The organism is Streptomyces sp. NPDC056738 (genome assembly GCF_042790435.1).
Taxonomy (GTDB): Bacteria; Actinomycetota; Actinomycetes; order Streptomycetales; family Streptomycetaceae; genus Streptomyces.
Map to the genome: position 1 here is coordinate 303,823 of NZ_JBHTZF010000005.1, position 55,840 is coordinate 359,662.

A 55,840-nucleotide genomic window follows, 5' to 3' on the forward strand; every position below is an offset into this window, starting at 1 on the left:
CGGGTCAAAGCCGCGTACTTTCCGCCGGTCCTGGGTGAGCGCCACATCAGAGGAATGTCAGGACACCCCCGCGCGGGACCGGACCCCCGTCGCCTGTCCGATTCTCATGGTCCGTCGTGGTCTGCGTTGCACTGGAGCTGAACGGGGGCTGACGTCGCCTTTCGTAGGGTGGGACATCCGCCGAGCTTCCTTCGACGCACCGAGGGACCCTTCATGCCGCGACCGTCCGCCGAGCCCGCCCTGCGGGTGGCCGTCCTCGGTCCGCTGGAGGTCCGCCGCGGGTCCGTCGAGCGCACCCCGTCGGCTCCCATGGCCCGGCGCGCGCTCGCGGTACTGCTGCTGCACGCGGGCGCGTTCGTGCCGGTGTCGCTCCTGATCGACGAGCTGTGGGACGGCGAGCCGCCCCGGCTCGCCCGCAAGACCGTGCAGACGTACATGTACCAACTGCGCCGGGCCTTGCGGCCGTTCGCCGACGCCGACGCCCACGAGGCCCGGGCCGGGGAGACGCTCGACGTGCTGGAGACCCGTCCCGGGGGGTATCGCGTCCACGTGCCCGGGGAGAGCCTGGACCTGGAGGTGTTCCGGCTGCTGGCCGATCGGGGGCGGGCTGCCCGTGACCGGGCCGATCACGCGGCCGCGTCCCGGATCCTCGGCGAGGCGCTGGCACTGTGGCGCGGTCCTGCGTTCGCCGACGTGACCGCCGGACCGCTGCTCACGGCGCGCATCGCGCAGATCGAACAGGCCCGTCTGGAGGCACTGGAACAACGGATCGACTGCGACCTGTCGCTCGGGCGGCACCGTGAACTGCTGCCCGAGCTGCATGAACTGACCGGACGTCACTCGCTCAACGAGCCGTTCGCCGCACAGTTGATGACCGCCGCCTACCGCGCCGGACACCGGGACGTCGCTCTCGACGCCTATACGCGGCTCCGCCGCCGGCTGGTGGAGGAACTCGGCGCGGAACCCTCGCGGCGGCTCCGGGACCTGCACCGCGACCTGCTCAACGAGTCGGACCGGCTCGATCCGCCCCGCCCCGCGTCATCCGGCGTCCGGCCCGTCTCCGCGCCGCCCTGCGTGACCCATCTGCCCCCGGACACCGAGGACTTCACCGGCCGGGCGGGTGTCCTGAGGGAGGTGCTGCGGCTGAGCGCTCCCGCCGGGACCGCGCGGACGGCCCCCCGCCTGGTCCTGCTGACCGGGGGTGTCGGCGTCGGCAAGACAACGCTCGCCGTCCACGCCGCGCATCGGGTCAAGGACCGTTTCCCCGGGGGCCGGTTGCACGCCGTCCTGCACGGCCCGGACGACCGTCCCCTCGACCCCCACGCCGTGCTGTTCTCGCTCCTGAGGGACATCGGCGTCGAGGCCGAGGAGATCCCCGACAGTGCCGAGGGACGGATCCGCGCCTTCCGGGCGTGGAGCGCGCGACGCCCGCTGCTCATCCTCCTGGACGACGCCGCGACGGCCTCTCAGGTGACCCCCCTGCTCCCGGGCGGCCCGGACACCACCGTCCTGCTGACCTCCCGGACCTCGCTGCCGGGACTGGCGGGAGCCAAGTCCGTACCCCTGGGGCCGCTCTCCCCGCGGGAGTCCGCCGATCTGCTCCGCGCGCTCGCCGAAACGGCCGCCGTCGAACACGACCCCCGGGCGGTACGGGACATCGCCGAGGCCTGCGGACACCTCCCCCTCGCCCTGCGCGCAGCGGCCGGGAAACTGGGCCCGCCCCTGCTGCGGACTCCGGACGGCCTCGCCCGCAGACTGCTCGACGCGGACCGGCGCCTGGACGAACTCGGCAGTGTCTCCTTCGACATGGGCGAACTCCTTCGGCGGGCGGTACGACGCCTTCCCGTGGACGCCGCTGCGGCGCTCACCGCGCTGGCGGCGGCGGAGGCCGGCCGGTTCGGTCTGGTGGCCGCTGCCCGGGTGTGGGCGACGGACATGTTCGGCGCCGAGGACAGGGTGGGCCGGCTGCTCGAACTGGGCGCGCTCGAAGCCGAGGCCGACGGGCCGGCGCACGGCCCGTCCTTCAGGATCCCCCCGCTGCTGCGCCTCGCCGCGCTGCCCCGGCACCCGGCCGGCCGGGCCGCCCTGATGTCGCACGCGGGCTGAGCGTCCCCGTCGGGCGGACCGCATCCGGGACACCGGCCGGCTGAAGCTCCCCGCCGCGTGGAGAGACGCGTCGGCGGCGCCTGTACGCCCTCACCTTTGGCAATAAGTTGCCAACGTTTCGCGATCTCAGAAATCCGCGATGAAGTGGCCCTTTTTCGTTCCTTGGTCAGCGTCTGGCACATTTTTGCCAAGCAAAGCGAGACTCTTCACGGCGCGAGAGGACTTCCATGACCCGCCTGCTCTTCGTACGACACGGACGCACCCCGCACAACGCCCAGATGGTGATCACCTCCGGCTATCCGGGAGTCTCCCTGGACGAGGTGGGCCGGGGCCAGGTGACCACCCTGGCCGGCCAACTGGGCCCGGTGCGCGACAGCCTGGCCGCCGTCTACAGCAGCCCGCTGCGGCGCGCGGTGGAGACCGCCGCCATCCTCAACGACGAACTGGCCACCGGACTCGAGCCGCGGATCCACGACGAACTGCGCGAGGGATCGGTCGGCGACCTCGAAGGACAGTCCTCTGCGGAGGCCTTCACCCGCTTCGACGCCACCTTCGACCACTGGTACCTCAACGGCGACCTCGACCACCGCGTCGGCGGCACCGGCGAGCGCGGCAGCGCGACGGTGGAGCGCATCAGCCGCGTCGTCGACGACCTGGTGGCCCGGCACCCGGGGCAGACCGTGCTCGTCGTCGGCCACGGCACCGTACTCCAGCTCGCCCTGACCGTGCTGTGCGCGAACCTGCCGCTGACCTCCGGCTACCGCAACTGGATCGAGAACGCGGGAGTGGTCGACACCGTGCACGACGGACGGCACCTGCACTGCCTGTCCTGGTCGGGACGACCCCCGGTGGTGGCACCGGGCGTTCTCGGCACGCCGAACACGAAGGGGGACCACAGTGCCGCGGCTGCTTGAGTCGAGCGCGCGCCGTCTGCGCGGCGCGATGCCGGACATGGCGACCACCCAACGGGGCGGTCTCGTCGGCTCGGTGGTGGTCGACGCGGTGGGCGCGGGGATGGTCATGCCCCTGTCGCTCCTGTACTTCACGCTCACGACGTCCATGTCGGTGGCCACCATCGGGCTCGTCACCAGCGCGGCCGTCCTGCTCACCCTGCCGATCTCGCCCTGGGCCGGCGCTCTCGTGGACCGGTACGGTTCCCGGTTCGTCCTCGTCGGCAACAACGTGATCGCCGGCGTCGGCTACGTGGGCTACCTGCTCGCGGACAACTGGTGGCAAGTGCTGGTCTCGGTCTTCCTGGTGACGGCGGCCGACCGCTGCTACTGGACGGCCTGGCCCGTCTTCCTGAAGTCACTGACCGCACGCCACCGGCTGGACACGTGGTTCGCCTTCGCCGAGTCGGTCAAGCAGGGCGGGTTCGCCATCGGCGGACTGGCCGCGGCCGCCTTCCTGAGCTGGGACGACCACATCGGGGCCCGACTGCTCGTCGGCTTCAACGTCCTCAGCTCCCTGCTGTCGGCATGGCTGCTGGCCCGCGTCCGCCCCACCTCCTCCGCACAACCTCTCGCCGCCGAGGGGCTGGTCCGTACCGACCGGGCCCCGGTCCGAGGAGCCTGGCGGCACGTGCTGGCGCAGCGGTGGCTGTGGGCCCTGGCGGTGGGCCAGATCGGCCTGTCCTTCCTGTGGCTGGTGCCCACCGTCGTCCTGCCGGTGCATGTCGTGGACGGACTGGGTCTGGGCGCCTGGCTGCCGACCGCCCTGTTCGGTCTGAACTGCCTGGGCGCGTTCGCCCTGCAGTCCTGGGTGACACGCCGCTCGGCCCGCATGCGGCGCACCCGCGTGGTGGTGCTCAGCGCCGGCCTCGGCATCCTCGCCGTCGCCGTGATCGCCGCCCTGCCCTCGGGCCGGCCCGCCGTGGCCGCGACGGGCGCCGCGGTGGCCTCGCTGCTCGTGGGCTTCGCCTTCATGTGCTACCTGCCCGCGTCCAGCGCCCTGGTCGCCGCCGCGGCGGACACGTCCCACGAAGGGCGCACCATGTCCGTGTTCCAGAGCGCCGGCGCGCTGACGTCCGGAGTGGGGCCCGCGGTGGTCGGCTGGCTCCTGACCGCGGGTGCGCCCTGGCTGTGGTGGCTGCTGACGGTCGCCTGCGCGCTGGGCGGTGCCGGATTCTGGGCCGCCGAGCGCTGGCTGCCGGCGCGGGCGCTGCACCGGGGTGAGGAGCCCGGACCGGAGCCGCGGTCCGGTGCCCCCGTATCCGAGCGCGGTGGGCGGATCGCTCAGCCCACCTCGGCCGCCACCTGAACCAGCAGGAACACGTTGAGACCGATCACGGCCGCCGTCACCACGCTCAACGCGGCCTGCGTGAGCGGCCCGTTGCGCCGGGCCCCCATCAGGGTGCCGCGCCCGGTCAGCCAGACCAGCGGCACCAGCGCGAACGGGATCCCGAAGGACAGCACGACCTGGGACCACACCAGCGCGGTGGTCGGATTCACCCCCAGGGCCAGCACCGAGAGAGCGGGCACCAGGGTCGCGCCCCGGCGGAACCACACCGGAACCTGACGGTCCAGGAACTCCGTCATGATCACCTGCCCCGCGTAGGTGCCGACCGAGGAGGACACGAGCCCGGAGGCGAGCAGCGCCATCGCGAACGCGGCCGCGGCCACCGAGCCCACGGTCTCGCCGAGACGGGCGTGGACCGAGTCCAGGTCGTCACCGAAGCCGGGGATCCGCGCACCGATGAGCAGCAGCGCGGCGTTCACCGCGCCGGCGACCCCGAGGGACACGACGATGGCGGTCCTCAGCCGGCGCAGCAGCCACGTGGCGTGTGCAGGGTCCGTGCCGGCGACGGAGCGCAGCGACAGGCGGCGGGCGGCCATCACCGGATGCAGATAGATCACGTGGGGCATGACGGTCGCGCCCAGCATGCCCGCGGCGAGCATCGGGCTGTCGGCCCCGGGGAAGGACGGCACCATCCCGTGGGCCATACCCGTCGGACTCGGGGGAGCGGCGACGATGTCGTAGCAGACACCGATGACGACGACGGCCAGCACTCCCGCGACCAGGCTCTCGAAGCGCCGTGCGCCCTTGCCCTCCGCGGCGAGCACGAGACACGAGACCGTGGCCACGAGCACTCCGCCCAGCAGCACGGGCAGGCCGAACAGCAGCCGCAGGGCCAGGGCGCCGCCGACGATCTCGGCCAGGTCGGTGGCCACGGCCACGAGTTCCGCCTGGGCCCACAGGCCGTACACGACGGGGCGGGGCAGGTGTTCGCGGCACAGCCGGCCCAGTCCGCGGCCGGTCACGGTGCCCAGCTTCGCCGCGACGTACTGGATGAGCATGGCCATGGCTCCGGCCGCCGCCACGACCCACAACAGGCCGTAGCCGTACGCGGAGCCCGCGGTGGTGTTGCTGGCGAAGTTGCCCGGGTCGGCGTAGGCGACGGCGGCCACGAAGGCCGGACCGTAGACGGCGGCCCGCACGTTCGGCACCGCCCTCCCGCCGGGGCCGTACGGTGTCACGGCCGGCCCGTGCCGTCCGGCGCCCGCCGCGACGGGCGAGGTCGGACGCCTCATGAGCCACCCGCTCCTGCGGGACCGGCCAGAACGGTCTCCACGGCCAGGCCGCCGGGGGCCAGCCGCGCCCCGGGCAGCAGGACGCAGTCACGCACCTGCGCGCCGGCCCCGACCCGGACACCGGCACCGAGATAGACGTCGCCGTACAGGGCGGCCCCCTCCTCGACGACCGCGCTGGGGTCACGCAGGCACACACCGCCGTCCTCGGTCGGCTCCCCGCCCGCGGCCCGCACCTCGTGCAGGACCGCCGCGCGGTAGGCCGACGGAGTGCCCAGGTCGTCCCAGGCGCCCGCCCAGGCGACGCAATTGACGGGCTGTCCGGCGGCCAGCAGGGCGGGCACCAGATCGGCGGCGAAGTCGAAGGGCCGGTCCTGCGGTATGAAGGACAGCACCTCGGGCTCGACGCAGTAGATGCCCGCGCTCACCCAGGACGGCCGGCCCGCGGCCCAGGCCGGCTTCTCCTCGACCCGTGCGACGGCCCCGTCCTCGTCGAACTCGAAGACCCCGTAGCGCGACCCGTCCGGCACGTGCACCAGGGCGACGCTGAGCAGGGCGCCGGAGGCCTCGTGCGCGGCGACGAAGCGGGGGAGCCCGCCGCCCGTCCGCAGGTCCCCGGAGAGCACCACCGCCCGCCCGCTGTCACGGATCTCCTCGGCGAACGTGTGCAGCGTGCCCGCGGGGCCGCGCAGTTCGGGCTCGACGCGCACCTCGACGGGGCCGCCCGCCCGGCCGGGGTGCAGCCGGCAGTGCTCGACCACGTCCTCGGCCCGGTGGTGGGCGTTGCACACCACCCGCCCCGCACCCGCGGCACGCGCCTGCCGGGCCAGCCTGTCCAGCAGGGTGTCCGCGCCGAGCGGGAGCAGCGGCTTGGGCCACCGGGACGTCAGCGGCCGCAGCCGGGAACCGTGGCCCGCGGCCAGTACGACGCCCAGCATCACCGCACCAACGCCTCGGCGCGGGCCACCGGAAGCCGCAGCGCCCGGCGCGGATTGGTGTGGAACATGTCCCGTACGCCGTCCTCGCCCAGCCCGAGACCCAGCACGTTCGCGTACTGGCGGGGGTAGAACCCGGTGCCGGCGGCGACGATGCCGTCGGACCGGTACCAGAGGTGGTTGCCCTCCCGGTGGTGCAGCGCCTCGCCCGCCAGCACGGGAATCTCCGTGTCGTCGGTGATGCCGATGATCCGTCCGGTGCCGAGGAACTCCGCGGTGCGCCGGCAGATGGCGAGGTCGACGTGGTCGCCGTCGAAGTTGAGGAACGGCAGCAGCTTCTCGTCCTGCGCGGCCCGCACCAGCGCGGCCGGGACCGGTCCGAGCAGCTCCGGGAGCGTCTCGTAGTGCCACTCCCGCGCCAGGAAGGCGGCCCGTTCCCCGTCCCGCGCGGCCCGCTCGGCCGGAGTGCGCCACACGTGCCGGAAGGCACGGGGCATGTCGTTGAAGAGATGGTCGGTCAGCAGCACGTCGGGGGAGGGGCCGTACCGGTGGTGGACGTAGTCGATCAGCTCGCGCGTCCGCTCGGCGCTCAGCTCCGGGTGCGTGTGCCGGAAGTGCCCGAGCGCGATCCGGACGCCGTTGGCGTAGCACAGGTCGACGATGTCCCGGTAACGGACACCGCCCTCCAGCACGTCGTCCAGGTCACCCCCGTCCGGCCCCATGACGATGTAGCGCAGCCCGTGCGGGCCGAGCTCGCAGATCCTCTCCCACTCCTCGGCCGAGGGCGACCAGATGCCCCGGGGCGGCACACCGCCCGACCGGCCCAGCAGCGGACCCTCCACCGAGAAGCCCAGCACGGAGGGGAACCGCTCGCGGTCGGCTGACCAGGCGCGGACGACCTCGCTGAAACGGTCGATGTAGGAACGCTCCAGGAACACCGAGGGCACGAGGTGCACGCCTCTGCGGACGGCGTGCTGCTCGACGTCGGCGAGGGCGCTCGGCACCATGGAGCTGAAGTCGATGCCGCCGATGCCGTGCGTGTGAACGAGCAGGGGAACGGTCACGAGGTCTCCTCAGGGGACGGGCGGTCGGGTGAGGTCAGGAAGCGGCGAGCGCGGCCCGGGTGAGTTCGGCCTTGTTGCCGAGCCCGAGCTTGCTGCGGATGCGCTTGACGTAGGTGTCGACGGTGTGGGGGCTGATGGCGAGCCGCCGCGCGATCTGATCGTGGGTCAGGCCCGCCGCGATGTGGCTCAGCACCTCCCATTCACGCGGGGAGAGCATGTCGCGTACGGACGCGACGTCACCGGCCCCGGGGTCCGTGCCCACCGCGGCGCGTACCGCGGCGACGACGGCCTCCGGGGTGGAACGCTCGTCGAGGAAGCAGGTGGCGCCGCTGCCGGCCAGGTTGCCGGGCCGCTGGGCGGACATGAGCAGGACCCGGGTGCCGGGCGTCATCCCCGGACCGTCGCAGCTCGTCGGACGGTTGGTGATGAGCACGTCGAGCGGGACGGGACACGGACGCCGGGACGCTCCCTCGCCGAGGTTGTACACCTCGATGCCGGGCACCTCACGCAGCGCCATGCCCAGCGCCCACGACAGGAACGGGTGGTCGTGCCTGAGACCGACTGTGTACATCGCCCACCCTCCGGGTCGCCTGCCGTGCGGTTCTGGCCACGAACCTAGAGGGGAGGACGGCAGGCCTTCGGTAGACGAACGTCAGGGCAATGGCAACGGATCGACAGGTGACCGCAGGGCGCTGGCCCGTCCGCCGACCCTCGTGTCCCCGGGCGCTGTCACGTCCGCCGACCGCCGTGTCCCCGGTATCGGTGACTGGGCCGCACCCGCCGGACACCCGCATCATGCAACAGACGCCGATGCGGCATCGCTTCGTTCGTATGCGACCCGGCGCCTGTGACCACCCCCGTGTCCCCGCACCACCGGTGCGGCGCACGGCTGCCCACGAAGGGATGACCATGCAGACGCAGAACGCTTGCGACCTGGACGAGATCGCCGCGGAGATCCGCGCTCGCGGTGACCGCGGCGGCCGCCGCATCCTCGTCGGCGTCGACGGTCCGGGCGCGTCCGGCAAGAGCACCCTCGCCGAGCTGCTCGCCGCGCGCCTGCCCGGCGCGGTCGTCGTCCACGTCGACGACTTCTACCGCACCAGTGACGACGAACGGCCCGCCGGCTTCGGCGCCGACTTCGACCTGGACCGGCTGGAACGCCAGGTGCTGCGCCCGGCCTTCGCCGGCGAGGCCGTCCGATACCAGCGCTACGACTGGGACCACGACCGGCTCGCCGAGTGGCACGACCTTCCCGCCGGAGTCCCCCTCGTCGTCGAGGGCGTCTACAGCACCCGGGCCCGCGTACGGGACCTGTACACCTACCGCGTCTACTGCCACACGCCCCGCGAACTGCGGCTCAGCCGCGGACTGGAGCGCGACGGCGCCGAGGCCGAGAGCCAGTGGGTCGACCAGTGGATGCCCGCCGAGGACCGCTACGTGGACGGCGAGCGACCGCACCACCACGCCCATCTGGTCCTCGACGGCACCGGCGACACGGGCACCGAGGGCCCGGTCTTCCACCGGACGGTGCTCTCATGACAGGTCCGGTCACCCGCTCCGGTCCAGCCCCCGTCGCCGAGCGCGCCACCGTCGCCGTCGTCACCCTGCTGGACCCGGCCGCCCGCGTCAGCGCCCCGATGTGGCGGCGCACCGAACGGCTGTGCACCCGGATCCAGGACCTGCTGACGGCCGCCGCCCGGGAGACCCCCGGCGGCCCGCTGGACGCGGCCCTGCGCGGCTTGCGGAACGACCCCCTCGACCGGCGGCTCCAGCGGGAGCTGTCCGACGCCGTCACCACCGCCCTCCACCAGGACGCCGGCCTCGCGGCCGAACTGGACGCGCACATAAGCGTCTTCGACGACCGCAACCGCATCGTCCTGGACCGCGGCCCGCGCCACGAGAGCCGTCCGGCCGACGGCACCCCCACCGCACGGGAGATCGCCGCCGCGGCGGCCGCGGAGCCCCGGGACATGACCGGCCACTGGGACGTCACCGTCGTCCTCGACTTCCGCGACACCACCTCCGGCGACCGGCTGCGCAACGCCGTCGCGACCGCCGCCGCCCTGCGCGACCAGTCGCTCGACCCCGCCCGCCACCGGCTCGTGGTCGTCGAGCAGGACGACCACGCCCGGCACCGCGACCTGATCGCCCCCCTGGCCGACCTGTACGTCCACGCACCCCACGGCGGCCCCTACAACCGGAGCTGGGCCCACAACGTCGGCGCCGTCGCCACCCGCGGCCACGACCGCCGGCTCCTCTTCCTCGACGCGGACGTGCTGCCGGACCGCACCTTCCTGGAGCGGCTGCTGGACCGGATCGACACCGTCGGCGCGCGGGCGCTGCTTCCCCACGAGAGCCTGCACTACCTCGACGAGAGCTCCAGCGAAACCGCCCTGCGCGCACGGCTGTTCGGCACGGAGAGGACCGTCGACCCGGACGGGCTGCACGGCTACCGCCTGGTCACCAACAGGGGCGGCTGCATCCTCGTCGACAGCGACGTCTTCCACGACATCCACGGCTTCGACGAACGCTACGAGGGCTGGGGCGACGAGGACAACGAGTTCTTCGACCACCTCCGGCGCCACACCCCCGTCCACATGTCCGACGAGGTCCTGCTGCACCTGCACCACCCCCGTCCGCGGATGGAGGACGACCACGGACGACGCCCCAACGAGTGGCTGCTCGGGGCGACCGAAGGCCGCCCCACCGCCATCGGGGACGCCCAGCGCTACGCCAGCCTCCCGCTGTGACCGAGGAAAACGGAGAGACCATGCTCAACATCGGTGTCATGACGTCCGGGCGCGGCAACGCCCTGCGGATGGTCCTGGAGACCTGCAAGGGCCACGGCGAGGTTGTCGCCGCCGTCGCCAACCTCGACTGCCCCGCCCTGGGCGTGGCCCGCGACAACGGCATACCCCACGTGTCCCTGCACCGGCTGGAGGACTACCCTTCGCGGGCCGCGCGCGACGAGGCCATGGCCGCCGAACTGCAGAAGGCCGGTGTGGACTTCGTCTTCTCGGCCGGCTACAGCGACGTCATCGACGAGGCCCTCCTCAGCGCCTTCCCCGACCGGGTGATGAGCGTCTACCCGTCGCTGCTGCCCGCCTTCGCCGAGGACGACGAGGCCATCGGGCCGGCCCTCGACCACGGCGTCAAGCTGATCGGCGTCACCTTCCACCTGCGCCAGGCGCTCTCCGGAGCCGGCGGAGCGATCATCGCCCAGGAGCCCATCCGCGTCGACGTCGACGACACCATCGAGACCGTCGAGCCGCGCATCCTGCAGACGGAGCGGAACATGCTGCCCGGCATCTTCGCCGCGTTCGCCGAGGACCGCGTCCGGCGCGAGGGCCGCAAGCTGCGCATCCTGCCCGCCTCCTGAAGCCGCCGCGCCCTCTCCACCCCGTCGATCAGGCCGGAACCGCGGTCGCGGCCCGGTCCCGTGCGCCCACACCCGGAAAGGAGGACCGCCTCGCCATGCCTTCGCGCGTGCTTCTGCTCACCTCCGCGTTCGCCCCGACGATGGGCGGCGCCGAGTCCTACGCCCGCACGGTCGCCCACGGCCTGGCCGACGCCGGCCACGACGTCCTCGTCGTCACCGACACGGTCGCCGGCACACCCCCGAGGGAGACCGACGGCCCCGTCCGCGTCATCAGACTCGGCGGATACCGCGGCCTGCTGGAAGACCCCAGCAAACTTCCCTGGGAACAGCTCTACTTCGGCCTCCTGCCCGAACTCGCCGACGTCGTCGCCGAGTTCGGACCCGACCTGATCCTGGCCAACAGCCTGGAGACGACCGTCGCCGGCCGCGTCGTGGCCGACGAACTGTCCATCCCGCTGGTCGGCGCCTACCACGAACACGCCCCGCTGGAAGAGCCGTTGGGCATCGGCAAGACCATGCTCGGCTACCGCCGCATGGCACCCGACCTGGTCCTCGCGGGATCACACTCCTACGCCGCCCGCGCCCTGGCCCACCTGCCCGCCGAACGGGTCGCCCTCATCCACCACGGAGTCGACACCGACGCCTTCACCGACGCCCCGCACACCGCCCCCCTGCGACAGCGCGTCCGCGCCCGCTACGGCATCGCCGACGAGGACCTGCTCGTCGTCTGCGCCGGGCGGCTCAAGCCCCGCAAGGGCCAGCGGGAGCTCATCGAGGCGTTCGACTCCCTCGGCCACCCCGCCCTGCGGCTGCTGCTGGTCGGGGGAGTCAGCTCCGCCTCCCAGGACTACGCCGACCACCTGCGCGCCCAGGCGGCACGTATCGGCGCGCCGCGGTTGCGGCTCGACGAATCCGTCACCGTCCAGGAGATGCCGGGCATCCTCGCCGCCGCCGACATCGTCGCCCAGCCCAGCCACTCCGAAGGACTCGGTCTGTCCCTGCTGGAGGCGATGAGCGCCGCACGGCCCGTCATCGCCACCCGCATCGACGGCTTCGACGAGGTCCTCACCGAGGAGGGGCTCGCCCTGCGCGTCGACCCCGAAGCCCCCGAACAGCTCGCGGGCGCCCTGGAAGCGCTCTGCGCGGATGCGGACCTGCGGCGCGGCCTCGGCCGACGGGCCCGCGCCCACGTCCTGGCCCGCTTCTCACTGCGCCGCATGATCGACCGTACGGACGCGCTGCTGCGCGAACTCGCCGTCCCCGCAACGGTCCGAGGCACCCGATGACCCCCCTGGACGCGGCCCGGCCGCCGCAGGTCGTCATGCTGGCCGGCGGACTCGGCACCCGCATGGGAGCGCTGAGCGCCCGCACCCCCAAGGTCCTCCTGCCGGTGGGCGGACGCCCGTTCCTGGCCCGGCTGCTCGACCACCACGCCCGCCAAGGGGTGCGCGAGCTCCACCTGTGCCTCGGCCACCTGGCCGATCAGGTTCTGCGGTTCCTCGACGTCCACGGCACGGCGGGGATGCACGTCACCTGCACGGTGGAGACCGAACCGCTGGGAACCGCGGGCTCCCTGCGGCTCGCCCTGCCCCACCTGGCCGACGAGTTCGCCCTCGTCATGGGCGACAGCCACACTCCCGCCCCACTGGCCGAGCTGGCACACCGCTGGCACGCCTCGGGCCTGGACGCCGCGATGGCGGTGCTGCGCAACCACGACTGGCTGGTTCCCGGCAACGTCGCCGTCCAGGACGGCCGGGTCACCACGTACGACAAGGGCCGGCCCCCGGGAACGTACGCCTTCGTCGACTACGGCATCACCCTGCTGCGCCGGTCCGCCGTCGAACACCTCCCCGGCAGCGGGAACGCGGACCTCGCCGCGCTGTACGCCCCGCTGGTCGCGACGGGCCGACTCGCCGCACTGGAGGTGACCGAGCGCTTCTGGGAGATCGGATCACCCGCCGGCTACGCCGAGTACGACGCGCACGTGGCCGCACTGGACGCCGGGAGTGACCGTGTCCATGCCTGAGAACACGCCCGCGCCCAAGACCCGGCGTACCGGCCGCGTCGTCCACCGCACCCCGTGGATGACCGTCCGCGAGGAGGAGTTCGTCCGTGCGGACGGCGGGACCGGACAGTTCACCGTCGTCACCCGCGCCGACTTCGTCGTCGTCCTGTGCGACACCCCCGAGGGGCTGCTCATGACCGAGCAGTACCGCTACGCCGCGGCCCGCTGGAGCCTCGAACTGCCCCAAGGAGGCCTGGAACCGGGCGAGTCGGCCGCGCAGGCGGCCCTGCGGGAACTGCGGGAGGAGACCGGCTGGCACGGCGGCAGCGCCGAGATCCTCGCCGAGGACCTGTACGAAGCCGCCGACTGGGCCACCCAGCGTTTCACCGTCGTACGGGTGCGCGGCGGCCGCCCGGGACCCGCGTCCCCCGAGGCCGACGAAGCCATCGCCGCCGTCCGCGGCGTGCCGCGCCCCGAGCTCGCCGCCCATGTCCTGGCCGGCCGTGTCGTCGACGCGGCGACCCTGGCCGCCCTCGCCGTCGAGTCCGCGAAGTCCGCGGCCGACGTGTCCTGATCGAAGGAGACTTTGTGACCGTCCTGATCACCGGGGCCGCGGGCTTCATCGGCAGCCACGCCGTCCGCCGTCTGCTCGCGACCGACCGCACCGTCGTGGCCACCGACATGGTCGCCCCCGCCGAGGCGGAACGCCTCACCGACCTGCTGGAACACCCGCGACTGCGCTACGTCCCCGGAGACCTCTTCACCCTCCTGCCGGACCTGCTCGAAGGCATCGACGAAGTGTGGCACCTGGCCGCCAACGCGGACATCCCCTTGGGCGCCCGGGACACCGAGATCGACCTCAGGCAGTCCGCAGGCCTCACCCGCCACGTCCTGGAGGCCATGCGCACCCACGGCGTGACCACCATCGTGTTCCCCTCCACGAGCGGCGTCTACGGCGACCGGCTCGGCCCCCTCGTCACGGAGGCGGACGGCCCCCTGCTGCCCAACTCCCTCTACGCCGCGGGCAAGGTGGCCAGTGAGGCACTGATCTCCGCCTACTGCGCGATGTTCGGGCTGCGCGCCCGCATCTACCGCCTCGGCAACGTGCTCGGCGGACGGATGGGCCGGGGCATCGTCCGCGACTTCCTGCGCAAACTGCAGGAGAACCCGGCCGAGTTGCACGTCCTGGGCGACGGACGGCAGCGCAAGAGCTACGTGCTGATCGACGACATCGTCGCCGGCATGGACGAGGTCACCCGGGCCACCGAAGGCCCCGGCCACCCCGCGTGCGAGGTCTACAACCTGGCGGCGGGCGGCAGCGTCGACACCGCGGGCGTGGCCGCGCTCGTCGCCCGTGCCCTGGACCTCGACCCGCCGACGATCCGCACCGACGAGGCGGCCCTGTCCTGGTCCGGCGACCAGCCGGTGATCGAACTGTCCATCGACAAGGTGCTGTCCACCGGCTGGCGCCCGCGGCACACCGCCGAACAGTCCGTACTGGAGGCCGCCCGCCGCATGCTCGCCGAGCAGCGCAGCCCGGCCACCACCGGGGCCCGCGCATGAACGGCGGCCCCGAGCCCGGCACGCTCGTCGTGGCCAGCACACCACTGCGCCTCTCCCTGGGCGGAGGCGGCACCGATCTGCCGTACTACGCCGACAGCTTCGGCGGCGACGTCCTGTCCATCGCCATAAGCCTGCGCGTCACCGTCGCCGGGCGCCTCGGACGACTCGACGGACGCTTCCGCTACAGCCACGAACAGACCCTCCACGGCGACAAGGGCCACGACCTCGGCGACCCCTACGTCGCCGCCGCACTGGAAGCCTCCGGCCTCGACGAACCGTGCGAGATCACCTCGTTCGGACCGGTTCCCGCGGGCACCGGACTGGGCAGCTCCGGCGCGTTCGCCGTCAGCCTGCTCGCCGTCACCGAAGCCCTCGCCGGCCGCGACCCGCTGGCCGCGGGCCGGGCCGGGCTGGCCGAGGCCGCCTGGCAACTGGAGGCCGTGCGCCTGGGCCGGCCGGTTGGACGCCACGACCCGTACGTCTGCGCGCTCGGCGGCCTGCGCCGCCTGCGCATCGCCACGGACGGCACCACCGAGGCGAGCACGCCACCCGTCGCACCGGCCACCCTGGACCGGCTCCAGCAGCACCTGTGCCTCTACTACACCGGCGTACGCCGCGACAGCACCCGCCACCTGGCCGCCCCCGCACGGGGCCGCGAGGACAAGATCGCCGCCCTGCACTCCATCAAGGAGATCGGCCACGAGATGACCGAGGCACTGTGCGCGGGCCGCGTCGACGACGTCCCCGCCCTGCTGCGACGGCACTGGGAGGTGAAGAACGCCGGTGCCCCGCCCTCCAGTTGGGACGGCGCGTACACCACCGCCCTCGGCAACGCGGCACTCGCCGGCAAGCTCGTCGGCGCCGGCGGCGGAGGCTTCCTCCTCCTGTACGCCGACCCCGACCGCCGCGACCGCCTGGACGCCGCCATGCGCGAACAGGGCCTGCAACCGGTGCCGTTCACCTTCTCCACCTCGGGCACGACCCTCACGCGCGTCCACCTCGACGAAAGGGACCCAGCGCTATGACCGTCACTGTCGAGACCCCTCCGGGCGTCGACCTCGGCACCCGCTTCCTGGAAACCCTCGCCGCCGTCGCCGGCGACCTGGACCACACCGCCGTCGACCGCATGGCACAACGCCTCGCCCGGGTACGGGCCGAACAGGGCCGCGTCTTCCTGCTCGGCGTCGGCGGCGGCGCGGGCAACGCCACCCACGCCGTGTGCGACCTGCGCAACCTCGCCGGTCTGGACGCCCACGCGCCCACCGACAACGCCGCCACGCTCACCGCCGCCATCAACGACCGCGGCTGGCGCTCGGCCTACGCGGAATGGCTCACCTGCGCGAACATCGGCCCCCGCGACGCCGTGATGGTCTTCTCCGTCGGCGGCGGCAGCGAGGAACCCCCCGTGAGCGTCAACCTCGTGGAGGCCCTGCGCACCGCCCAGGACTCCGGGGCGTACATCTGCGGCGTGGTCGGCCCCGACGGCGGAGAGACCGCCCGCATGGCCGACGAATGCCTGCGCGTGCCCGTGAACGACCGGGACTACCGCACCACACACACCGAGATCTTCCAGTCCGTCGTATGGCACATGCTCATCGTGCACCCCCTGCTCGCCGTGACCACGCCGCGCTGGGAGTCCCTTCGGCCATGACCCCCGACGCCCTGCTCCTGGACCGCGACGGCGTTCTCAACACCCTGTGGCACGAGCCCGACCTCGGCACCGTCGACTCCCCGCACCGACCCGACCAGGTGCGCCTGATGCCCGGCGCCGCGCAGGCCGTACGGCGGGCCAACGAGGCCGGCGTCCCCGTGATCGTCGCCTCCAACCAACCGGGCATCGCCAAGGGGAAGTTCACCACACGGCTGCTGACCGCCGTGACCGGAACGCTGCTCCACCTCCTCGCCGAGCAGGGCGCCCACGTGGACCACGTCTACTACTGCCTGCACCACCCCGAGGCCGCCCTGCCCCGGCTGCGCGCCGACTGCGCCAACCGCAAACCGGCCCCAGGACTGCTGCGCGAGGCGATACGGCACCGCGGCCTGCGCGCGGAGCGCTGCTGGTTCGTCGGCGACACCCCGAGCGACATCGCCGCCGGACGGGCCGCCGGCTGCCGTACCGCCTGGGTCGGCCGCACCCGGTGCGACGTGTGCCCCACCCGGCGCTCGGCCCGGCCCGACCTCGTCGCCCCCGACCTGATGACCGCCGTCACCACCATCCTCGAAGAACCCGGAGACCACCGTGAAGCTCTTCCTCGACAGCGCCGATGAGAACCACGTCAAGTTCTGGTCCGGCCAGGGCATCCTGGACGGGGTCACCACCAACCCCAGCGTCCTGCTGCGCGACGGCGTCACCGACCCGACGGCGACCTTCGCCAGCCTCGCCCGCCTGATCGCCCCCGGCGTCCTGCACGCCGAGGTCACCGCCGAGTCCGGCGCCGCCCTCGTCTCCGAGGCACTCATGCTGAGCGAGCTCGGCGACAACGTGGCCATCAAGGTCCCCATGCTCACCCCCCACGGGGTGCCCTGCCTCGCCGAGATGCACGAGCTCGCCGGCGCGGGCGTCCAGGTCAACACGACCGCCTGCCTCTCCTACGGCCAGGCCGCCCTCGCCACCAAGGCCGGCGCGCGCTACGTGAGCATCATGCTCGGCCGCGTCGACGACGAGGGCGGCGACGGCGCCGCCGTCATCGAGGAGGTGCGCCGCTGGCTCGACCGCTGGGGCTACCACACGGAGATCATCGCGGCGAGCCTGCGCGGCCCCGGCGACGTCCGGCGGGCCATGGACGCCGGCGCCCACTGCGTCACCGTGCCCCCCGCCATCCTCGCGAAGCTCGCCGACCACAAGTACACGCGCCACACCGTGCAGGAGTTCCTCGACGCCGCCGACGCCACCGCCGCCAAGGCCGCCTGAACCCACCCGCCCCGACCCGAGGACACGTCATGGCTGAACTCTCCACTCCCGACCACATCTGGTTCGACGGCGCGGTCCGTCCCTGGCACGAGGCGCGCGTCCACGTCTGGACCGAGACCGTGCTGCGCGCCGCGAGCGTCTTCGAAGGACTGCGCGGCTACTGGAACCCGCAGGAGTCCCGCCACTACTTCGTGCACCTCGACCGCCATGTGCGACGGCTGCACGACTCGGCCAAGGTCACCCGCATCCCGCACACACTCGACGAGGAGACGCTGCTGAAGGCGCTGAGCGAACTCGTCAGTGCCCTCGACTACCGCGAGGACATCTACGCGCGGCCCACGCTCTACCTGGAGAAGGGCCGCTACACCGCCGACGCCTCGGCGATGCAGGCCGGGTTCTTCATGCCCGTCTTCCCCTCCCCGCGGGAGAAGACCATCGACACCGGAATCACCTGCCTCGTCTCCTCCTGGCGGCGCTCCGGCGACGACACCGCACCGCCGAAGGTCAAGGCCGCGGCCAACTACTACAACCTGCGCCTGGCCCGGCTGGAGGCCGACACCCACGGCTACGGCGAGGCGATCCTCCTCAACAGCGCGGGCAAGGTCGCCGAGACCGGCGGCGCCTCCGTCTTCATCGTCCGCGGCGACACCGTCGTCACCCCGGGGATCAGCGAGTCGATCCTGGACAGCATCACCCGCGCCAGCGTGATCGAACTGCTCCGCGACAGCCTGGGACTCCGCGTCGAGGAACGACAGGTCGAACGCACCGAGCTCTACCTGTCCGACGAGGTCTTCCTCACCGGCACGCTGTGCGAGGTCACCCCCGTCGTCGGAGTCGACGGCACCCCCGTCGGCCAGGGACGGCCCGGCCCGGTCACCACCGCCGTCCAGCGGGCCTACTACGAAGCCGTCCAGTCCGGCTCCGCCGACACACGCGGGTGGCTCACCGCCGGCCCCCGCCTGGGCTGACACCCCCACACCCCGGGAGGCAGGCATGAACTACCTCAGACGCGATGAGGACCCGCAAGCCCTGTCCGGCCGTGCCCTGCTCGCCCGCGAAGGGCGCGCCCTGCTGGCGGACCTCTCGGCGGTACGAGCCGCCCACCCCGGCCGGAGCACCGGCCTGAGCCGGTGGATGCTCGCCTACCACTGGGCGATGGCCACCGGCCGCAACGGCCCCGGCACCCGGCACAGCCTGTCCCTGGGCTCCGGCCTGAACGCGGTCACCTGCGTCTTCCGCCATCACGCGAGCGACCTGTTCGTGCTGCGCGAGGTGTTCGCGGAACAGATCTACTCCTTCCCCTACGAGGAGCGGCTGGGCCGGCCCGTCGAGCGCGTCCTCGACCTCGGCAGCAACATCGGCCTGTCCCCGCTGTACTTCTCCTCCCTCTTCCCCGACGCCGAGGTCGTCTGCGTCGAGCCGGTGGCCGAGAACGTCGCCGTGCTGCGCCGCAACAAGGAGGCCAACCGGCGGGACTGGCGGATCGAGCACGCCGCCGTGGCCTCCGCACCCGGCCACGTCACCCTGCACACCAACGGCTGGTGGTCCTCCAGTTCGACCAGCGCGCCCGTCGCCCGCGCCCGCGAGGAGGCCGCCCACCGGCCCGAGGCCCGGCTGCGCCGTCCGCCCACCCGCGTCCCCGCCACCACCGTCGGCGACCTGATCGCCGCCGCGGGCTGGGCCGGCGCCGACATCGTCAAGATGGACATCGAGGGAGCGGAGGAGGACGTCCTGCTCCACGGCGACACCGAGTGGCTGGCGGACGTGGGCGTCCTGGTCCTGGACATCCACACGAAGTACGTCGACCGGCCCCGGATCGAAGAGGTCCTGCGCCATCACGGATTCCGTCCCGCCGCCACCGCCGGACCCCACTCCGCGGTCTTCCTGCCGGCCCGGACCCGCCGCCCGAAACCGGCGCGCACCGCCCGTGCCTGACTTCGCCCCGAGGAGATTCCCGTGCCGCACGCCCCGCTTCCGCCCGCCCCCGATGCCGTGCTGTTCGACGCCGGCCTCACCCTGATCCATCCCAGCGGCGAGGTCCTCGCCGAGGAACTGGCCGCCGCCGGACACACCGGCGTCGACCCCGCCCGCGCCACCACCGCCCTCGTCCTGGCGGCGGAGGCCCGCCACCTGCCGCTGCCCACCAGAACCGGCGGCACGGACAAGGTCGCGCGCACCTTCGCCGCCCTGCTGGGCCTCGACCCCGACGCGGTGGTGCCCGCCGTCCTGTCGGCCCTGTCCCGGCCCGACCTCTACCGCGACATCGACCCCGAGGCCGCCTCGACCCTGCGCGCCCTCTCCGAGCAGGGACTGACCCTCGGCGTCATCTCCAACTCGGAGGGAACCGTGCGCGACGAACTCGACCAGGCCGGCCTCCTGCCCTACCTGGAGGTCGTGGTCGACTCGACCGTCGTCGGCTACGAGAAGCCCGACCCGCGCATCTACCGCCACGCCCTGGACCTGCTCGGTATCGACGGCGAACGCTGCTGGTACGTCGGCGACGGCCTGGTCAACGACGTCCTCGGCGCGCTGCGGGCCGGTTTCGGCCACGGCATCCTGTACGACCGCTTCGGTGCCTACGCCCACCTGCCGCACATCCCGCGCCTCACCGCGCTGTCCCAGCTCCCCTCGCTGACCGACGCGGCACGCGACCCGCTCCGGGTGGTTTCGTAGCCGGGCAGGCTTCCACGGCCCTGTCGGGAGACGGACGCGCCGCACTCGAGGGCCGCTCGAACTCCCTTCCCGCGGAACGGATCACGTGGCTAGCATCCAGTCGATCACTGGCGCGGATTCGTCCTTCCCGGCGCAGTCTCCGGAACCGAGGTCCGCGATCCTCAAGGTCGGCAGTCCCCTTCGGGGATTCGGGGGAGCGGAGGGAAGAGACATCGTGCCACCCAAGGTGAACATCGGAGTCTTCTCCCTCAGCTGGCCCATCTTCCTGCAACTGACCCTCACCTATTGCATGGGGCTCGTCGACATATGGGCGCTCGGCCGGATATCGGACGCGGCCGCCGCTTCCGTCGGCTCCGTCAACACGGTCACCACCTTCGTGCTCATGATGTTCTCCTTCATGGGCCAGGGCGGCAGCCTCGTCTATTCCAGAATGATCGGCCAGGGGAAAACCGAACGGGTCCGGGAGTGCTATTCCGTCGCCTTGATCCTGCACGTTCTGCTCGGCGTGGTCGCGAGCGTCGTCCTGCTCGTCGAGGGAGAGGCGATCGCCCGACTGCTGGGTCTGCACGGACAGCTTCTGCGCCACGGGACCACCTTCCTGCACATCGTGGGGGGAAGCTGCGCCCTCCACTCCCTCATGGCGATGCTCGGCGGCGTCATGGCGGCGAACGGATTCACCCGAGGGGGCATGTTCGCCGCCGTCCTCACGAACATCACGAACATCGCCCTGATCTACCTCCTGGTCCTGTCCCCGGTGGGACCGGGCTGGGGCGTCCGCGGGATCGCGTTGTCCACGGCCCTGGCCACGGCGGCCGGCCTCCTGTTCAGCGCCTGGCTGGTCCTCTTCCGGATCCGCGTCCGGTTCCGGTGGCCGTCGAGCAGGCGGCACTGGCGCGAACACGGCCTGCTGCTCGTCTCGTTCACCCTGCCCACCATGCTGGAGCCCGCCTTCTGGCAGGCCGCCCAGATCTTCACCACCCGCATCATCACCGCCGTGGGCTCCGACGAACTCGCCGCCCGCATGTACACGTTGAGCATCACCAACATGATCGGGATGTTCGGCTCGGCCCTCTCACAAGGGCTGCAGATCACCGTCGGCCATCTCGCCGGCGCCGGGGAGATGGACCGGATCCGCCGCGTCACCCGGTCCACCAGATGGGCGGGCGCGGCGATCGCCGCCGCGCTCGCACTGGTCGCCGGCCTCTCGGGCGGCTGGATCATGGAGCAGTTCACGGACTCCGCGCAGGTCGCCGAGTCCGGGCGGCTGCTCCTGTGGTGCGGCCTGCTCTACCTGCCGGGTTCCTCCCTGATCATGACCACGGCCGGCACGCTGCGCGCGGTCGGGCAGGTCACCTACCCGGCCGCCGTCGGCATCCTCGTCCTGTGGGGGGTCTTCATCCCCCTCGCGTACGTCCTCTCACTGCCGCTGGGCCTCGCCATCGGCGGCATCATGATCGCCATGGCGGTCGACGAGAACCTCCGGGCCCTTCTGCTCGGCATCCGCTGGCGGCGCGTCTCCGCACAGCCGAAGGACCACCGCGGCGTGGAGCGGCGACTGCCGGCTCCCGTCGCCGAGAGCTGACAATCCGCTGTCACCACGATTTCCGCACGATTTCCGTCACGGGGGAGCATTACGTGAAAGCCAGTCTGGTCATCCCCACCTACAACTCCAGGGATCTCGTCGTCCCCTGCCTGATGTCCCTGAACCATCAACGGCTAGAAGGGAACGACGCGTTCGAGGTCGTCCTGGTCGACGACGGTTCCACGGACGGTACGGGAGAACGCGTCGACTCGTTGCCGCTCACCTATCCGATCCGGCGGATCCATCTGCCGCGCACCGAGAACTCCTGCCGTTCCGCGGCACGCAACGCCGGAATCCGGGCGGCGGACGGAGAACTGATCGTCTTCGCCGACGGTGACCAGATCATCGACCCGGAGTTCATCCAGGAGCACATTCGGTGCCACCGCGACCGCGGCGATGTCGTCGCGATCGGATTCCGGGACTATCTGGAGCCGGGAACGGTGGATCTCGGCCTGCTCGAAAAGGGCTTCACCCCCACGGCCCTTCCTCCGGTCGCGGACCGCGACGAGCGGGCCCAGGTCACCGACGCCCTGTCGCAGAACATGGGGAATCTCGCCACGGGATGGCACTTCCTCTACGGCTGCAACGTCTCCGTGCGCAAGGAACACCTGCTGGCCGTCGGCGGGTTCGACGAGAACATCAAGAGGTGGAGCTTCGAGGACGTCGAACTCGGCTACCGCCTCCACCGGCACGGCCTGACCCTCGTCCACAACCTGTACTCCCGGGTCTATCACCAGTTCCACCCGGAATCCGGCCAGGAGCGCTACGACGACTGGCGTGAGAACTTCGCCTACTTCACCACGAAGCACCCGGAACTCGAGGTGCGGAACCAGTGGGTGCTCGACGCCTACTTCGATCCGGACCGCGTGAGCCGCCCGAGCTGGTTCGAGGCCTACCTCCGCTTCGAGTTCGCCTGTCGGGCGATCGCGGGACGGCTGCCGCTCGGACGCTCGTACGAGGTCCTCGTCGTCGATGCCGCCGGCCTGGACACCGCCGAGGCGGAGATCGCACGGGCCGGGACGGCGGGCGACCTGATCGTCGTCGACACCACGGACGACCGGGGTCTTCCGACCGCCGTGCAGACGATGCGGACGGGACACGAACTGCTCTACTTCAAGCAGCCGGGACCCGACCTGCTCAAGCAGACGGCGGGCTCCTTCGGCTGCGCCGCGCTCCTCGACCGTGCGGCAGGTGCGTGACGATGACGACGACGACCCGTCCGGCACCCACCTTCACCGGCGACAGCACCGGCATCCACCGGCTCGTCGGCGACGTACAGCGCGACGACATCCCGGCGTACAGGTGCTCCACGGCCCTGGCCAACCAGGCCCTTGCGGCCCTCGTCGCACAGCAGCCGCGCCGGCTCGCTCCCGCGGCCGAGGGCTCCGTCTTCGCCGCGGACCCCCGCCGGTCGGCCACGGACCCGGTGCCCTTCCTGCCGAGGACGCGCCTGCTGACCCCCGACGAACAGCGCACGGCCGTCGAACGCTTCGCCCGAGCCGTGGCCGACGGCGCGCTGACCAGCGGACCCGCGGCGGCCGAGTTCGAGGACGCCCTGGCGGAATTCCTCACGGTGCCGCACGCGGTGGCCACCAGCAGCGGCACGGACGCCCTGATCATCGCGCTGCGGGCCGTCGGGGTCGGTCCGGGCGACGAGGTCATCCTGCCCGCGAACAGCTTCGCGGCCACCGAGAACGCCGTCTGGGCCTGCGACGCCACCCCGGTCCTCGTGGACGTCGACCCGGAACGCCTCACCCTGGATCCGGCCCTGGTCGAGGCCGCCGTCACCCCCAGAACCCGCTCGATCCTGCCCGTCCACCTGTACGGCCGCCTCGCCGACATGACGGCACTCGCCGAGATCGCCCGGCACCACGGCCTGCACATCGTGGAGGACGCCTGCCAGGCCATCGGCGTCACCGGCGTCGGACAGCACTCCGACGCCGCCGTGCTCAGCTTCAACCCGTACAAGAACTTCGGCCTGACCGGCAAGGCGGGAGCCGTGGTGACACGCGACGGCGAGATCGCCGAGGCGGCCCGGAAGCTGGCCTACCACGGCTTCGATCCCGAGCGGAAGAACGTCAAGCAGGACCTGTTCGGCCTCAACGCGAAGATCGACAACTCCACCGCCGCGGTCGCGATGGGCCTGCTTCCCCGCCTGACCCTGAACAACTACCGCAGAGCCTTCCTGGCCAAGCGCTACCTCGACGGCCTGGCGGACCTCGCCGCGTCCGGCCTGGCCGCCCTTCCCGACTTCACACCCGACCACGCCTGGCACCTGTTCGGCGTACGGACGACCACCGGAACGGCCGCCAGGGACGAGATCCGCCGGCACCTGCGGACCACCGGCGCGGTGGAGACGGACGTCTACTACCCCGTGCTGACCCACCAGCAGCAGACACCGATGCACCGCAAACACTTCGCCCACCTCACGCTGCCCCTGACCGAACAGGCGCACGCGACGGTCTTCCACCTGCCCCTGCACAACCAGATGTCCCTGTCCGAGCAGGACCGCGTGATCGAAGCCCTCCATGACGCATTCCGTGCCACCGCGCACTGACATCCCCCCGCTGCCCGCACCCGCCACCGTGCGCACCGTGGCGTTCTGCGACTTCGACGAGACCTATCTGGCGCACGCCGACACGCCTGCCCAGCAGCACTCCCGCCGGACCCTGGAGGACTATCTGGTCCGCGCCGGCGAACGGCACGGGCTGCTCTTCGGCTGGGTCACCGGCAGCTCCCTGACCTCCGTACTGCACAAGGCCGCCGGCCACGGCCTGCGCTTCCTGCCGCACTTCATGGCCTGCTCACTGGGCACCGAGCTGTACGTGGCCGGGGACACCGGACCGGTCCCGGAGCCGGACTGGCACCAGCGGCTCCCGGCCGCCGAACACGTCAGAGGCCTGGCCGAGGAAGCGGTCCGGCAACTGCGCGCCCTGGACGTGCCGCTGATCCCGCAGACCTGTCGCGCCCCGGACAGCCGCGTGGTCAGCTACTACTACGCCGCACAGGATCCCGAGCGCGACGCCCGGCGGCTCGCCCTGATCGGACACATCGCGGACAGGACCCTCCTCCAGGTGAACCTGAGCCGCTGCAACCCGGCCGCCGGAGACCCCGAGGACTGCTACGACGTCGATTTCCTCCCCCGCGGCTGCGGCAAGCGGAAGATCGTCGAACACATCTGCCGCCTTCACGCGGTGAACACGGCACAGGCGTTCGCCTTCGGCGACAGCGGCAACGACCTGGAGATGCTGAAGGCCGTGGGGCGGGGCCTGCTCGTCGGGAACTGCACCGACGAGGCCCGCAGCCGCCATCCCCGTGTGTCCGCCGGCCGTCACACCGACGCGATCCTGTCCGAGCTGGAAGGAGCCCTGCAGTGATGCGAGTGGGAATCGTCGGCGCCGGCGGCATCGGCCACACACACGCCCGGGCGGTGGCGGCCAGCGACACCGCCTCCCTGGCCGGCGTGTTCGACCTCGACCAGGACAAGGCGTGGGCTCTGGCGCACGCCATGGGAACGACGGCGTTCACCACCCCCGCCGGCCTGTACGAGGCGGCCGACGGGGTCGTCATCGCCTCACCGAACCGCACCCACGCCGACTACGCGCACGAGGCGATCGCAACCGGCCTGAGCGTGCTGTGCGAGAAGCCCATGGCGGTCTCCCTGGCCCAGGCCACGGGCATGCGGACCCTCGCCGCCGACGCGCCGGGGATCTGCGCGATGGGATTCAACTACCGCTACCTGCACGTGATCAGGGAGACCCGCCGGCACATCGACGAGGGGACGCTGGGACGGATCCTGCACGTCGACGTCGCCTTCAAACGGGCCAGCGCCCTCACGCGCAAGCACTTCACCTGGCGCGACAGCGCGGAGGAACGCCTCACCAGCGGGGCACTCGGCGATCTGGGCGTCCACCTGATCGACCTGCTCCACTTCCTCTTCGGCGGTCCCGTCGATCCCGCCGCCTGCCAGGTCGCCCTCCGGACGAAGGTCGCCCGCAAGGGGAGCCGGACCGTCGAGGTCGACGACCACACCTTCGTCAGCGGACGGCTGCGGACGGGGCCGTCCTTCACCCTGACCGCCTCCAAGGCCTCGCAGCCCCACGAGACCGGCCTCACCCTGGCCCTCACCGGGACCCGGGGAGAACTCACCCACGACTCCAAGGACGGGCCGGTCCTCCAGCTCCGGACCGGTGTCGACTGGGAACAGATCAAGCTCCTGGGCACCGCCCGGCTCGACGACCCGCCCGGAGAGGTGACCGGCTGGGCGGACTCCTTCGTCGACCAGCTCCACGACTGGACCCGCGCCGTGACAGCGGCCCCCGGCCCCCGGACCCTGGCGGACTTCGAGGACGGTCACCGCGCCCAGCAGGTGCTCCAGGACCTGCTGAGGATCGGAGCACGCGGTTGACCTCACATCCCCGACGACACCGCCCCACGCTGGAGGACGTGGCCCGGCGGTCCGGAGCCTCACGTTCCACCGTCTCCCGGGTGATCAACGGCTCGCCACGGGTCAGCCCGGACGTCGTCGAACGGGTCCGCGGCGCCGTCGCGGAGCTCGGCTTCGTGCCCAACCAGGCGGCACGAAGCCTCGTCACCCGGCGCAACGACGCCATCGCCGTCGTGGTGACCGAACCCCAGAACCGGCTCTTCGTCGACCCGTTCTTCGACCGGCACCTACGCGGCATCCGGCAAGAACTCGTCGCACAGGGAGCCCAGTTGGTCCTCCTGCTCATCGAGGAGCCGGACGACTACGCCCGGGTGGGCAACTTCCTGGCCGGCCGCCACGTGGACGGCGCGCTGCTCTTCTCGCTGCGTGTCGACGACCCGCTGCCCGAGACGGTCGACCGGATGGGCCTGCCCGCCGTCTTCGGAGGCAGGCCCCTGCCCGGCCCGCGAGACGAGGGGCACACCTACACCTACGTGGACGCCGACAACCGCGGCGGCGCCGCCGAAGCCGTCCGCCATCTGGTCGCCCGCGGACGCGAACGCATCGCGACGATCACCGGCCCGCTCGACCAGGCGGCAGCGCTCGACCGCCTCGACGGGTACCACGACGTCCTGCCCCACAGTCCGCCCCACCTGATCGACGAAGGCGACTTCACCGTCCAGGGCGGAGCGGACGCCATGCGACGGCTGCTGGAGCGCGACCCCGCCCTGGACGCGGTCTTCGCGGCGTCGGACCTGATGGCCCGCGGAGCGCTGCGCACCCTGCGGGAACACCGCCGAGCCGTGCCCGACGACGTCGCCGTCGTCGGCTTCGACGACCTGCCCCTGCCCGAGGAGGGGAACGAACCACTCCTGACGACCGTGCGCCAGGACATCGAGGGGATGGGCCGCCTCATGGCACGCCTGCTGTTCCGACGGATCCACACCACCGGCGCCCCGGCCGCCGGCGGCACCGACCCGGTCGTCACCCCGACCCGCCTGATCCTCCGTGAGACGGCCTGAACGACGAGCCCGGCGCACCATCGAGAGACACGGCATGCATGACATCCGTCATGCCAAAGGACGTACACCGGGCACTGGGTGAAGGACACGTCACGGTCCTACCGTCGTCCTATGACGAAAACGGGTGGCAACGACCAGCAGAAGACCGATGTCAAGGTGAGCCTGATCGGCGGTCACCGGCTCACGGGTGAGACGCTGCACGAGCGCACGCTCACCGTGTCGCTGGTCGGAGGGGCCGACGTCGACCTCACCGGCATCGAGATCCCCGACGGTGCCGAACTGCGCATCACCAAGCTGAGCCTGATCGGCGGCGTGAGCCTCAGGGTGCGTCCCGACGTGGTCGTGGAGGTGCGCGGCATCCGCCTCGGCGGGGTCAACGACGCCGGCCCGAGTGAACCGGGCGGCCCCACGGTCCGCATCGACGCCTGGGGCCTGCTCGGCGGAGTCGTCGTCACCCGCGGGTGACGACGCCGCCGTCCCGTGCGCGCCCCGCCGAGGTCAGTCGCACAGAGCCGCCACCACCAGGCTGTCGAAGACCAGGGTGCCGCTCTGCGAGGCGGTCACACGGACCGCCGTGTCCTCCGACGCGTCCTGCTGGGGGAGCGGGGTCGCGGCGATGTGGCACGCGAGGTCCAGCTCCACGGGGCGGTGGAAGGCGCTGCGCACCTCGATCGGCAGAACGCGGTACGGGGCGCACACCGCCTGGGCCGCCTGGCGGGCGGCCTCGAGCAGCAGCATGGCCGGGACGTGGTCGACGGGGTGGTCGAACAGCGCCGGGTGACTGGGGTCGACCCGCAACTGCCAGGTGTGGCCGCCCCGGCCCGAGCGCGCGGCCGGGACGCCGAGCACCACGTCCCGTACGTCGAGACGCCCCACGACGGGCGGCGGCAGGGGCTCGGGCAGCCGGGGCAGACCCGTCGGCGGCCCGAGCCGGTCCCCGCGCAGCCGGGCGTACGCGGCGGGCGACAGGACGTCGAGGCTGATGCGGCCGGCACCGACGAAGGCGTCGTCGTCGCGCAGCAGTTCGGCCTCCACGGTCATGACGCCGGTCGTCCCCGCACCCGCACCGGCGTCCGGCTCCCCGTCCGCGCCGGGAGCCCGGTCCGGGTCGGGGGAGCGCGCCATCTCCAGCCGGATCTCGGCGGGCCGGCTGCCCAGGAGGAGCGCGGCCGGGGACACCTCGATGTCGAGTTCGCCGACGATCCACCGGTGGCCGCGGGGGATCCCGTAGTAGGTCTGGCCGACCAGCAAGGACGCCTGTCTCAGCGACTCGGCCGCGAGCAGGGGGTCGTACCAGGTGCCGGCGATCGGCGTGTAGAAGGCGTGGCCCCGGGGCCACTGGGCGCCGAGGAAGAAGGTGTCGGCACCCGTCCGCTGCCAGTCGGTGATCAGGACGTCGGCGATGGCGCTGCGGTCGACGAGGTGACGGGGTGCGGTGCGCAGGTAGGAGAGTTCGCCCTGACCGGAACCGTGGTCCGATGCCAGGAACGCGCGCGAGGGTTGGATCAAAGACACGCGGGTCTGCCCTTCTCGTGGCCGGTGGTGGGGCGGGCGTCGGCGGCCCGGGTCAGGCGACCAGTTCGGCGAAGCGTCCGGCGTGGAAGACCAGCGGGCCCTCGGTGTCGGTGACGGCGCCCTCGACGGCGTCGGCGATGACCAGTTCGTGGTCGCCGGCCTGGTGGATGGTGGCGATACGGCAGTCCAGCCAGGCCAGACCGTCCGCGGGTATGGGGTGACCGGCTCGGGTGGAGTCCCACTCGACGCCGCCGAAGCGGTCGGCGCCCCGGGTGGCGAAGGTGCGGCACAACTGCGCGTGCTGCCCGCCCAAGATGGTCACGGCGAAGCTCCCCGCCTCCCGGATCGCCGGCCAGGTGGTCGACGTGGACGCCGCGCACAGGGCGATCAACGGCGGGTCGAGGGACACGGAGGTGAAGGAATTGACGGCCATGCCCACGGGGCCGGTCTCCGTCTGCGCGGTGACCAGGACGACCCCGGTGGTGAACCGGCCCAGGATGTCGCGGAAGGAACGCTGCTCCAGCATGTGAACTCCAAAGGTTGTCTGGTGGCCGGGCAGGGTCGGCGCGGGGGCGGAACCTGCCGCCCCCGCGCCCTATGACGGTCCCCGCACCGGGTGACTCGCCCGCGCCGGGCGGTCCGCCCCGCGCCGTGGGCGACGATCAGCGGCCGGCGCGGCTCGCGATGGCCCAGTCCACCGCTTCCTGCGGGCGCGCCGCGGAGCCGGTGATCTGGGGGGACACGTACCGGGCCAGCAGCTCCAGGCTGAGGTTGGTCTTCTCGTACGAGGTCCAGTCGGCCACGTAGACCAGGAGCTTGCCGAAGCCGCCGGTCGCCTCCTGCATGCGCCGGATGCCCTGCACGACGTCCTCGACCGAGCCGACGAGCGCGCCGCCGGCCTCGACCCGGGCCTCCAGCGCCCGCTCCCGCGGGGTGTCGGGGCTGATGACCTCACGGCCGGCCGCCTTGCCGAAGTACTCGAACAGCCAGCGGTCGTAGCCCTCGCGGACGTCGGCGAACGCCTGGGCGCGCGTCTCCGCGACGTGGACCGGAAGCGCGATGCGCCAGTCCTCGCGCCGCAGCGTCTGACCGTGCTCGTCCGCGGACTCCTCGGCGTACTTCCACTGCTGCGCCAGGCCTATGTGGTCCGGGGCGCCCGGCGTCATCAGCGCGAAGGGCAGCGCGAACGACGTCATGCTCAGGCCGTACTTGCCGACCAGGCGCGGGCTGGAGGACGAGGTGCCGCTGGTGGCCATGGCCACCTCGATGCCGTCGGGGTTGAAGCGGGGCAACTGCAGCTTCGCGTCCTGGAGTTCGTACCAGTCGGTCTTCTGCGTGATCCGGGAGTCGCCGTTGACGAGCTCCAGGACGGTCGGCAGGGCCTCGTCGAGGCGCCGGCGCTGGACGTCGGGCGCGAGGCCGAACATCTTCGCGTCGAAGGGGACACCGGGGCCGACACCGAGGATGTAGCGGCCGCGGCTGAGGTGGTCGAGGTGGACGGCACGGCTCGCGACGTGGAAGGGGTGGTGTCCGGACAGCGGTACGACGCCGTGGGCCAGCTTGATCTGGCTGGTGCGCTGGGAGGCGGCGGCGATCATCGTCTCGGGGGCGCCGACCAGGCCCCAGCCCAGGGTGTGGTGCTCGCCGAACCACGCCTCGTCGAAGTTCAGGCGGTCCGCGTGCTCGACGAGTTCGAGGTTGCGGCGGACGGCGAGGTGCGGGTCCTGGCCGGTCTCGTGGACGGGGGACAGGAAGAGACCGATACGGCTGTGCACAGCATTCCTCCGAGGAATATGAAGACGGAACTGGGTCTGGAGCTGGATCTGGATGTGGATCGGAATCCGGATGTGGTTCTGAACCTGGATCCGGACGCGGATCCGGACGGCGGCGCGGGTGCGAAGACCCGCGCCAGGCGGCCGAGGACTCGCGCAAGGCGGCTGAAGACTCGCGCAGGACGGCGGGCCGCGGACGTGGCCGCGACTACTGCTGCGGCGTGACCCGGTAGACGCTGTCCTTGAGGCCGCGGACCTTCTCGTAGTCGGCGTCGAGCTGCGCCTCGTCGCGCGCCGTGAGGTAGACGCGCATAGAACTGGTCAGCAGGTCGGTGGTGGGGCGGATCCGGGAGCCGGGAGCCAGCTTCAGGCCGGCCAGGAACACGCTGTCGAGCGCGCGGATCTCGTCCACCGCCGTGGCGTCGACGCTCTCGACGACGCCGTCCTGTTCGGTGGGGGTGTTGTAGACGACGCCGGGCTGCAGCCGCGTGTAGACGCGGCCGCCGTACTCCCGGCGGAACTCCTCCGGCCGCACATACGCCCGGGCGGCGAGCCCCGCCTGGTTGTGGCCGAGGCACACGTCGTGGAAACCGGCATGGATGTTGCCGTTGAGGCGCGTGCCGATCTCGACCAGCGCCGGGCCCTCTTCGGTCATGATGACCTCGGCGTGCGCGGGCCCCCAGCGGACGTCGAGGGCGGCCAGCACCTCGCGTACGTACGCCACCAGGGCCGGCACCGGACCGGCGTCCGCGGCGAGGAGGATGTCCCGGTTGTAGATGTTCTTGCCCGAGGGCAGGAGCGTCTTCTCGTACTGCCACACACCGCAGGCGTAGTGCTCGCCGTCACTGCTGACCGTGTCGACGATGTACTCGGTGCCCTTGAGGTACGACTGGACGAGGATCTCGGTGTTGGCCGCGCCGAAGATGTCCTGCGAGGCCAGTCCGGCGGAGGCAGCGGCCGCCACGTCCGCGGCGTCCTCGCAGATGTACACGCCGTCGGAGGCGGCCGAGCTGAGCGGTTTGACCACGACCGGGTACGCGCCCCGCTCCTCGGCCCAGCGCACCAGCTCCCGCACGTCGCCGCTCTTGAACTGGTCGGCGCACCGCACACCGGCCCGCCGCAGCGCCTCGATCATCTCGTACTTGTCCCGGCGGGCCGACGACAGACGGGTGCCGTTGGACGGGACGCCGAGCGCCTCGCTGAGGCGGTCCGCCAGCGGTACGGCGCCCTCCTGTCCGGCGACCACACAGGCCGGGGCGTACGGACGGAGCCGTTCCAGCAGCGCCTCCTCGTCGCCCTCGACGATGTTCTCCTCGTACTCGGACAGGCCGGGCGCGAGCATCGAGGGGATGAGTTCCGGGGTGCTCTGCACGTGGACGACCCGTGCACCGGTCTCGGTGAAGGCCGCGGGGTAGAAGTTTCCGGCGGAGTAGCCGTCGACCACCACGACGGTGGGTCGCTGACTGCTGGTCAGGCTCATGGTCGTCCTTCTTCTGACGCGACGCGTGGTCGCTGGTTCACCAGGGGGAGTGCACAGCGGGGTGCGGTGGGGCGGAGGGCGCGGTGCTGTGGGGCCGCGAGGTGCGCGGGGCCGTACGGTGTACGGGGCGTACGGGGACGGCGGGGCGCTACGCGCGCGGTGAGGCCGCGATGAAGCGGGGCACGCGCTACGCGCGCGGTGAGGCCGCGATGAAGCGGGCCAGGCGCGCGATGCCCTCGCGGATCGCCTCCGGCGCGAGGTTGCTGAAGCCGAGCCGGATCTGCCGCTCGCCGCCACCACCGATGTGGAACATGCTCATCGGCGCCCAGCTCACGCCGTACTCACGGGCGCAGCGCTCCATCTCCGCCAGCCCGGCCTCGAACCCCACCTCCACGGTGAGGAAGAAGCCGCCGCGCGGGGTGTTCCAGCGCACCTGGTGCTCGGCGTACCGCTCGGGCGGGAAGTGCTCGGCGAGGCTGTCCAGCGTGACCTGGAGCCGCTCCAGGTACACGGCGGCGAGCTCGCGGGTCGCGGGCCGCAGGGTGTGGCCGTTCTCGACGAGGATGCCGCCGACCACGGCCTGGGACAGGGACGACGATCCGACACTGAACATGGCCTTGGCCCTGGACAGTTCCTGCGCCAGCGTGCGCGTGACGCCGTCCGCGGCGGTGACCGGCTGGTCGGCGACGAGATAGCCCAGGCGGGCGCCCGGGAAGGCCGACTTGGCGAACGAACCGAGGTAGAGGACCCGGCTCGCCGTGTCGAGCGACTTGAGGGTCGGCATGGCCTCGCCGTCCCGTGCGAACAGCCCGTAGGGGTTGTCCTCCAGGATGAGCAGGTCCTCCTCTGCCGCCACCTCCAGCAGGCGCCGGCGGGCCTCCAGCGGCAGCACGGTGCCGGAGGGGTTGGAGAAGTCGGGGACGAGGTAGACCGCGACCGGCCGCCTGCCCCCGGCGCGCACGGCGCGCGCCGCCGCGGCCACCGCCTCGGGGTCGAGGCCGTCGGGACCTTCGTCGATCCCCTCGACGGGGATGTCGAGCATCCGGGCCGCGCCGCGGATGCCGACGTACGCGGGGGAGACGCTCAGCAGCACGTCGTCGGGGCCGGCGAACAGACCGCGCAGGGCGACCAGCGTCGCCTCCTGGAAGCCGTGCGTGATCATGATGGCCTCGGCGGGGACGTCGATGTCCTCGTCCTGCCGCAGCATCCGTGCCACGTCGTCCTGGATGAAGCCGTTCACCGGTCCGTACTGGAACAGCATCCGCGTGATGCGCTGCTGCGGGACGCCCCGCTCCTGGAGGTGCTTGACGTAGCGGTCGATGTGGAACGAGAGGTCCGCCAGGTCGTGGTTCCCGTCGTACGGCGCTCCCGAGGAGAAGGAGAGGGCGTCGGGGAACTTCATGGCGGTCTCGCTGAGGATCCGCATCGAGTCCATGGCGGGGTCGGCGATCCCGGCGTGCAGCGCCTCCTGACGCAGCGCCACCCAGCCGCTGTCCGCCGCTTCCGGTTCCGACGGCGCGGGCGCGGTCGGCGATGCGGGCGATGTCGTGGTGCTCAAGGTCAGATCTTTCCTTCCGTGATCCAGTTGCCCTTGCCGGGCGACCACTGGCGGATGCGGGTGGCGGCGACGATCCCGCCCTGTACGTAGGGCTCGGCGTCCAGCACCTTCTGGAGCTCGGCCCGGTCCTCGACCTCGTAGAGCAGCAGGCCGGCGTTCTCGTCGGCCAGCGGCCCGCCGAGGAGCAGCACGCCGCTCTCGGCGAGGCGGTGAAGGTTCTCGGCGTGCGCCGGGTGCAGTCCCTGGCGTCCCGCGCGGTCCACGTTGTACTCGAATTCGACGACGAACTTCGCCACGGTTGTCTCCTGTCCGTTCTTCCTGGTCCCGCCGGTCCTCTCGGCCCGCGGGCTGTCCGGGCCCTGTCGAAAGGGCCCGGCGGGGCTCACATGTAGAGGCCGCCGTTGACGTCGATCACCGCGCCGGTGGAGTAGCCGGCGCTCTCGGAGCACAGGTGCAGGACGCTGCCGACCGCCTCCGCCACCGTGCCCATGCGCCGCATCGGCAGCTTCGAGAGCACCGCCTGCTTCTGCTCCGGGTCGCGGCGCTCCCAGGCACCGGCCACCCGGTCGGTCGCGATGGGCCCGTGGGCGACGACGTTCACGACGACACCGGCGGGGGCGAGCTCGTAAGCCATCTGCTTGGTCATGCCGATCACGGCGGCCTTGGCACCGACGTAGGCGGCGTTGTTGAAGTGGCTGTAGGTACGGCCCCCGGCCGAGGCGAAGTTGACGATGCGTCCGTAGCCGTCCTGCGCCATCCGCGGGGCACACGCCTTGATCGCGACGAACGTGCTGACAACGTTTTCCAGGTGGGACTGGCCGAAGTGCTCCTCGGTCAGGTCCGCGTATCCGATGACCCGGGTGTCGCCTCCCACCCCGTTGACCAGGATGGAGGGGGCGTGCCGGTCGACGATGTCGGCGAGCTGTGCCTCTGCGGCGGGGATGTCGGTGATGTCGCCGACGACCACGTCGACCTTGGTCTGCTGTTCCAGTTCGGCGGCGAGGCGGTTCACGGCCTCCTCGTTCTTGTCGAAGAGGACGAGCGTGTGCCCCTGGCGGGCCAGGCCGCGCGCCACGTCCTGGAGGATTCCGCCGGCCGCGCCGATCAGGAGGGCGGTGCGCGAGGTCTCTACGGTCATGTCGATTCCCTGGGTTGGGGTTGGGAGGTGGAGGGTTGGGCTTGAGGGGCCTGGGGCCGCGTGGTCGTTGTCGTCCCGGAGGTCGTCGCGGGCTCGGGTTCCGGTGCCTCGTCGGCGGCCGTCGGCTTCGCGGTGGTGGCGGCGAAGTCCGAGATCCGGGTCATCGACTTGAAGCCGGCGGCGACGCCCAGGCCGAGGACGAGCAGAGCGATCCACAGGAACGGGTATCCGTAGGCGTTCGCCACGGTGATCCCGATGGGGCCGCCGATGACGAAGGCGGCGTTCCAGGCGAAGAAGTAGGAGCCCTGATAGGTGCTGACGCGTCCCTCGGGAGCCCGTACGGCGATGAAGGTCGCCGACATGGGCGCCCACAGGACCTCGCCGAGCGTCCAGACGACGGTCGCCGCGGTGAACAGGACGATGTCGTCCGCCAGGGCGTTGAGACCGAAGCCGACGGCCATCAGCGTGGCCGCCAGGACCAGCGGCGTCTCGTCGCCCATCCCCTTGACCGCCTTGGGCACCAGGGGGAGCAGGGCGATGGACAGCACCGCGTTGATGGCCAGCACGATGCCGATGTCTCCCGGACTCAGCCCCGACCCGCTCATGTCCAGCGGCAGCGCGGAGTTGACCTGGAGATAGACGCAGGCCAGCAGGAAGACAAGGGCGAGGAAGGCGACCAGGACAGGGGAGCGGTAGGGCTCGCCGATGCTGCGCGCCGCGCGCCGCAGGGCCGACGCCCCGCCTGCGCCGTGCTCCACCGGACGCGCCTCGTCAGCCGGCAGGGCGCAGACCAGGAGCGCGTAGGCGGCGCTGCCGGCGGCCCAGACGAGGAACAGCGCGGGCGGATAGAAGGAGAGCAGGAACCCGGAGATGACCGGGCTCAGCGACATCCCGACGTTGAAGCCGACGAGGAAGAGACTGTAGGCCTTCGAGAACTGCTCCTGCGGGACGATCTTGGCGATCAGCCCGGCACCGGCCGGCCGGTCCACCGCCGACAGGAAGCCGGTCGCCAGGGAGAGCAGCCCGAGCGCGTACACATCGGTGGTCACGAGGAACAGCAGAGCCGTGACGGCCGCGAGCGGCTGGGCGGCGATGATCGTGCGCCGTGGCCCGATCATGTCGGCCACCGCGCCGCCCACCAGCCCCGAGGCGAGGATGCCCGCCCCGAACAGACCGACCATGATCGGTGTGGTGTGCGCGTCGACGAGGTGGTCCTGCTCCAGGAAGAGGACGAGGAAAGCCGGGGCGAGGATGCCCAGCCGGCTGACGGTCTGTCCGGCCCAGAGCAGCCAGAAGGCCTTGGGAAGTGCCATCAGTTGCCGATCCTTCGTGTCGTGGTGAGGCTGCTGTACGCGAAGGCGGCGGAGACCAGCGTCATGTGGTGGTGCCATCCGGGGTAGGACCGGCCTTCGAAGGCGCGCAGACCGAAGTCGTCCTCCAACTGCCGTACGGTGTCGGCGGTGCCGGCGTGCAGGGCCGCGAGTTCGAGCAGCTCGCCCGCGGGCCGGTTCACGAGGCTGGTGATCCAGGTCCGTCCGAGGCGGCGGGTGTCCGGATCCCATTCGGCGAACACGCGGTGGGCGGGCGGGTGTCCGGCGGCGCGGGAGGCGCGTGACGCTCCCGGTTCCGGGTCCGGCAGCCGGACCACTCCGGTCAGGACGTGCGCCGTACGTTCCTCGCCCCGGCGGGTCCTCACGGTCACGAGGTGCGGCGCCGCGGCTTCGCGTCGGGTGAGAACCTGTCGTACCGTCAGGATTGTTTGTGAGGACGGAAGTTCGGGGCGGGTGGATCGGGGGCCCGGCTGCGGGGCGGGGGCGGCGAGGACCGGCAGGGCGGCGGGCACCGCGACGACGAAGTGACGTCCCCGGGAGCTCAGCGCGCGCACGATCTCCCCGGTGTCCGCGTAGCCGTCGAGGTCCGCGACCACCGGCACCTCGGCGAGCTGTCCGGCCGCCGGCAGGCTCTCGACCAGGTCGAGGGTCTGCGCCTCGGCGGAACGGTGTTCGGTGCTCTCGGGGATGCGGGCCCGACGGCGCAGCGCCGGGTCGTTGGACCACTGGTCGGGCAGCAGCAGACGCCAGTCGACGGGCACGTCCTCGGTGTCCGTGGACAGGAACGCGCCCACGCCTACCTGGCAGTTGAGGGTGCGGCCGGCCTGGGGCACGAAGCGCCGGTGCACACCGCAGGACCGGTCGCCCCGCTTGGGGACCACGGCCAGGCCGATGGTCCAGGCGCGGGGCGCGGTGTGCCGCTGGACCCAGCGGGTCAGCTCGGCGCGTACGGGCTCCCAGGCCCAGGGGCTGGCGTTGATGAACTGGTGCAGGGACTGGGGGGCCGTGCACGAGTCCGACACGGTCGCCGCCAGGCGTCGCACCGTCTTCTTGCCCGGTGTGGTCAGGAGCCCCTCCATGTAGGCGTGCGCCCACCGCCGCTGGTCGGCCCGGGGCAGCCGCCCGAAGAGCTCCTGTGTGAACGCGGAGACCGATGCCCGTGGCCGCGTAGCCGGCTTCGTCGCCATCGCTTGTGTCCCTCCCGCTGGTCCTGCTGGTCCCGGCCCCTGAACGGCGCCACACGGAAAGAATAGAGAACGATCGCTTTGTTTTCGACTCCGGGGTGGGGACTGCCGGATACTTTGCGAAGTCCGTCCACGGAGCGAGCCCGAGAGAAGCGGTCTGACCTGCGCATACGTGCGAGCGATGCGCGGGTCAGGCGACGAGGTCCAGCGCGCGTGCGGTCAACTCCGCCGCGATCTCGGGCGCGTTGAGACCCCCGCCGCCGGCGCCGGCACCCGTCCTCGCCCCCGCCTCCGGGGGGTCGGGCATCCCCAGGGACAGCGTGAGGGCTCCCTTGAAGCGGGACAGGTGCAGGACACCGAACGGCCGGGGCGCCGTGCCGCGTACGGCCGTTGCGGGGGAGACTCCGTACGGGGTTCCGTGCCCGCTCGGCCGCCATACGCGCTCGTATGGGGTGGTCCCGTAGCCGGGTTCGTGCGCGGTGGTGCCGAATCCGGGCTCGTACGCCGTGGTGCCGAATCCGGGCGTGTACGCCGTGGTCCCGTGGGCCGACTCGTAGGGGGATGTCCCGTACAGGACCTCGTGTCGGGCGCCTTCGTGCACGCGGGTCTCGTACCGGGCCGTTTGGTACGCGGTCTCGTACCGGGTCGTTCCGCGCCCGGTGTCGTATCGGGCGGTGGTTCCGTACGTCGGGCTCCCGCAGGGAGGTGCCCCGAACTCGTTTCCGTACAGGGCGGGTTCATAGGGGACGGTTCCGTACGGAATCGTCGCGTACCGGGTCACCAGGGCCGCGTGGTGGCCCAGCGCAGTGTCCGCGCAGCCCTCCTGCGTGACCCGGAAACCGAGCCCGCCCCCGGCCGCCGTCTCGGCCTCCACCGCACGCCGGATACGGGCATGGTCCTGCCGGGCAGGGTGCCACGCAGCGTCCGCCGCCCGCACCGCCAGACCGTACGCGCGGGCGTGATCCGCCAGCGCGCCACCGTCCCCGGCCCGTACGGTCGCCCGTACGACGTTGACGAAGCAGCCCACCTCGGACACCCGGACACTCTCCGCGTAGCGCCGGCGCAGCGAGACCGCCGTCAGCAGGGCCACCTCCTCCTGGCCCACCGCCCGCGCGCACGAGTCGGCCAGCGCCGCCGCGAAGAACTCGCCCGCGGTGATGCGGTGGCGTCCGCACCACGCCGTCAGGCGCGCGCTCTGCCGGGCGGTCAGCGTTATCGGCGCCACGCCGCTCGCGCCGACGGGAGCGGCCACCGTCCCCACCGCGCCCCGCGCGGGCCGGAGATGGGACGGCAGCCGCGTTCCCGGGAGCGAGGCCGGGCTGTCCGGCCCGCCTGCGCGGAAGGCGAGCGGGGCCCGGGGAGCCGGGATCGGACCCGGCACCGGGCCCGGCCCCGCGCCCAGGTACGGCGGTGGCGGCGGGCGATAGGTCAGGCCGTCCGCGTCGGGGGCCGGATCCTGCCGGTAGCCCGGCCGGCCGCAGCCGGCCGGGCCCTCTCCGAGCAGGGCGTCCAGCAACGCCCGAAGCAGCCGCGCCGTGGACGGGCCGTCGCACAGCGCCGGGTGACAGGTCAGCAGCAGATGCGTCCCGGCGGCGGCCGGATCGTGACCGACCTCCAGCCGCCACAGCGGACCGCCCGCCGTCAGGACATCACCGACCCCGCCCATCAGGACGTCTCCGGCCCCGGACGTCGACACGTCGTCGGCCGCGGAGGACGTGACGATCCCGGCGCCGACCCGACCGGGACCCGGGACCGCCGTCGTGCACACCTCCTGGCGGAGCTGGTCCGGGGCGAATCCGGGCCCCTCGCGGAACCACAGGCTCCCGCCCTCCTCCACGATCCGCAGGGACAGGGCACGAAAGCCCCGCGCCCACCGCGCCACGGCCCCCTCCACATACGCCGGGGAGAACACGGCGGCCACCGTCAGACGGGTGGTGGTCTGGGTCTGCCCGCCCGTCAGCGCGTGCCGGTAGGCGCAGGCCGCCTCGGTCCCGCTGAGCCTGCGCAGCACCCCGGCCGGCGTCATCCCGCGACTCGTCCCGCGACCGGCCGCGCCGCCCGTCCGCCGGGCCAGGAGACCGTGTTCGTCAGGCTCACCCCGTGGCTGTCGAAGTCGAGCGTGACCCGGTCCTGGTCAGCCATCGTGAACCCGCCGTGGAAACTGCTGCGGTCGGCGCCGAGATACACGTAGTGCACCCGCCCCGGGTGCAGCAGCGCCCCGTGGGAGAACAGCCCGGACGTCATCTCCTCCAGCCCGTAGTGCAGCGCCTTCGTGCCGGTGGCGAACTCGCCTTCCCAGACCCGCGCGCCGTCCCGCTCGATCGTGACGCGCCCGGTCACCGACCGGGGCGGCTCGTCCAGGAACAGCAGGGACGCCACCCCGGCGTCGCACAGCTTGGCGTACGACAGATGCCCGGGGTGGTTCCGGAACCGGCCGATGTCGGTCAGGTCGTTGCCGAAGGTGTAGCCGGCGTAGCGCGGGCTGCCGTGCTCGTCGGTGACGAACACCAGGACCACCTCCGCCTCCTCGCACAGCGCGACGGCGCCCGGCGGCACGGACAGCGGTTCGCCGGAGACCTTCAGGACCTCCCCGAGCCCCTTGACGAACCAGTTGGGCTGCGCCTGCGTGGTGGCATCGACCTTGACGTTGTGGGTCTGCATGAAACCGCTGACCATGGCGTCCCCGACGGACGCGGGCAGCAGCGGCGGCCGCGGCACGAGGCCGTCGCGCCCGGCGGCCGGGACGACCACCTCCGGGCGGCCCGCGGTGAGGGCGGCCCGCAGCGCGTCGCCGTCACCGCCCGCCCCCGACACCGCGGCCACGACCGCGGCGCCCAGGTCCTCGCCGGGCCGGACCGGATACAGACGGACGGCCTCGCCGTCCGCGGGCAGGCCGAGGCCGAAGTGGCGCTCACCCTGGTAGGTGCATTCGAAGAACACGTTCATGGCGGAGATCTCCTTGAGATGAGGGCAGGTTGTCGGGGCATGACTGACCGAGGCGTCGCGGCTGTCAGGCCGTCCGGCCGACCGGATGTCAGGCGTCGGGGGCGGGGGTCTCAGAGCGAGGCGGGGGCGGTCGGCCGCGGGGCGGTCAGGGGCCGCCAGGAGTCGCTCTCCTCGGCGAGGGCGAGCACGGCCCACGGCTCGGCCGCGTCGTTCAGCGTCAGACCGAAGCCGGAACCCGGCGCGGGCGAGAGGGTGTTGGCGCGGCGGTCGACGACCGGGCGGGGCGAGACGATCATCTCGGGGAAGAAGCGGTCGCTCTGGCCCGCCTCGACGGTGAGCGCGTCACGGTGGCGGAAGGCCAGCGCCCGGCCCGCGTTGATGAGCGGGCCGACCTCGGCCACCTGGACACCGATCTGGAACGCGATGCCGTGCGTGCGGGCGTACTCGATGAGACGGGCCGCGCGCAGCGGGCCGCCGTTCTTCGCGACCCGGATGTTGAACGCGTCGCACGCCCGCGCCTCGACCGCCGTCCGGGCGTCGTCCAGGGTGCACAGGGATTCGTCCAGCATGATCTTCAGCCCCGCCCGGCGGCGCAGCGCGCCCAGAGCGGCCCAGGACCCCTTGGGCAGCGGCTCCTCCACGTAGTCCGCCCCGGCGTCCCGCAGCCGCCACGCGTGGGAGAGCGCGGTGGCCTCGGTCCAGCTCATGTTCGCGTCCACCATGACGGGCACGCCGTCACCGAGGTGCGCGCGCACCGCCCGGACGCTGCGCGCGTCGCGCTCGATGTCGTCGGACGCCTTGATCTTGACGAAGTGGAACGGACCGCGCGTGGCCAGGAACTCCTCGACGGTGATGCTCAGGTCGAGCACCTGTGAGACGGGAAGCGGGGCCTCCGGCGCGCCGACGCCGGCAGTCGGCCCGGCGTCGCCGATCAGTTCCGCCGCGCCGAGCCCCAGCCGGTGGCCGAGCAGGTCCAGGACCGCCGTCTCCAGCAGGCACAGCAGGTTGTTCCCGCCGGTGATCCCGAAGACCTCCGCGAAGCCCTCGCGCCGCGTGCGATCGAGCAGTTCGGCCGGTGGCTCGCCGTGCAGGAGCGCGAAGAGCCGCTCCAGAGGCGTCCGGCGCAGGGCATCGAGGACGGAATCGGTGCTCTCGCCGGTCACGTACGTGCGGGGCGCGCACTCGCCGATGCCGCTGACGCCCTCGCAGGTGAGCCGCAGGACCAGGCTGTCGGAGGTGGCGCGGCGTGCCGCGGGGTGGTCGAAACGGGCGTGCATGGGCTGGCGCACCCGGTGGAGAACGGCGGTCTCAGGCATCGCGGTCGAGTCCCTGGAGCAGGGTGTGGGTGGAGGTCCAGTCGACCAGGTCCGCGGTGACGCCGGTGAAGAAGAGATAATGCCTGTCGGTGGGCAGCTTCATGATCGTCCCGCGGTCCGGCGCGATCGCGGCGAACACCCGGTGGGCGCTGTCGAGGTCGACGATGGGGTCGGTCATGCCCGACACGAAGGTGGCCGGGACCGCCGGGAGGACACGGCCGCCGGGTTCCAGGTAGCGCCGTTCGAGTTCCAGAAGGGTGCTCCGGGAACGGCGGGTGATCAGGCGTACGGCGAGGTCGTCGTGATCGATGAACTCCTGGTACTTGCGGTCGTCGGTGAAGTCCTGCGACTTCAGGCCCGCGTCCCACGGCTCGGTGCCCGTCTCGGCCGCCAGCGCCCGCAGTTCGTCCTCGCCGAGCGTGGCGTGCATCCGCCCCAGCCAGGCCGAGCAGAACACGGCCGCGTCGTAGCGGGTGGTGAAGTCCGGGTGATGCATGAGAGCGGCCATGAAGGACCCGCCCAGGCAGTGGCCGAAGAGCGACAGCGGCACGTCGTCGCCGATCATCTCCCGTACGTGGGCCAGCGCGGCGATGTAGTCGCCGAGCAGCGTCTCGGCCGCGGGCAGGTCCCCGCGGTCGCCGGGGCTGATTCCGCTGCCTCGCCGGTCCAGGACGAAGAAGGCGATGTCGTTGTCGGCGAAGCGGGGGCCGACCTCCCACATCCAGCCGGCGTGGCTCTGGAGGCCGTGGAAGTAGAAGACGGCGCCCTTGACCCGCTCGGGCCGCCAGAGGTGCAGCGCCAGGTCGACGCCGCCGGAGGGCAGGTCGATTATCTCGCGGCGGGTGTTCTGCGGAGGCCTCTTGGTCTCGATCATCTCGTTGTTCTCCTCAGCGTGCGAAGTGATGTGCGGTGGCTACCGCGGGGATGGTGGTGAGGGCAGGGGTGACCGGTGTGTCGGCGGTGATCGCGGGGGCGTCGACCCGCGTGTCGGGCCTGGCCGTGGGGGAGTTGACCGATGTGGCGACGGGGGGCGTGGCAGCGTCGACGGGTGTGGCGACGGTGGCCGTGGCGGCGTCGACCGGTGTGTCGGGCGTGCCCGTGGGGGAGTCGACCGGTGTGTCCGTGGTGATGCCGTCGATGCCGGCCATGAAGTCGACGTCCTTCTGGAACGGCTTGTACTTGTACTGGGTCGCGTTGCCCACCTGCCGGCGGGACTCGGCGTACGCGGTGATCGCGTCGAGCGGCACGGTGCGGACCCTCAGCGGCCCGAGCCGGCCGCTGTCCCGCTTGGAGGCGTACTCGATGTTGACCTCGCACAACTCCCGGTCCACCGCATCGGAGAGCGAGTGGTCGAGGTCCCGGCCCGGTACGGGGACCTCGGCGGCGACGATGTAGTACGGCGGCTCCCCCCACTGCGGCCCGCACATGTACAGGCCGGTGTCGACACCGAGCCCGGCCATGCCCTGCTTGATGGCCTGCGTGACCTCGGCCTCGGTGATCTTCTCTCCGGTGAACGAGTGGAAGACGCCGTCCCGGTGGACGAAGTGCAGCCAGGGCGTGCCGTCGACGACCCGGTCGACGCGGTAGATGTCGCCGGTCCACAGCCGGTAGAGGCCGTTGCCCTGCGTCATGATCAGGTGGTAGTCGCGGCCCGCCTCGACCTCGTCGAACAGCAGCGTCCGCACCGGGGTCCCCGCGTCGACCAGTTCGCCCAGGGGTACGTCGGCGGGGACGAACTCGAAGAACGCCTGACCGACCGCGAGCGGCTGGCTGTCCAGGGAGTCGTCCACCGGGATGGACGTCACGCCCTCGGTGCCGCAGCCCATGAACGGCAGCTTGCTGACGCCGGGCAGCACCGCGTCCAGCTTGGCGCGGTACAGCTCCGCGCTGGAGGACAGCCAGCAGCTGTACAGGGTCAGCGACGGCCATACGTCCGTGAGGCTGAACTCGCCCTTGGCCAGCACCGATTCGAGGTGCCGGGCCGCCGTCTCGTCCGGCTCGGACCACGGCAGTCCGTCGAGCGTGCCCTCGCGCAGATCGCGTACGAGCTCTTCACCGTGCTCGGCGACCAGGTCGCGCAGCGAAATGAGCGTGCTCGGGTTGATGGCCGATATGTAGTGCAGGTCCTTGCCCACGAGGTGGCGGATGCGGTGGTACATCCGGCCCGCGTGGGTGGCGGGGGCCTGGGTGTTGAACCAGGGGGACTGGTACCACGGCGGGTTCCAGTCACGGCTGTTGATCTGCGGGTGCCGGTTGCTGATCGCCTGGTGCTCCACGCCGTGCACGAAGTCGTACACGTCCTCGCGGACGGTCTGCGTGTCGAGGGTGGCCCAGGGGTGGGCGAGCAGCTCGGGGTGGTGCAGGAGGTAGGTGCCCCACATGGCCTTCATGGCCGGGATGCGGTACGTGAGCAGCCAGTGCAGCGTGTACGGGACCCGCTTGGGCACGCCGGTGGTACCGCTCGTCTTGAGCCAGCGCAGTACGGGGCTGCACGAGAGCACACCTCCCTTGGTCCGGGTCTCGCGCTCGATCTCCGGGAGGAAGTCCGCGTACCGCCTGATCGGCAGGACCGAACGGAAGCGGGAGGGGTCCTCGGCCGTGACGTTGTAGCCCCGCGCCTTCCAGTGGAGGGAGTCGGCGCAGACGCCGATGATGTCGCGCAGCACGCGTTCCTGCGCGGACTTGGGGTCCTTGAGATCCGCGAGCAGGGCGTCGCGGGCCTGGAGGCACTCCTGCACGAACGGGTCACGCCGGTTGTTCCAGTGCTGCTGCCAGTCGGTGGTGTCCATCGGTGCCACTTCTCCTATCGTGATGAATGTGGATAAAACGGTCATGTGGGGTGTGGGGGTGCCCGTGATGCAGGGCATCTGGGGGAGGGAGAGGAAGACGGAGAGCGGGAGGGCGCGACGGGGGCGGGCCGCGGCCGGCGGTCGGCAAGGCGGTGGCCGGGGGAGGCCGGCCAAATGGGCGGCCGGATGGCCGGATGGCCGGATGGGGCGGCCTGGTGGAGCGAACGGCCGCCCCTGTCCCGTCAGTTGTGAAGTACGGGGCCGCCGGCGGCGGGCGTCGATGTCGTGGCTGTGGCTGTGGCTGCGGCTGTAGCTGGAGGGGTTGCTCTGGGCGTCGGCTTGGTCGTACGGGCGAGCTCGGTCAGCTCGTCGAGGTCGTAGAGGGCGCGTCGCGCGGTCCCGTACCTGGTGATCTTGCCGCGCCGGGCCCACTGGCGGATCGTGACCTCCTGGACGCCGAGGACGAGTGCCGCGAGCTCGGTGGGCACCCGTCGGGCGCGGGCGCTCACGCCGCCTCCCTCAGGGCGAGCCACTGACGCGGGGTCAGGACGTGTCCCGCCGCGCAGACGGGTCCGCGCAGCAGCAGGCCCTCGCCGCCCCGCCGGGGCAGGAACACCTCGGCCGCGCAACCAGGTTCGACGCAGGGGCCGAGGGGGACGAGGTCGGCCGCCGGAGCGGTGTTCTCCCGCCGCAGTCCCGCCGTCGCCCTCGCCATCTCGTCGGCGAACCGGCCGGCTTCCGGACGGGCCGCCAGCCAGCCGGTGTGCCGGCCGAGGAAGGCGGCCATGTCGGCCACCGTCCGGCGCGGCGGCGCCGCGTCCGCCACCTCGTCCACCACGAGCCGCGCCCAGGCGGACAGTACGGCCACCACGTCGTGGCGGGCCTCCAGGGCCGCGGACCGGACCGGTAGAGCCGCTTCCCGGCTGCCGGTGATGCGCTGCGCGGGAGCGCCGCCGGAGGGCCTGTTCCGCTCGGACTCGCTGTGCCCGTGCAGCTCCGGCAGCGCGGCCAGGTCGCGCACGACGGCCCGCCGGCACAGGCCGCACAGACGACTGCCGGGCTCCGCGCGCCGCCCGCGCGGGCGGCCGGCGTCGCCGTCCGCCCTGCGGCAGCGCGTCGAGGTGCACAGGGACGATTCGTCGGCCACGGCCAACTCCTAGCTTTTTCGGGGTCGGTGAACAAGAAAGCGCCGCACGAGGCGGCGCTTCGGGGAAGTGGTGAGGGCCGCCGTGCGCGTGAACAAGCCTGTGGAACACGGCGGTTCGTGCGGTGCGGGGGAGCGTCCGGAAGAAGACATACGGGCTCGGGAAAGAGCGTTACACGGCTGCCGGTCAGCAGCAAGTGCCGACCGCCCTCGGGGCCGAACTCCCCTGCTACTTCGGCAAGTCGGGCGCCCTGGAGGCCCTGAAGGCCCTGTGGCGAGTGCTGGGACTGTTCTGGGAATCCGTCCTGGCACTCGCCACCCCCCGACACTTGACACCAACCCACCCATCTTGGGAGGGCTGTCAGTCCTAGGCAGGCTGCGGCACGCCCAGCAGCCGGTCGCGCAGCACCGGGAACTCCTCGCGCGTCCGGGCGACGAGGCCGGGGTCCAGCTCCACTCGCAGCACCTGCTCCCCGGCTCCCGCCTCGGCGACCACCTCGCCCCACGGGTCGACGACCACGCTGTAGCCGGCCTGCTCCACCCCGGCGTGCGTGCCCGCGGTGTTGCAGGCCAACACGTACGCCTGCGACTCCACCGCGCGGGCGCGCGCCAGCAGTGACCAGTGGGAGCGCCGCCGCGCGGGCCAGCCCGCCGGGACGACCAGGAGATCGGCCCCGGCGTCGACGAGCAGCCGGAACTGCTCGGGGAAGCGCAGGTCGTAGCAGGTGGCCAGGCCGGCGGTCAGTCCGGTGCCGGTCAGCGGGGCGGTGACGACCTCCTGCCCGGCGGCCATCAGCGCGGCCTCGCCGCGGTCGAAGCCGAAGCGGTGGATCTTCCGGTACGTGGCGTGCGGACGGCCGTCGGGTCCGAAGAGCAGCGAGGTGTTGCGCAGCGCCCCGTCCGGGCACCGCTCGACGATCGAACCGGCGTGCAGCCACACTCCGGCGTCGCGGGCGGCCGCCCCCATCGCCGTGGCCGTCGGACCCGCCAACGGCTCGGCGTGGGCGTCGAATCGCTCGAAGTCGAACGCGCCGACCGGCCACAGTTCGGGCAGCACCACCAGGTCCGCGCCGCGCTCCGCACGGACCAGCTCCGCGACGCGCTCGCGGCGGGCACCGGCCGTCTCGCCGGGGTCCACATCGAGCTGCAGGAGCGTCGCGCGCACCGTCGTACCGTCCATGGTCGAGTCCCTTTTCCGTGTGAGGTGTGAGATGTGAGGTGTGTCGGGCGTCCAGCGTCGGGTGTCAGCGCAGGTGGGAGGCGCCGTTGAGGTCGAGCACGGCCCCGCCGGCCCACTCCGCCCGCTCCGAGGCGAGCCAGGCCACGGCCGCGGCGATGTCCGACGGGTCCGCGACCCGTCCGTACGGGCTCTGTGCGCGGATGGCGTCGCCGCCCGGCCCGGCGAGCAGGGGCTCGGCCAGCTCCGTGGCGACGAAGCCCGGTGCGACGGCGGTGACCGTGATGCCGTGCGGCGCGAGGGACTGTGCCAGCGACTGGGTCAGGGCGTGCACGGCCGCCTTGCTCGCCCCGTAGGCGGGGGCGTCGGGCTCGCCCCGGTAGGCGCCACGGGAGCCGATGTTGATGATCCGGGCGCCGCGCGGCCCCTGCGGCCGGTGCATCAGGTGGTCGACCAGGCACCAGGTGAGCTGGGCGGGGCCGTGCAGGTTGACGTCGACGACCCGCCGCCACGCGGCCTGCCAGTCCGCGTACGACGTGCTGGTGATGGGCTGCTCGGTGTAGATCCCGGCGTTGTTCACCAGGACGTCGACGGTGCCCAGGGCGCTCACGGCGGCCGTGAGCACCGCCGCGGCCTGGTCGGGGTCGGCGAGGTCGCCGGACACGACGGTGTGACCGTCGCCGGGCAGCGCGTCCGCGACGGCCCGCGCGGCGGCGGTGTCCGCGTGGCAGTGCACGGCCACGGCATGGCCGGCCGCGGCCAGTTCGGCGGCGACGGCGGCTCCGATGCCGCGGGACGCGCCGGTGACGAGGGCATGGCGTCGATCGGTGGTCAAGGGGACGCTCCTTAAAAACGGCACGTACGGCAGGTACGGCGGGCAGGGCGGAGGGGAAAGGTCACGCAGGCCGACGGGGAAGCCGACGCGCGCCGGTGGCGGCGGGAGGTGGGAACGCCGGGCGGAACGGGTGATAGAAGCAGAGCGGCGTGAGGTGCAACGGGATGCTCTGGGAGGGTAGTTGGGCGTGGCAGTGGGAGAGTCGAGGCGGTCAGCGAGCCCCCTCCGAGTCTCCGGCGGAGGAGACGTCCGGGGCGAGGAGACCGTCCCCGGCGAGAGTGCTGCCTTCGGTGGCGTCCGCGAAACCGGGCCCTCCCGTGAATCCGGGCTCTCTGGCGTAGTGGGGTTCCTCCGCGAAACCGGGCTCCCTGGCATAGCCGGGCTCTCCCGCGAAACCGGAATCCCCCGTGACACCTGCGACACCCGTGCTGACATCGTCTCCCGCGAGGGTGTCGTCTCCCATGAGGGCGTCGTCTCCCACGAGCTTTCCCGTGAGGGCGTCATGGAGCCCGCCGCACGTCAGGAACGACCACAAGCTGCGCAACTCCTGTGACACGCTGCCGCCTTCGGCCCCGGACCGTACCGACGCCTCGGCGCCGGCCATCAGATAGGCCACCAGCAGTTCCATGTCCCGCAGGTCCCTGTCGCACGGGACCGGGATCCCGTCCGCCTCGGCGCGGGCCCGTTCCAGCAGTTCACGCAGGACACGGACCCAGCCCGCGGGCCGCTGCGCCGGGTCGCCCGTCCCTTCCTGGACCAGCCGTCCGGCCGCGCGTACGGTGACGTCCCGCTCCAGCAGCCAGGCCAGCTCTATCGTCAGGTCGATGACCACCTGGACCCCGGGGCGCGGTACGGCGGCGATGGGGCGCAGGGCGGTGAGCGTCGCCGCGTCACCGGCCGCGCGCACGGCCTCCGCCAGGTCGCCCTTGGTGGGGAAGTGGAAGGTCAGCGCGCCCATGGTGGTGCCGGCCGACTTGCAGATACGGGACAGCGAGGTCCCGGCGTATCCGTGCCGGTCGAACTCCGCGGCGGCGGCCGCGATCAGCGCGTGGCGGGTCTGTTCGGCCCGCAACTGTCTCACCATGCCAGGACCTCCGTGCCCCGACAGCGCTCTTCCCGCGGGGCGGGGGCGGTGGCGACCGCCGGGGGCGGCGGTGGGGAAGGAGGGGTCCGTTGTTCTCGACCGGGCTGCACAGTTCCTCCGGGCTGCTAGAAGGCGTTGCGCCGGCCGGGCCGGAACGGCCCGAGGTGTCTGGTGCCGTGCGTCGCACGGTGGAGGAGACGGTTCCGCGGCGCTCGGGCCGGCGGTCACCGGTCTCCGGGCCACGCGTCCCCGGACGCGTGGCCCGGGGCCGCCGATCCCCGGGTCCCCGTCCCCAGGCCCCCGTCCCCGGGACGCCGGCCCCCGATGCTCGGGGCCACCGGTCCCCGGGCGGTCGGCGGGACGGGGATTTCCTCGGCCCTGTTCCGGCGGTGACCGGGGCCGCGGGCCCGGCGGGCTCGGTGACGACCCCCAGACCGTGCAACACGATGTCGGTGCTTCGGTGGCTGGAGCCTATAGCCGAGCGGGTCCGGTACCGCCCTGTTCGCGCACCTGGCGAACGACTTTGGCACCTTGCGGGCATCCGTCGTACGACTTCGGCGCGTCCTCCGTCAGGCCGCCAGGTGAACGCGGTACCAGTCGGCGGACTCGGCGAGACGGGCCAGCGGGCCGGGTCCCGCCGGGCAGTCGGTGATCCGCCAGATGTCGTCGCTGCGATACCAGTGGTCGCGGGCCAGCAGAGAGAACTGACGCTCGCTCATGCTCCCCGGCGCCTCCCGCAGTCGGCCCAGGCAGGTCTCCCAGGACCAGTCGTCGGTGACCGGGTCCAGCAGGCCCCGTTCGGTCAGCGCAGCCATCAGGTCGCGGTTGCTGACGGGCACCGGATGGCTCGCGTGGTGCACCGCCGGTCCCGCCGGGGTGCCGGTCGCGGCGAGCGTGGCGATCAGCCGGGCCAGGTCCTTGACGTCGACCACCGACAGCAGACCGCTGCCGCTGTCCCAATGCGCGGGGACTCGGGAACGCAGCTCCGACAGCGCCGGAACCACCCAGCGGTCACCGGCGCCGAGGACGAGGCCGGGCCGCAGCACGACCGCCCCCGCCTCCAGGGCCAGGCGCTCCCCGGCGAGCCGGGTGACGCTGGCGGGGGAGACGGGGGCCGGGGAGACCTCGTCCACCGCGATCCCGCGGTGCGGGCCGGGCCCGTAGACCGCGGCGGTGGACAGATGCACGATCCGGGCGACGCCCGCGCGCCGGGCCTCGTCCAGGAGGGCCCGGGTGCCGTGCACGTTGACGGTCTCGCACGCCTCCGGGTCGCCCGAGACGCGGGAGGCGAGGTGGACCAGTACGTCCGTGTCGCGTGCCGCGCCGCGCAGTGACGGCGGGTCGGACAGGTCCCCGGGCACCCAGGACAGGCCGGGCGTGCCCGGCCCGTCGGCGGGAGCGGTCCGGGCGAGGGCCCGGACACTGACGTCGCGCCCACCGGCGCGCCCGCGCAGCAGGGCGCGCAGGACCTCGGAACCGACGAAGCCGGTGGCGCCGGTGAGCAGGACTCTGAGGGGTGTCACGCGGGAGACTCCGTCTCGGCGGCATCGGCATGGTTGGTGGTGGCAGTGGTGGCAGTGGTGGCAGCGGTGCTGCCGGCCGTGCTGGTGATGCCGCTGTACAGGGACAGGTCCAGGTCCGCGATGACCTCGGCCGGCGCGAGGGCGGGCAGCAGACATCGCCACATCGACGCGATCCGCTCGGGCAGGTCGGCCCGGTCGGTGGAGATCTGGGACATGATCTGCGTGCCGGTGTACGCGCCGACGAGGAGCCGGGCGAAGTCCGCCGTCTGGACGTCCGGCAGGATCTGCCCCATCTCGCGGGAGCGCTCCAGCTCCTGGCGGAACTGCTCGGCCCACCACTCGTAGATCGCGTAGTCCTGCAGCTCGGTCGCCCCCTGCTCCACGGCGAGCCGTACGCCCGCCCGGAAGAGGATGTTGCTCTGCATCTCGACCGCCAGGTACCCGGTCATGTCCAGGAGTTGCTGAAGTCCGCCCCCGCCCTCCGGAAGCCGCAGGTCGGCTGCCTGCTCCAGGATGACCGCGCGGGCCAGTTCCTCCTTGGACTTGAAATGGAAGTACATGGCCCCGGTGGTGGCGCCGGCCCGGTCGAGGATCTTGTTGATGCTCGCGCCGGAATAACCGACTTCATCGAAGACCTCTGCGGCCGCGCGCACCAGTGTTTCCCGGGTCCTGACCGCCCGCTCCTGCTGACGCGCCATCGATCGGCCTCCTGAATCCCTCGACAAACAAAAAGAACGACCTCTATGTTATTCGAGTCGGGCCCGACGACCAAACGGGGACCGGCTTCCATCTCGTGCTGAACCCAGGGGGAGATTCAGTCATGCCGTCGAACGCTGTCCAGGAACAGGTCACCACCGTCCAGGAACTCGTCACCACCGCGGTACGGGAACACGTCACCACCGCCGTACGGGAACCCGTCGCCACCGCTGTACGAGAGCCCGTCGCCACCGCTGTACGGGAGTTCACCACCGGCTCGCTCGCACCCGTACCGCAGACCTACACGCACAAGACGAGGCAGGAGGAGGTGCTGCTCCGAACCTGGGAGCGCACCGGTCCCGACGCCTTCACCGTCACCGCCGAATGGCCCCGCGACCACCGCTTCTACCGCACCCGCCACGGCCTCCTCGACCCGATGCTGCTGAGCGAAACGATCCGCCAGACCCTGCCGCTGCTCTCGCACGGCGCCTACGCCGTGCCGTTCGGCCACCAGCTCCTGTGGCAGGACCTCGACTGGCACATGGCGACTCCGGCCCCGGCCGCGGGCCCGGAGATACCCATGGGCCTCGAAGGCCCGCTCGCGCCGCATGCCCGCTCCGACTCCGCACCCGCGACACCCGCCGGCCTCGAAAGCCCCGTCGCCCTGCGCGCGGGCTCGGACCCGGAACCCGCCCTCGTCGAACTGCGCATCACCTGCCCGAAGGTCACCTACCGCCGCGACCGCGCCGCCTCGATCGCCCTGAGCGTCGAAGTCCTGCGCGACGGCGCCCCGTTCGCCACCGCGCACTCCCGCTTCACCATCCAGGACCGAGCCGTGTACGAGCGGCTGCGCGGCCGGTACGCCGACATCGCCGCGCTTCGTGTCCTGCCGCTGTCGCCCCCGGCGTCCCCGCGACCCGTGGGCCGGGACGGCTTCGAGGACGTGGTGCTGTCTCCCACCCACACCCCCGACCGCTGGCAGTTGAGGGCCGACACCACCCACCCGATCCTCTTCGACCACGCGGTCGACCACGCCCCCGGCATGCTGCTGCTCGAAGCGGCACGCCAGGCCGCCCAGGCGCTGGCCCACCCCACGCCCACCATCGCCGTCGGCATGGAGTCCGTCTTCACCCGCTACGCGGAACTCGACGTGCCGTGCTGGATCCTGGCCGACGCCCACCCCGCCGACTCCCTCGGCCGCACCCGCGTCCACGTCACCGCCCGCCAGAACGACCGCGACATCTTCACCTCGACGGTCACCCTGGCCCCGCTTCCCACCCACCTGTAACGACACCCGCGCCACAGGTCGTACGAGCGGTCGGACTGCTGCTCGTACGTCGGGCGCACGGTGTGGGGCCGGTGCACTTCGTACCGCCGGCCCCACACCGTCGTGGCACGAATCGGACCGCACGGCATGACCCTGGTACGGACGGCTTCCACGCCGTCAACATCCCCGAGCCGTGCGGTGATTGACGAGTCGCGACCGCTCCCGTACCTCGCGCGCAGGCCGGATCTATGATCCACTCTGGCGGCGAGTCACAACTCCTCGCCCTGCTCCGCAGGAGTCCGTCCCACTCCGCCCGGGAAGGGCGCAGCACCCACGGGAACAGGTATGACGACGGTTCACACGGCAGGAGTTCAGGAAGACCGACAGCCCGAGTCCGGGCCGGAACGGAACCGGGGCGCCTTGGTGCGGGTCCTCATACGGGTGGCGACCGTGCTCGTCGCCTCGGCCGCGGGAGTTGTCGGCGTCCTCCTCTTCCAACGGAGTGCCGGCGCGGACACGACGGCTGTCGACGCCCAGGCCGCCGCTCTCGCCGACGACCTGCGCGGCGACTTGAACGCCGGCTTCTACTCGGGAGGCCATGCCTACGGGGGACAGTTCACCGAGGGCACGATCGTGGCCCAGGTCGAGGCGCACGGAGGGGCGCTGCTGAGCATCGGCCATGCGCGGGACCGGTCCGACCCTCACGTCCACACGGCACAGGTGATGCTGGGGCTGCTGCCGCCCGGACACGGGTCCGTCGCGGCGGACGCCTATCCCGTCCGCTGCTACCGCTACACCTTCGGTCTGGGCTCCTACAGCGTGGACCGGTCCGCCATGACCTGCCCGGCTTCGCGGACCGACGGCCGACCCGGCAGTCCGGTGGCGGAGATGGGCGCGCTCCTCGCCCGGCAGCCCACAGGACCGTACGCCTACCGGCCGTTGACGACCGAGGGCTACCCGCATACGCCGCAGGGCGCGCTCGACTTCCTCGAAGAAAAGCGGCTGGTCGGCGCGAAGGACACCGTGGATGTGATCTCCGGGCAGGCCGCGGGGGATGGTGACGTCTACGTCCTGGCTCTGCGCATCAACGGCGTCTGTCACCGCCTGCGGATGGAGTCCTCGTCCGCCGCGTCAGGCTTCGTACCCCTGTGGGCCGCCCCGGCCGACCAGCAGAAATCGTGCGACGCGAAGGGGGCGGCGGCCGCCGCGACCCTGTACGGGATCGATCCGGTGAAGGAGGGGTGACATCCGCGCGCCCCCCGGGACCCCACGGTCGAACCGGCCCGCGCGCGGGCCGGGAATCGCGGCCGGGGCATGAGCCGTTCTCTATTTGCTGTGGACGATTTGGATCAGGTTGCCGCAGGTGTCGTCCAGGACCGCGGTGGTGACCGGGCCCATCTCCAGGGGCTCCTGGGTGAAGGTGACCCCGAGTTCGCGCAGCCTGTCGAACTCCGCCTGCACGTCCTCCACGGCGAACGCGGTGGCCGGGATGCCGTCCTGGACCAGCGCCGTCTTGTACGGCTGCACCGCGGGGTGGCCGGACGGCTCGAGCAGCAGCTCCGTCCCGTCGGGATCCTCCGGCGAGACCACGGTCAGCCACCGGTGCTCGCCCAGGGGGACGTCGTGCTTCTTCACGAATCCCAGCACCTCGGTGTAGAAGCGCAGGGCCTTCTCCTGGTCGTCGACGAAGACGCTGGACAGGTGGATCCTCATTCGGTGCTCTCCGATGTGTCGGGCCTGAGCCATCGGGCCGCGATGCGCTCGAGGGGTTCGGTGTCGAGGTCGTGGAACTTGTACCGGCCCTGGCGACGCGAGACGACCAGTCCCGCGGACTCCAGCACGGCCAGATGCTGGCTGATCGCCTGACGGGACAGCCCCAGACCGTGCTTGGTCACCAGCCGTGTGCATATCTCGAACAGGGTCTGCCCGTTCCGCTCCACCAGCTCGTCAAGGATCCGCCGACGCGTCGGGTCGGCCAGCGCCTTGAAGACATCTTCTGCCACGGTCACCACCATAGGCAAGTGTTGACTTGCCTATCAAGTCGAGCTTCACCCGATCGACGAGACGAATCGACGAGACGCCTCTATGGGAGGAAGCGACGGGACGGCACGGAGGCATGGTCGGAGACGGAGCCATGGACGGAGACGGATTCATGGACGGAGACGGATTCATGGACGGAGACGGAGGGGCCGAGCCGGAGGCAGGGCGGCCCTGGTCCGGTGCGCGCGCCGACTCGCCGGTACCCTGCGGCAGCATGATGCGTCCTTGGTTCCTGCCCCTGCTGCTCGTGCTCTGCGGTTCGGCCGTCGCCACGGTGACGTTCCTCAGGGGGAGCCCGGCCACAGCCGCGGGAGTGCTTGCGGCGTTCCTGGTGCTCGCGGGCGTGAACTCGCCCCTGATCTTCCCGAGGTCCATCGGGGCGGGGGAGGCGCAGCGCCGCAGCGAGGTCGACGGCCGGCCCGTCGTGTACTGGCGTCCCGGTTGCACGTACTGCATACGCCTGCGCCTCCGACTGGGACGCCGCGCCCGTCGGCTGCACTGGGTCAACATCTGGCGCGACCCGGCAGGAGCCGCGGCGGTCAGGGCGGTCAACGACGGCAACGAGACCGTGCCGACCGTCGTCATGGCGGGCCGGCCGCACACCAACCCCGATCCCGACTGGGTACGCGAGAAGCTCTCCGGTCACCCCAGCTGACGTGCGCGGCCCTTGTGCCCCTACTGTGCGGCCATGGCAGTCATGGACGTTCGCAACGACAACAAGGGCTGGCTCGTGCTGTGGCTGGAGCCACTGGGGGAGGACCGCTGGCTGAGGCCCGATGAGACCTTCCGCATCCGATCCGACTACGACGGTGATGAGTTGGCCTTCTCGATCACGTCCTGGGTGAACGAGGAGGACCGGGCCGCCGGGATCGAGAACGTGACGGTCTGGATCGAGGCCGGTGACTTCGACGTTCAGGTGACCGATGGCGCCGGAAACGTCGTCGAGTGCGGCCACCACCGGCCGGAAGAGATCGACAGGAAATGGGCCGAGGCGGCGGAAGCGGCGCGCAAGCGGGTGAGCGAGCGCGAGGCCCGGACGAACCCTTGAATCAAGCGCGGAATTCGACGCCCCGTGGTGGATCCCGGCCGACGCCCACCCCGCCGACTCTCTCGGCCTATCGTTGCCGCGTGGAGACGATCGACGGATTTTCCGGTGCCATCCTCGTCACTCGCGGCGGAGCGACCGTCGTGCGGGCGTCCGCCGGGGTGGCGGACGCCGAGACAGACACGGCGTGCACGACGGACACCCGTTTCCAGATCGCCTCGGTGAGCAAGCAGTTCACCGCCGCGTCGGTGATGCTCCTGGCGGAGGAAGGAAAGGTCGGTCTCCACGACCCCGTTGCGCGTTGGCTGACCGACTGCCCCCACCGTTGGCGAACGCTGACCTTGCATCAACTTCTGTCGCACACCTCGGGCTTGGGGCACTGGCGGGACCTCCCCGGCTTCGACGTCGACCATCCTGGCGATGCCCACTCGTTCCTCGAGCGATTCGCGGAGGTGCCGCTTCGCACCGCACCCGGCAGCACGTGGCACTACAGCTCGCCCGGCTACCTCTTGGCCGCGCTGATCGTCGAGCGCGTCACCGGGCAGCGGTACGCCGACTTCCTCACCGAGCAGGTTCTGGGGCCCCTGGGCATGACGTCGACGTGCGTCGGCGAGACTCCGCTCGAACTGGCAGCCCGGGGCTACCGGGACGGCCGGCGGGTGGACGTCCCGGAGTTCGCCGCCATGCCGGGCACCGGTGATCTCTGGTCGACCGTAGGTGAACTGGCCCGCTACACCGCCGCTTTCAACGCCGGAGACCTGCTCACCGCTTCCTCGCGCAAGGCGATGGTGGCTCCGCACGCCTCCA

At 72.0% G+C, this 55,840-nt stretch carries 56 protein-coding genes (1 of these 56 cut by a window edge); 29 read left to right on the forward strand and 27 right to left on the reverse strand.

Going from position 1 to position 55,840, the window contains the following annotated elements; all coding sequences use genetic code 11:
- Window positions 1–213 precede the first annotated feature (213 nt).
- From ACFRIC_RS15505 to ACFRIC_RS15515, 3 genes are all read left to right on the forward strand, one after another.
- Complete coding sequence (locus ACFRIC_RS15505; RefSeq protein ID WP_382785042.1) at window positions 214–2,106, forward strand: BTAD domain-containing putative transcriptional regulator; 1,893 nt, start codon at window positions 214–216, stop codon at window positions 2,104–2,106.
- A gap of 227 nt (window positions 2,107–2,333) precedes the next feature.
- The gene (locus tag ACFRIC_RS15510) at window positions 2,334–3,020 is read left to right on the forward strand and encodes a histidine phosphatase family protein (RefSeq protein ID WP_382785045.1); all 687 of its coding nucleotides are present in this window, start codon (window positions 2,334–2,336) and stop codon (window positions 3,018–3,020) included.
- Window positions 3,004–4,365: an MFS transporter gene (locus ACFRIC_RS15515; protein WP_382785047.1), complete on the forward strand. Its 1,362-nt coding sequence runs from the start codon at window positions 3,004–3,006 to the stop codon at window positions 4,363–4,365. The genes ACFRIC_RS15510 and ACFRIC_RS15515 overlap by 17 nt, the downstream gene beginning before the upstream one ends.
- Here ACFRIC_RS15515 and ACFRIC_RS15520 read toward each other — a convergent pair.
- Genes ACFRIC_RS15520 through ACFRIC_RS15535 form a run of 4 tightly spaced genes read right to left on the reverse strand, consistent with a single transcriptional unit; the run spans window position 4,341 to window position 8,203 of the window.
- Entirely contained in the window at window positions 4,341–5,636 is a 1,296-nt protein-coding gene (locus tag ACFRIC_RS15520; protein ID WP_382785049.1) for an Nramp family divalent metal transporter, read from the reverse strand. The two genes, ACFRIC_RS15515 and ACFRIC_RS15520, sit on opposite strands and share 25 nt — an antisense overlap.
- A complete protein-coding gene (locus ACFRIC_RS15525; protein ID WP_382785052.1) occupies window positions 5,633–6,571 on the reverse strand; it encodes a sugar phosphate nucleotidyltransferase in 939 nt (312 codons plus the stop codon). Before ACFRIC_RS15525 ends, ACFRIC_RS15520 begins: the two co-directional genes overlap by 4 nt.
- Window positions 6,571–7,632 carry a hypothetical protein gene (locus tag ACFRIC_RS15530; RefSeq protein ID WP_382785055.1) on the reverse strand — a complete coding sequence of 354 codons (1,062 nt, stop codon included), beginning with the start codon at window positions 7,630–7,632 and terminating at the stop codon, window positions 6,571–6,573. The genes ACFRIC_RS15525 and ACFRIC_RS15530 overlap by 1 nt, the downstream gene beginning before the upstream one ends.
- A gap of 34 nt (window positions 7,633–7,666) precedes the next feature.
- Window positions 7,667–8,203 carry a response regulator transcription factor gene (locus tag ACFRIC_RS15535; RefSeq protein ID WP_382785058.1) on the reverse strand — a complete coding sequence of 179 codons (537 nt, stop codon included), beginning with the start codon at window positions 8,201–8,203 and terminating at the stop codon, window positions 7,667–7,669.
- 338 nt (window positions 8,204–8,541) lie between these two features.
- Here ACFRIC_RS15535 and ACFRIC_RS15540 point away from each other — a divergent pair, with 338 nt between their 5' ends.
- From ACFRIC_RS15540 to ACFRIC_RS15640, 21 genes are all read left to right on the forward strand, one after another.
- On the forward strand, window positions 8,542–9,171 hold the full coding sequence (locus tag ACFRIC_RS15540) for a uridine kinase (RefSeq protein WP_382785061.1): 630 nt from the start codon (window positions 8,542–8,544) through the stop codon (window positions 9,169–9,171).
- Complete coding sequence (locus ACFRIC_RS15545; protein ID WP_382785064.1) at window positions 9,168–10,382, forward strand: galactosyltransferase-related protein; 1,215 nt, start codon at window positions 9,168–9,170, stop codon at window positions 10,380–10,382. The genes ACFRIC_RS15540 and ACFRIC_RS15545 overlap by 4 nt, the downstream gene beginning before the upstream one ends.
- Window positions 10,379–11,011, forward strand: coding sequence for a phosphoribosylglycinamide formyltransferase (locus ACFRIC_RS15550; RefSeq protein WP_382785067.1), 633 nt, complete (start codon window positions 10,379–10,381; stop codon window positions 11,009–11,011). Before ACFRIC_RS15545 ends, ACFRIC_RS15550 begins: the two co-directional genes overlap by 4 nt.
- 95 nt (window positions 11,012–11,106) lie before the next feature.
- Window positions 11,107–12,297: a glycosyltransferase family 4 protein gene (locus ACFRIC_RS15555; protein ID WP_382785070.1), complete on the forward strand. Its 1,191-nt coding sequence runs from the start codon at window positions 11,107–11,109 to the stop codon at window positions 12,295–12,297.
- On the forward strand, window positions 12,294–13,037 hold the full coding sequence (locus ACFRIC_RS15560) for an NTP transferase domain-containing protein (protein ID WP_382785073.1): 744 nt from the start codon (window positions 12,294–12,296) through the stop codon (window positions 13,035–13,037). Before ACFRIC_RS15555 ends, ACFRIC_RS15560 begins: the two co-directional genes overlap by 4 nt.
- Window positions 13,030–13,590, forward strand: a complete 561-nt coding sequence (locus ACFRIC_RS15565; RefSeq protein WP_382785075.1) for an NUDIX hydrolase — start codon at window positions 13,030–13,032, stop codon at window positions 13,588–13,590. Before ACFRIC_RS15560 ends, ACFRIC_RS15565 begins: the two co-directional genes overlap by 8 nt.
- Window positions 13,591–13,604: 14 nt before the next feature.
- Complete coding sequence (locus tag ACFRIC_RS15570) at window positions 13,605–14,579, forward strand: NAD-dependent epimerase/dehydratase family protein (protein ID WP_382785077.1); 975 nt, start codon at window positions 13,605–13,607, stop codon at window positions 14,577–14,579.
- Window positions 14,576–15,604 carry a hypothetical protein gene (locus ACFRIC_RS15575; RefSeq protein WP_382785080.1) on the forward strand — a complete coding sequence of 343 codons (1,029 nt, stop codon included), beginning with the start codon at window positions 14,576–14,578 and terminating at the stop codon, window positions 15,602–15,604. Before ACFRIC_RS15570 ends, ACFRIC_RS15575 begins: the two co-directional genes overlap by 4 nt.
- Complete coding sequence (locus tag ACFRIC_RS15580) at window positions 15,601–16,230, forward strand: SIS domain-containing protein (protein ID WP_382785083.1); 630 nt, start codon at window positions 15,601–15,603, stop codon at window positions 16,228–16,230. Before ACFRIC_RS15575 ends, ACFRIC_RS15580 begins: the two co-directional genes overlap by 4 nt.
- Window positions 16,227–16,847 carry a D-glycero-alpha-D-manno-heptose-1,7-bisphosphate 7-phosphatase gene (locus ACFRIC_RS15585; RefSeq protein ID WP_382785085.1) on the forward strand — a complete coding sequence of 207 codons (621 nt, stop codon included), beginning with the start codon at window positions 16,227–16,229 and terminating at the stop codon, window positions 16,845–16,847. The genes ACFRIC_RS15580 and ACFRIC_RS15585 overlap by 4 nt, the downstream gene beginning before the upstream one ends.
- A complete protein-coding gene (locus tag ACFRIC_RS15590) occupies window positions 16,819–17,490 on the forward strand; it encodes a transaldolase family protein (protein ID WP_382785088.1) in 672 nt (223 codons plus the stop codon). The genes ACFRIC_RS15585 and ACFRIC_RS15590 overlap by 29 nt, the downstream gene beginning before the upstream one ends.
- A gap of 29 nt (window positions 17,491–17,519) precedes the next feature.
- Entirely contained in the window at window positions 17,520–18,458 is a 939-nt protein-coding gene (locus ACFRIC_RS15595) for a branched-chain amino acid transaminase (RefSeq protein WP_382785090.1), read from the forward strand.
- Window positions 18,459–18,483: 25 nt separating this feature from the next.
- The gene (locus ACFRIC_RS15600) at window positions 18,484–19,425 is read left to right on the forward strand and encodes an FkbM family methyltransferase (protein WP_382785093.1); all 942 of its coding nucleotides are present in this window, start codon (window positions 18,484–18,486) and stop codon (window positions 19,423–19,425) included.
- 21 nt (window positions 19,426–19,446) lie between these two features.
- On the forward strand, window positions 19,447–20,163 hold the full coding sequence (locus ACFRIC_RS15605) for an HAD family hydrolase (RefSeq protein ID WP_382785095.1): 717 nt from the start codon (window positions 19,447–19,449) through the stop codon (window positions 20,161–20,163).
- 214 nt (window positions 20,164–20,377) lie between these two features.
- Window positions 20,378–21,745: an MATE family efflux transporter gene (locus tag ACFRIC_RS15610; RefSeq protein ID WP_382785098.1), complete on the forward strand. Its 1,368-nt coding sequence runs from the start codon at window positions 20,378–20,380 to the stop codon at window positions 21,743–21,745.
- 53 nt (window positions 21,746–21,798) lie between these two features.
- Window positions 21,799–22,944 carry a glycosyltransferase family 2 protein gene (locus ACFRIC_RS15615; protein ID WP_382785100.1) on the forward strand — a complete coding sequence of 382 codons (1,146 nt, stop codon included), beginning with the start codon at window positions 21,799–21,801 and terminating at the stop codon, window positions 22,942–22,944.
- Window positions 22,945–22,946: 2 nt separating this feature from the next.
- Window positions 22,947–24,302 carry a DegT/DnrJ/EryC1/StrS family aminotransferase gene (locus ACFRIC_RS15620; RefSeq protein WP_382785102.1) on the forward strand — a complete coding sequence of 452 codons (1,356 nt, stop codon included), beginning with the start codon at window positions 22,947–22,949 and terminating at the stop codon, window positions 24,300–24,302.
- Entirely contained in the window at window positions 24,286–25,122 is an 837-nt protein-coding gene (locus tag ACFRIC_RS15625) for an HAD-IIB family hydrolase (protein WP_382785105.1), read from the forward strand. Before ACFRIC_RS15620 ends, ACFRIC_RS15625 begins: the two co-directional genes overlap by 17 nt.
- Window positions 25,122–26,153 (forward strand): Gfo/Idh/MocA family protein, encoded by a 1,032-nt coding sequence (locus tag ACFRIC_RS15630; protein ID WP_382785923.1) that lies wholly within the window; start codon window positions 25,122–25,124, stop codon window positions 26,151–26,153. Before ACFRIC_RS15625 ends, ACFRIC_RS15630 begins: the two co-directional genes overlap by 1 nt.
- Before the next feature lie 38 nt (window positions 26,154–26,191).
- Window positions 26,192–27,193, forward strand: coding sequence for a LacI family DNA-binding transcriptional regulator (locus ACFRIC_RS15635; protein ID WP_382785108.1), 1,002 nt, complete (start codon window positions 26,192–26,194; stop codon window positions 27,191–27,193).
- A gap of 111 nt (window positions 27,194–27,304) precedes the next feature.
- Entirely contained in the window at window positions 27,305–27,658 is a 354-nt protein-coding gene (locus ACFRIC_RS15640; protein ID WP_382785111.1) for a hypothetical protein, read from the forward strand.
- Between the two features lie 33 nt (window positions 27,659–27,691).
- Here ACFRIC_RS15640 and ACFRIC_RS15645 read toward each other — a convergent pair whose 3' ends face one another.
- The 21 genes from ACFRIC_RS15645 to ACFRIC_RS15745 all read right to left on the reverse strand — a co-directional run bounded on the left by ACFRIC_RS15645 (window position 27,692) and on the right by ACFRIC_RS15745 (window position 50,683).
- Entirely contained in the window at window positions 27,692–28,708 is a 1,017-nt protein-coding gene (locus ACFRIC_RS15645; protein ID WP_382785114.1) for a ScbA/BarX family gamma-butyrolactone biosynthesis protein, read from the reverse strand.
- A gap of 52 nt (window positions 28,709–28,760) precedes the next feature.
- Entirely contained in the window at window positions 28,761–29,234 is a 474-nt protein-coding gene (locus ACFRIC_RS15650; RefSeq protein ID WP_382785117.1) for a flavin reductase family protein, read from the reverse strand.
- Between the two features lie 136 nt (window positions 29,235–29,370).
- Window positions 29,371–30,483, reverse strand: a complete 1,113-nt coding sequence (locus ACFRIC_RS15655; RefSeq protein WP_382785119.1) for an LLM class flavin-dependent oxidoreductase — start codon at window positions 30,481–30,483, stop codon at window positions 29,371–29,373.
- A 205-nt stretch (window positions 30,484–30,688) separates the two neighbouring features.
- Window positions 30,689–31,960, reverse strand: coding sequence for an ATP-grasp domain-containing protein (locus tag ACFRIC_RS15660; protein ID WP_382785122.1), 1,272 nt, complete (start codon window positions 31,958–31,960; stop codon window positions 30,689–30,691).
- A gap of 187 nt (window positions 31,961–32,147) precedes the next feature.
- The gene (locus tag ACFRIC_RS15665; RefSeq protein WP_382785125.1) at window positions 32,148–33,518 is read right to left on the reverse strand and encodes a PLP-dependent aminotransferase family protein; all 1,371 of its coding nucleotides are present in this window, start codon (window positions 33,516–33,518) and stop codon (window positions 32,148–32,150) included.
- 2 nt (window positions 33,519–33,520) lie between these two features.
- Window positions 33,521–33,814 carry a YciI family protein gene (locus tag ACFRIC_RS15670; RefSeq protein ID WP_382785128.1) on the reverse strand — a complete coding sequence of 98 codons (294 nt, stop codon included), beginning with the start codon at window positions 33,812–33,814 and terminating at the stop codon, window positions 33,521–33,523.
- Between the two features lie 86 nt (window positions 33,815–33,900).
- The gene (locus ACFRIC_RS15675; RefSeq protein ID WP_382785130.1) at window positions 33,901–34,656 is read right to left on the reverse strand and encodes an SDR family NAD(P)-dependent oxidoreductase; all 756 of its coding nucleotides are present in this window, start codon (window positions 34,654–34,656) and stop codon (window positions 33,901–33,903) included.
- Entirely contained in the window at window positions 34,653–35,969 is a 1,317-nt protein-coding gene (locus tag ACFRIC_RS15680) for an MFS transporter (RefSeq protein ID WP_382785133.1), read from the reverse strand. The genes ACFRIC_RS15675 and ACFRIC_RS15680 overlap by 4 nt, the downstream gene beginning before the upstream one ends.
- On the reverse strand, window positions 35,969–37,174 hold the full coding sequence (locus tag ACFRIC_RS15685) for an IS701 family transposase (protein WP_382785136.1): 1,206 nt from the start codon (window positions 37,172–37,174) through the stop codon (window positions 35,969–35,971). The genes ACFRIC_RS15680 and ACFRIC_RS15685 overlap by 1 nt, the downstream gene beginning before the upstream one ends.
- A 187-nt stretch (window positions 37,175–37,361) precedes the next feature.
- Window positions 37,362–39,197: a hypothetical protein gene (locus ACFRIC_RS15690; RefSeq protein ID WP_382785140.1), complete on the reverse strand. Its 1,836-nt coding sequence runs from the start codon at window positions 39,195–39,197 to the stop codon at window positions 37,362–37,364.
- Window positions 39,194–40,117 carry an FAH family protein gene (locus ACFRIC_RS15695; protein WP_382785143.1) on the reverse strand — a complete coding sequence of 308 codons (924 nt, stop codon included), beginning with the start codon at window positions 40,115–40,117 and terminating at the stop codon, window positions 39,194–39,196. The genes ACFRIC_RS15690 and ACFRIC_RS15695 overlap by 4 nt, the downstream gene beginning before the upstream one ends.
- Before the next feature lie 110 nt (window positions 40,118–40,227).
- The gene (locus tag ACFRIC_RS15700) at window positions 40,228–41,433 is read right to left on the reverse strand and encodes a mandelate racemase/muconate lactonizing enzyme family protein (RefSeq protein ID WP_382785146.1); all 1,206 of its coding nucleotides are present in this window, start codon (window positions 41,431–41,433) and stop codon (window positions 40,228–40,230) included.
- Window positions 41,426–42,307: an alpha/beta fold hydrolase gene (locus tag ACFRIC_RS15705; RefSeq protein ID WP_382785149.1), complete on the reverse strand. Its 882-nt coding sequence runs from the start codon at window positions 42,305–42,307 to the stop codon at window positions 41,426–41,428. The genes ACFRIC_RS15700 and ACFRIC_RS15705 overlap by 8 nt, the downstream gene beginning before the upstream one ends.
- 13 nt (window positions 42,308–42,320) lie before the next feature.
- A complete protein-coding gene (locus ACFRIC_RS15710) occupies window positions 42,321–44,222 on the reverse strand; it encodes a GH3 auxin-responsive promoter family protein (RefSeq protein ID WP_382785152.1) in 1,902 nt (633 codons plus the stop codon).
- A gap of 242 nt (window positions 44,223–44,464) precedes the next feature.
- Complete coding sequence (locus ACFRIC_RS15715; RefSeq protein WP_382785156.1) at window positions 44,465–44,731, reverse strand: transcriptional regulator; 267 nt, start codon at window positions 44,729–44,731, stop codon at window positions 44,465–44,467.
- The gene (locus tag ACFRIC_RS15720) at window positions 44,728–45,369 is read right to left on the reverse strand and encodes a hypothetical protein (RefSeq protein ID WP_382785159.1); all 642 of its coding nucleotides are present in this window, start codon (window positions 45,367–45,369) and stop codon (window positions 44,728–44,730) included. Before ACFRIC_RS15720 ends, ACFRIC_RS15715 begins: the two co-directional genes overlap by 4 nt.
- Before the next feature lie 364 nt (window positions 45,370–45,733).
- Window positions 45,734–46,531, reverse strand: a complete 798-nt coding sequence (locus ACFRIC_RS15725; protein WP_382785926.1) for a carbon-nitrogen family hydrolase — start codon at window positions 46,529–46,531, stop codon at window positions 45,734–45,736.
- Window positions 46,532–46,610: 79 nt separating this feature from the next.
- Window positions 46,611–47,378: an SDR family NAD(P)-dependent oxidoreductase gene (locus tag ACFRIC_RS15730; protein WP_382785162.1), complete on the reverse strand. Its 768-nt coding sequence runs from the start codon at window positions 47,376–47,378 to the stop codon at window positions 46,611–46,613.
- 211 nt (window positions 47,379–47,589) lie between these two features.
- Complete coding sequence (locus ACFRIC_RS15735; RefSeq protein ID WP_382785166.1) at window positions 47,590–48,462, reverse strand: TetR family transcriptional regulator; 873 nt, start codon at window positions 48,460–48,462, stop codon at window positions 47,590–47,592.
- Window positions 48,463–49,031: 569 nt separating this feature from the next.
- Window positions 49,032–49,985, reverse strand: a complete 954-nt coding sequence (locus ACFRIC_RS15740; protein ID WP_382785169.1) for an NAD-dependent epimerase/dehydratase family protein — start codon at window positions 49,983–49,985, stop codon at window positions 49,032–49,034.
- On the reverse strand, window positions 49,982–50,683 hold the full coding sequence (locus ACFRIC_RS15745; protein ID WP_382785172.1) for a ScbR family autoregulator-binding transcription factor: 702 nt from the start codon (window positions 50,681–50,683) through the stop codon (window positions 49,982–49,984). Before ACFRIC_RS15745 ends, ACFRIC_RS15740 begins: the two co-directional genes overlap by 4 nt.
- Window positions 50,684–50,805: 122 nt before the next feature.
- On the opposite strand from ACFRIC_RS15745, the gene ACFRIC_RS15750 reads away from it, so the two are divergent.
- Together ACFRIC_RS15750 and ACFRIC_RS15755 are read left to right on the forward strand one after the other, a co-directional pair.
- Window positions 50,806–51,969, forward strand: coding sequence for a ScbA/BarX family gamma-butyrolactone biosynthesis protein (locus tag ACFRIC_RS15750; protein ID WP_382785175.1), 1,164 nt, complete (start codon window positions 50,806–50,808; stop codon window positions 51,967–51,969).
- Between the two features lie 399 nt (window positions 51,970–52,368).
- On the forward strand, window positions 52,369–53,193 hold the full coding sequence (locus ACFRIC_RS15755; RefSeq protein WP_382785179.1) for a hypothetical protein: 825 nt from the start codon (window positions 52,369–52,371) through the stop codon (window positions 53,191–53,193).
- Window positions 53,194–53,274: 81 nt separating this feature from the next.
- Here the strand turns inward: ACFRIC_RS15755 and ACFRIC_RS15760 are convergent, their stop codons facing one another.
- Entirely contained in the window at window positions 53,275–53,661 is a 387-nt protein-coding gene (locus ACFRIC_RS15760; RefSeq protein WP_382785181.1) for a VOC family protein, read from the reverse strand.
- A complete protein-coding gene (locus ACFRIC_RS15765) occupies window positions 53,658–53,951 on the reverse strand; it encodes an ArsR/SmtB family transcription factor (protein ID WP_382785183.1) in 294 nt (97 codons plus the stop codon). The genes ACFRIC_RS15760 and ACFRIC_RS15765 overlap by 4 nt, the downstream gene beginning before the upstream one ends.
- A gap of 251 nt (window positions 53,952–54,202) precedes the next feature.
- On the opposite strand from ACFRIC_RS15765, the gene ACFRIC_RS15770 reads away from it, so the two are divergent.
- The 3 genes from ACFRIC_RS15770 to ACFRIC_RS15780 all read left to right on the forward strand — a co-directional run.
- Window positions 54,203–54,643, forward strand: coding sequence for a glutaredoxin domain-containing protein (locus tag ACFRIC_RS15770; RefSeq protein ID WP_382785186.1), 441 nt, complete (start codon window positions 54,203–54,205; stop codon window positions 54,641–54,643).
- 33 nt (window positions 54,644–54,676) lie between these two features.
- A complete protein-coding gene (locus ACFRIC_RS15775) occupies window positions 54,677–55,036 on the forward strand; it encodes a hypothetical protein (protein ID WP_382785189.1) in 360 nt (119 codons plus the stop codon).
- Window positions 55,037–55,116: 80 nt separating this feature from the next.
- On the forward strand, window positions 55,117–55,840 hold the 5' portion of the coding sequence (locus ACFRIC_RS15780; RefSeq protein ID WP_382785192.1) for a serine hydrolase domain-containing protein. Its footprint extends 311 nt past the window's final position; 724 of the gene's 1,035 nt are visible here — the first part of the coding sequence; the start codon lies at window positions 55,117–55,119; the stop codon falls past the right edge of the window.

Excerpts from the sequence above, each read along its gene's own strand:
- ACFRIC_RS15505 (WP_382785042.1), top strand. The coding sequence starts at position 214 with ATGCCGCGACCGTCCGCCGAGCCCGCCCTGCGGGTGGCCGTCCTCGGT.
- ACFRIC_RS15510 (WP_382785045.1), top strand. The coding sequence starts at position 2,334 with ATGACCCGCCTGCTCTTCGTACGACACGGACGCACCCCGCACAACGCC.
- ACFRIC_RS15520 (WP_382785049.1), bottom strand. The coding sequence starts at position 5,636 with ATGAGGCGTCCGACCTCGCCCGTCGCGGCGGGCGCCGGACGGCACGGG.
- ACFRIC_RS15525 (WP_382785052.1), bottom strand. The coding sequence starts at position 6,571 with ATGCTGGGCGTCGTACTGGCCGCGGGCCACGGTTCCCGGCTGCGGCCG.
- ACFRIC_RS15535 (WP_382785058.1), bottom strand. The coding sequence starts at position 8,203 with ATGTACACAGTCGGTCTCAGGCACGACCACCCGTTCCTGTCGTGGGCG.
- ACFRIC_RS15540 (WP_382785061.1), top strand. The coding sequence starts at position 8,542 with ATGCAGACGCAGAACGCTTGCGACCTGGACGAGATCGCCGCGGAGATC.
- ACFRIC_RS15545 (WP_382785064.1), top strand. The coding sequence starts at position 9,168 with ATGACAGGTCCGGTCACCCGCTCCGGTCCAGCCCCCGTCGCCGAGCGC.
- ACFRIC_RS15555 (WP_382785070.1), top strand. The coding sequence starts at position 11,107 with ATGCCTTCGCGCGTGCTTCTGCTCACCTCCGCGTTCGCCCCGACGATG.
- ACFRIC_RS15560 (WP_382785073.1), top strand. The coding sequence starts at position 12,294 with ATGACCCCCCTGGACGCGGCCCGGCCGCCGCAGGTCGTCATGCTGGCC.
- ACFRIC_RS15565 (WP_382785075.1), top strand. The coding sequence starts at position 13,030 with ATGCCTGAGAACACGCCCGCGCCCAAGACCCGGCGTACCGGCCGCGTC.
- ACFRIC_RS15575 (WP_382785080.1), top strand. The coding sequence starts at position 14,576 with ATGAACGGCGGCCCCGAGCCCGGCACGCTCGTCGTGGCCAGCACACCA.
- ACFRIC_RS15580 (WP_382785083.1), top strand. The coding sequence starts at position 15,601 with ATGACCGTCACTGTCGAGACCCCTCCGGGCGTCGACCTCGGCACCCGC.
- ACFRIC_RS15585 (WP_382785085.1), top strand. The coding sequence starts at position 16,227 with ATGACCCCCGACGCCCTGCTCCTGGACCGCGACGGCGTTCTCAACACC.
- ACFRIC_RS15595 (WP_382785090.1), top strand. The coding sequence starts at position 17,520 with ATGGCTGAACTCTCCACTCCCGACCACATCTGGTTCGACGGCGCGGTC.
- ACFRIC_RS15600 (WP_382785093.1), top strand. The coding sequence starts at position 18,484 with ATGAACTACCTCAGACGCGATGAGGACCCGCAAGCCCTGTCCGGCCGT.
- ACFRIC_RS15620 (WP_382785102.1), top strand. The coding sequence starts at position 22,947 with ATGACGACGACGACCCGTCCGGCACCCACCTTCACCGGCGACAGCACC.
- ACFRIC_RS15630 (WP_382785923.1), top strand. The coding sequence starts at position 25,122 with ATGCGAGTGGGAATCGTCGGCGCCGGCGGCATCGGCCACACACACGCC.
- ACFRIC_RS15640 (WP_382785111.1), top strand. The coding sequence starts at position 27,305 with ATGACGAAAACGGGTGGCAACGACCAGCAGAAGACCGATGTCAAGGTG.
- ACFRIC_RS15650 (WP_382785117.1), bottom strand. The coding sequence starts at position 29,234 with ATGCTGGAGCAGCGTTCCTTCCGCGACATCCTGGGCCGGTTCACCACC.
- ACFRIC_RS15660 (WP_382785122.1), bottom strand. The coding sequence starts at position 31,960 with ATGAGCCTGACCAGCAGTCAGCGACCCACCGTCGTGGTGGTCGACGGC.
- ACFRIC_RS15675 (WP_382785130.1), bottom strand. The coding sequence starts at position 34,656 with ATGACCGTAGAGACCTCGCGCACCGCCCTCCTGATCGGCGCGGCCGGC.
- ACFRIC_RS15680 (WP_382785133.1), bottom strand. The coding sequence starts at position 35,969 with ATGGCACTTCCCAAGGCCTTCTGGCTGCTCTGGGCCGGACAGACCGTC.
- ACFRIC_RS15685 (WP_382785136.1), bottom strand. The coding sequence starts at position 37,174 with ATGGCGACGAAGCCGGCTACGCGGCCACGGGCATCGGTCTCCGCGTTC.
- ACFRIC_RS15690 (WP_382785140.1), bottom strand. The coding sequence starts at position 39,197 with ATGACGCCGGCCGGGGTGCTGCGCAGGCTCAGCGGGACCGAGGCGGCC.
- ACFRIC_RS15695 (WP_382785143.1), bottom strand. The coding sequence starts at position 40,117 with ATGAACGTGTTCTTCGAATGCACCTACCAGGGTGAGCGCCACTTCGGC.
- ACFRIC_RS15700 (WP_382785146.1), bottom strand. The coding sequence starts at position 41,433 with ATGCCTGAGACCGCCGTTCTCCACCGGGTGCGCCAGCCCATGCACGCC.
- ACFRIC_RS15705 (WP_382785149.1), bottom strand. The coding sequence starts at position 42,307 with ATGATCGAGACCAAGAGGCCTCCGCAGAACACCCGCCGCGAGATAATC.
- ACFRIC_RS15710 (WP_382785152.1), bottom strand. The coding sequence starts at position 44,222 with ATGGACACCACCGACTGGCAGCAGCACTGGAACAACCGGCGTGACCCG.
- ACFRIC_RS15735 (WP_382785166.1), bottom strand. The coding sequence starts at position 48,462 with ATGGTGAGACAGTTGCGGGCCGAACAGACCCGCCACGCGCTGATCGCG.
- ACFRIC_RS15745 (WP_382785172.1), bottom strand. The coding sequence starts at position 50,683 with ATGGCGCGTCAGCAGGAGCGGGCGGTCAGGACCCGGGAAACACTGGTG.
- ACFRIC_RS15750 (WP_382785175.1), top strand. The coding sequence starts at position 50,806 with ATGCCGTCGAACGCTGTCCAGGAACAGGTCACCACCGTCCAGGAACTC.
- ACFRIC_RS15760 (WP_382785181.1), bottom strand. The coding sequence starts at position 53,661 with ATGAGGATCCACCTGTCCAGCGTCTTCGTCGACGACCAGGAGAAGGCC.
- ACFRIC_RS15770 (WP_382785186.1), top strand. The coding sequence starts at position 54,203 with ATGATGCGTCCTTGGTTCCTGCCCCTGCTGCTCGTGCTCTGCGGTTCG.
- ACFRIC_RS15775 (WP_382785189.1), top strand. The coding sequence starts at position 54,677 with ATGGCAGTCATGGACGTTCGCAACGACAACAAGGGCTGGCTCGTGCTG.